The 57,671-nt window shown below is 67.0% G+C and carries 46 protein-coding genes (1 of these 46 running past the window's edge); 28 read left to right on the forward strand and 18 right to left on the reverse strand.

From position 1 onward, the window contains the following. Positions 1-177 precede the first annotated feature (177 nt). A complete protein-coding gene (locus tag IC40_RS28495; protein ID WP_267880946.1) occupies positions 178-300 on the reverse strand; it encodes a hypothetical protein in 123 nt (40 codons plus the stop codon). Positions 301-744: 444 nt separating this feature from the next. Here IC40_RS28495 and IC40_RS0125120 point away from each other — a divergent pair, with 444 nt between their 5' ends. The 3 genes from IC40_RS0125120 to IC40_RS0125130 are packed head-to-tail and all read left to right on the forward strand — an operon-like array spanning position 745 to position 2,941. Then, positions 745-1,068, forward strand: a complete 324-nt coding sequence (locus IC40_RS0125120) for a rhodanese-like domain-containing protein (protein ID WP_030137420.1) — start codon at positions 745-747, stop codon at positions 1,066-1,068. 9 nt (positions 1,069-1,077) lie between these two features. Further along, positions 1,078-2,103, forward strand: a complete 1,026-nt coding sequence (locus IC40_RS0125125) for a DUF4328 domain-containing protein (RefSeq protein WP_030137421.1) — start codon at positions 1,078-1,080, stop codon at positions 2,101-2,103. 4 nt (positions 2,104-2,107) lie between these two features. Beyond that, positions 2,108-2,941: a glycerophosphodiester phosphodiesterase gene (locus IC40_RS0125130; RefSeq protein ID WP_030137422.1), complete on the forward strand. Its 834-nt coding sequence runs from the start codon at positions 2,108-2,110 to the stop codon at positions 2,939-2,941. A 19-nt stretch (positions 2,942-2,960) separates the two neighbouring features. Here the strand turns inward: IC40_RS0125130 and IC40_RS0125135 are convergent, their stop codons facing one another. From IC40_RS0125135 to IC40_RS0125155, 4 genes are all read right to left on the reverse strand, one after another. Beyond that, complete coding sequence (locus IC40_RS0125135; protein WP_030137423.1) at positions 2,961-3,506, reverse strand: ferritin; 546 nt, start codon at positions 3,504-3,506, stop codon at positions 2,961-2,963. A 118-nt stretch (positions 3,507-3,624) separates the two neighbouring features. Further along, on the reverse strand, positions 3,625-4,812 hold the full coding sequence (locus tag IC40_RS0125140) for an LCP family protein (RefSeq protein WP_240478690.1): 1,188 nt from the start codon (positions 4,810-4,812) through the stop codon (positions 3,625-3,627). Between the two features lie 132 nt (positions 4,813-4,944). Then, entirely contained in the window at positions 4,945-5,712 is a 768-nt protein-coding gene (locus IC40_RS0125150) for a CPBP family intramembrane glutamic endopeptidase (RefSeq protein ID WP_030137426.1), read from the reverse strand. Positions 5,713-5,730: 18 nt separating this feature from the next. Continuing rightward, a complete protein-coding gene (locus tag IC40_RS0125155; protein ID WP_030137427.1) occupies positions 5,731-6,537 on the reverse strand; it encodes a DUF2470 domain-containing protein in 807 nt (268 codons plus the stop codon). A gap of 112 nt (positions 6,538-6,649) precedes the next feature. On the opposite strand from IC40_RS0125155, the gene pheA reads away from it, so the two are divergent. Together pheA and IC40_RS0125165 are read left to right on the forward strand one after the other, a co-directional pair. Beyond that, positions 6,650-7,564 (forward strand): prephenate dehydratase, encoded by a 915-nt coding sequence (gene pheA, locus IC40_RS0125160; protein WP_030137428.1) that lies wholly within the window; start codon positions 6,650-6,652, stop codon positions 7,562-7,564. After that, complete coding sequence (locus IC40_RS0125165) at positions 7,561-8,244, forward strand: histidine phosphatase family protein (protein WP_030137429.1); 684 nt, start codon at positions 7,561-7,563, stop codon at positions 8,242-8,244. Before pheA ends, IC40_RS0125165 begins: the two co-directional genes overlap by 4 nt. Here IC40_RS0125165 and IC40_RS28395 read toward each other — a convergent pair. The 3 genes from IC40_RS28395 to IC40_RS0125180 are packed head-to-tail and all read right to left on the reverse strand — an operon-like array spanning position 8,208 to position 10,253. Further along, positions 8,208-8,423 carry a hypothetical protein gene (locus IC40_RS28395; RefSeq protein WP_036464423.1) on the reverse strand — a complete coding sequence of 72 codons (216 nt, stop codon included), beginning with the start codon at positions 8,421-8,423 and terminating at the stop codon, positions 8,208-8,210. The genes IC40_RS0125165 and IC40_RS28395 overlap by 37 nt on opposite strands. Positions 8,424-8,467: 44 nt before the next feature. After that, on the reverse strand, positions 8,468-8,818 hold the full coding sequence (locus IC40_RS0125175; RefSeq protein WP_030137430.1) for a metallopeptidase family protein: 351 nt from the start codon (positions 8,816-8,818) through the stop codon (positions 8,468-8,470). 4 nt (positions 8,819-8,822) lie between these two features. Beyond that, entirely contained in the window at positions 8,823-10,253 is a 1,431-nt protein-coding gene (locus IC40_RS0125180; RefSeq protein WP_051644437.1) for a septum formation family protein, read from the reverse strand. A gap of 113 nt (positions 10,254-10,366) precedes the next feature. On the opposite strand from IC40_RS0125180, the gene serS reads away from it, so the two are divergent. Genes serS through IC40_RS0125195 form a run of 3 tightly spaced genes read left to right on the forward strand, consistent with a single transcriptional unit; the run spans position 10,367 to position 13,422 of the window. Next, positions 10,367-11,620 carry a serine--tRNA ligase gene (gene serS, locus IC40_RS0125185; RefSeq protein ID WP_030137432.1) on the forward strand — a complete coding sequence of 418 codons (1,254 nt, stop codon included), beginning with the start codon at positions 10,367-10,369 and terminating at the stop codon, positions 11,618-11,620. Beyond that, positions 11,617-12,420, forward strand: a complete 804-nt coding sequence (locus tag IC40_RS0125190) for a DUF5718 family protein (protein ID WP_030137433.1) — start codon at positions 11,617-11,619, stop codon at positions 12,418-12,420. The genes serS and IC40_RS0125190 overlap by 4 nt, the downstream gene beginning before the upstream one ends. 6 nt (positions 12,421-12,426) lie before the next feature. Beyond that, the gene (locus IC40_RS0125195; RefSeq protein ID WP_030137434.1) at positions 12,427-13,422 is read left to right on the forward strand and encodes an MOSC domain-containing protein; all 996 of its coding nucleotides are present in this window, start codon (positions 12,427-12,429) and stop codon (positions 13,420-13,422) included. Here IC40_RS0125195 and IC40_RS0125200 read toward each other — a convergent pair. Together IC40_RS0125200 and IC40_RS0125205 are read right to left on the reverse strand one after the other, a co-directional pair. Beyond that, on the reverse strand, positions 13,419-13,745 hold the full coding sequence (locus tag IC40_RS0125200) for a hypothetical protein (protein ID WP_090559351.1): 327 nt from the start codon (positions 13,743-13,745) through the stop codon (positions 13,419-13,421). The two genes, IC40_RS0125195 and IC40_RS0125200, sit on opposite strands and share 4 nt — an antisense overlap. Before the next feature lie 14 nt (positions 13,746-13,759). After that, positions 13,760-15,304: a Rieske 2Fe-2S domain-containing protein gene (locus IC40_RS0125205; protein WP_030137436.1), complete on the reverse strand. Its 1,545-nt coding sequence runs from the start codon at positions 15,302-15,304 to the stop codon at positions 13,760-13,762. A gap of 98 nt (positions 15,305-15,402) precedes the next feature. Between IC40_RS0125205 and IC40_RS0125210 the strand changes: the two genes are divergently transcribed. Further along, a complete protein-coding gene (locus IC40_RS0125210) occupies positions 15,403-16,176 on the forward strand; it encodes a lysophospholipid acyltransferase family protein (RefSeq protein ID WP_030137437.1) in 774 nt (257 codons plus the stop codon). Positions 16,177-16,292: 116 nt separating this feature from the next. Further along, complete coding sequence (locus tag IC40_RS0125215) at positions 16,293-17,105, forward strand: Cof-type HAD-IIB family hydrolase (protein WP_030137438.1); 813 nt, start codon at positions 16,293-16,295, stop codon at positions 17,103-17,105. On the opposite strand, the gene IC40_RS0125220 is transcribed toward IC40_RS0125215, so the two are convergent. After that, positions 17,100-18,692, reverse strand: a complete 1,593-nt coding sequence (locus IC40_RS0125220; protein ID WP_030137439.1) for an N-acetylmuramoyl-L-alanine amidase — start codon at positions 18,690-18,692, stop codon at positions 17,100-17,102. The two genes, IC40_RS0125215 and IC40_RS0125220, sit on opposite strands and share 6 nt — an antisense overlap. Positions 18,693-18,810: 118 nt before the next feature. After that, positions 18,811-19,806: a YML083C domain-containing protein gene (locus tag IC40_RS0125225; RefSeq protein ID WP_030137440.1), complete on the reverse strand. Its 996-nt coding sequence runs from the start codon at positions 19,804-19,806 to the stop codon at positions 18,811-18,813. A gap of 242 nt (positions 19,807-20,048) precedes the next feature. Here IC40_RS0125225 and glf point away from each other — a divergent pair, with 242 nt between their 5' ends. The 16 genes from glf (at position 20,049) to IC40_RS0125305 (ending at position 42,237) form a co-directional block, all read left to right on the forward strand. Next, positions 20,049-21,278 carry a UDP-galactopyranose mutase gene (gene glf / locus IC40_RS0125230; protein ID WP_030137441.1) on the forward strand — a complete coding sequence of 410 codons (1,230 nt, stop codon included), beginning with the start codon at positions 20,049-20,051 and terminating at the stop codon, positions 21,276-21,278. After that, positions 21,275-23,212, forward strand: coding sequence for a glycosyltransferase (locus IC40_RS0125235; protein ID WP_030137442.1), 1,938 nt, complete (start codon positions 21,275-21,277; stop codon positions 23,210-23,212). Before glf ends, IC40_RS0125235 begins: the two co-directional genes overlap by 4 nt. 1 nt (position 23,213) lies before the next feature. Further along, positions 23,214-23,750: a phosphatase PAP2 family protein gene (locus IC40_RS0125240; RefSeq protein ID WP_030137443.1), complete on the forward strand. Its 537-nt coding sequence runs from the start codon at positions 23,214-23,216 to the stop codon at positions 23,748-23,750. After that, entirely contained in the window at positions 23,747-24,667 is a 921-nt protein-coding gene (locus IC40_RS0125245; protein ID WP_030137444.1) for a decaprenyl-phosphate phosphoribosyltransferase, read from the forward strand. The genes IC40_RS0125240 and IC40_RS0125245 overlap by 4 nt, the downstream gene beginning before the upstream one ends. Before the next feature lie 46 nt (positions 24,668-24,713). Continuing rightward, on the forward strand, positions 24,714-26,618 hold the full coding sequence (gene aftB, locus IC40_RS0125250) for a terminal beta-(1->2)-arabinofuranosyltransferase (protein WP_110783265.1): 1,905 nt from the start codon (positions 24,714-24,716) through the stop codon (positions 26,616-26,618). 187 nt (positions 26,619-26,805) lie between these two features. Further along, entirely contained in the window at positions 26,806-27,720 is a 915-nt protein-coding gene (locus tag IC40_RS0125255) for an esterase family protein (RefSeq protein WP_110783264.1), read from the forward strand. Positions 27,721-27,797: 77 nt separating this feature from the next. Next, the gene (locus IC40_RS0125260; RefSeq protein ID WP_030137447.1) at positions 27,798-28,799 is read left to right on the forward strand and encodes an esterase family protein; all 1,002 of its coding nucleotides are present in this window, start codon (positions 27,798-27,800) and stop codon (positions 28,797-28,799) included. A gap of 107 nt (positions 28,800-28,906) precedes the next feature. After that, positions 28,907-29,794 (forward strand): esterase family protein, encoded by an 888-nt coding sequence (locus IC40_RS0125265; RefSeq protein WP_019510934.1) that lies wholly within the window; start codon positions 28,907-28,909, stop codon positions 29,792-29,794. A 48-nt stretch (positions 29,795-29,842) separates the two neighbouring features. Next, the gene (locus IC40_RS0125270; protein WP_030137448.1) at positions 29,843-30,343 is read left to right on the forward strand and encodes a hypothetical protein; all 501 of its coding nucleotides are present in this window, start codon (positions 29,843-29,845) and stop codon (positions 30,341-30,343) included. A 32-nt stretch (positions 30,344-30,375) separates the two neighbouring features. Next, positions 30,376-31,386 (forward strand): carboxylesterase Culp6, encoded by a 1,011-nt coding sequence (culp6, locus tag IC40_RS0125275; protein WP_030137449.1) that lies wholly within the window; start codon positions 30,376-30,378, stop codon positions 31,384-31,386. A gap of 212 nt (positions 31,387-31,598) precedes the next feature. Then, the gene (gene fadD32 / locus IC40_RS0125280; RefSeq protein ID WP_019510931.1) at positions 31,599-33,488 is read left to right on the forward strand and encodes a long-chain-fatty-acid--AMP ligase FadD32; all 1,890 of its coding nucleotides are present in this window, start codon (positions 31,599-31,601) and stop codon (positions 33,486-33,488) included. A 61-nt stretch (positions 33,489-33,549) separates the two neighbouring features. After that, entirely contained in the window at positions 33,550-38,976 is a 5,427-nt protein-coding gene (gene pks13, locus IC40_RS0125285) for a polyketide synthase Pks13 (RefSeq protein ID WP_030137450.1), read from the forward strand. Beyond that, complete coding sequence (locus tag IC40_RS0125290; protein ID WP_019510929.1) at positions 38,973-40,547, forward strand: acyl-CoA carboxylase subunit beta; 1,575 nt, start codon at positions 38,973-38,975, stop codon at positions 40,545-40,547. Before pks13 ends, IC40_RS0125290 begins: the two co-directional genes overlap by 4 nt. 64 nt (positions 40,548-40,611) lie before the next feature. Next, positions 40,612-41,226, forward strand: a complete 615-nt coding sequence (locus IC40_RS0125295) for a dihydrofolate reductase family protein (RefSeq protein WP_030137451.1) — start codon at positions 40,612-40,614, stop codon at positions 41,224-41,226. Between the two features lie 19 nt (positions 41,227-41,245). Further along, positions 41,246-41,650: a hypothetical protein gene (locus IC40_RS0125300; RefSeq protein ID WP_030137452.1), complete on the forward strand. Its 405-nt coding sequence runs from the start codon at positions 41,246-41,248 to the stop codon at positions 41,648-41,650. Positions 41,651-41,715: 65 nt separating this feature from the next. Continuing rightward, positions 41,716-42,237: an RDD family protein gene (locus IC40_RS0125305; protein ID WP_234411548.1), complete on the forward strand. Its 522-nt coding sequence runs from the start codon at positions 41,716-41,718 to the stop codon at positions 42,235-42,237. Here the strand turns inward: IC40_RS0125305 and IC40_RS0125310 are convergent. The 4 genes from IC40_RS0125310 to IC40_RS0125325 all read right to left on the reverse strand — a co-directional run bounded on the left by IC40_RS0125310 (position 42,153) and on the right by IC40_RS0125325 (position 50,715). Next, on the reverse strand, positions 42,153-43,031 hold the full coding sequence (locus IC40_RS0125310) for an MBL fold metallo-hydrolase (RefSeq protein ID WP_030137454.1): 879 nt from the start codon (positions 43,029-43,031) through the stop codon (positions 42,153-42,155). The genes IC40_RS0125305 and IC40_RS0125310 overlap by 85 nt on opposite strands. Then, the gene (locus tag IC40_RS0125315; RefSeq protein ID WP_042509667.1) at positions 43,028-46,231 is read right to left on the reverse strand and encodes an arabinosyltransferase domain-containing protein; all 3,204 of its coding nucleotides are present in this window, start codon (positions 46,229-46,231) and stop codon (positions 43,028-43,030) included. The genes IC40_RS0125310 and IC40_RS0125315 overlap by 4 nt, the downstream gene beginning before the upstream one ends. A 47-nt stretch (positions 46,232-46,278) precedes the next feature. Beyond that, complete coding sequence (locus IC40_RS0125320) at positions 46,279-49,473, reverse strand: arabinosyltransferase domain-containing protein (protein WP_042509588.1); 3,195 nt, start codon at positions 49,471-49,473, stop codon at positions 46,279-46,281. Positions 49,474-49,581: 108 nt separating this feature from the next. Beyond that, positions 49,582-50,715, reverse strand: coding sequence for an alkane 1-monooxygenase (locus IC40_RS0125325; RefSeq protein ID WP_019510922.1), 1,134 nt, complete (start codon positions 50,713-50,715; stop codon positions 49,582-49,584). A gap of 119 nt (positions 50,716-50,834) precedes the next feature. Here IC40_RS0125325 and IC40_RS0125330 point away from each other — a divergent pair, with 119 nt between their 5' ends. Together IC40_RS0125330 and IC40_RS0125335 are read left to right on the forward strand one after the other, a co-directional pair. Further along, the gene (locus tag IC40_RS0125330; protein ID WP_030137457.1) at positions 50,835-52,451 is read left to right on the forward strand and encodes a GMC oxidoreductase; all 1,617 of its coding nucleotides are present in this window, start codon (positions 50,835-50,837) and stop codon (positions 52,449-52,451) included. A gap of 6 nt (positions 52,452-52,457) precedes the next feature. Further along, complete coding sequence (locus tag IC40_RS0125335) at positions 52,458-52,682, forward strand: hypothetical protein (RefSeq protein ID WP_030137458.1); 225 nt, start codon at positions 52,458-52,460, stop codon at positions 52,680-52,682. A 231-nt stretch (positions 52,683-52,913) separates the two neighbouring features. Here the strand turns inward: IC40_RS0125335 and IC40_RS0125345 are convergent, their stop codons facing one another. After that, positions 52,914-56,129: an arabinosyltransferase domain-containing protein gene (locus tag IC40_RS0125345; protein ID WP_036464364.1), complete on the reverse strand. Its 3,216-nt coding sequence runs from the start codon at positions 56,127-56,129 to the stop codon at positions 52,914-52,916. Continuing rightward, positions 56,129-57,671, reverse strand: the 3' portion of a protein-coding gene (locus tag IC40_RS0125350) for a galactan 5-O-arabinofuranosyltransferase (protein ID WP_030137460.1). 308 nt of this gene lie beyond the right edge of the window; 1,543 of the gene's 1,851 nt are visible here — the last part of the coding sequence; its start codon lies beyond the right edge, outside the window; it ends in the stop codon at positions 56,129-56,131. Before IC40_RS0125350 ends, IC40_RS0125345 begins: the two co-directional genes overlap by 1 nt.

Genomic DNA, 57,671 nt, shown 5'->3' on the forward strand with positions numbered 1-57,671 from the left:
GCGCCGTAGTCGTAATCGAGGTCGGGCAGGGTGTATTCAGCCACTGGGTTCCTTCCTAGTCATGGGGATCGCGGTGGAGTTCGGCGTCGGATATCTCGACAACAAGCTCGAGCTCAACCTTGCTCCATCCCTGCGCGCACCGCAAGGAGCGGGTCTCCGCCACGCCCGGAGGGCGGCTCAGAACAAGACGATGGCGGCGAGAACGCCGATCAGGACAAGTGCGATGACGGCCGCCCGGATGAGCGCCACGACCTGGTTGTTGGTGTAGTGATGCGACGACTGCCAGTCAGACGGCGGCACCGCCGACCCTTGCCCAAGTGGATGTGTTGCCATCAGACGCTCCTGACCTGCACGATCAAGCTGCCCCCCCAGTGAGATCTGTCACACGGACTGTTGTGACGCCGATCATAGACCTTGTTTGCTGCGCAGAAAAATCGAGTCCGCACGTCGCCACGGGACCCGCCGGACGTTCAGAATCTGACCGATCGCAACCGACCGATTAACGCCGTCTCCGAAAGTTAGGCGATCAACATTTTTGCTCAGCGGATGCGCCGCTTGTTGATCGGCGAGTGTCGTCGGACGGGGTTTATCCACAGGCTCTGGGCGGATTCACAGCTGACGCCGGGCTCTCACGGCGGAATCGGGCCCCAGCCTGTGGATGAATCTGTGGAAACTGTGGATAGCAAGGACATTGCTGCCGAGGAATCGATGCGCGGTCGCCCGTGCCATGCCAGCATGGTCGGCATGTCTGACGGAGATGTGCAGCAGATCGAGGTCGGCCAACTGCCGGCAGAGTTCGGGGCGGACGCCGTGTTGCTCGATGTGCGCGAGGATGACGAATGGCAGAGCGGGCACATCGTCGGCGCGCAGCACATCCCGATGGGTGACGTGCCCGTGCGGATCGACGAGATCGACCGCGACGCCACGCTGTACGTCATCTGCCACGCGGGTGGGCGCTCACAGCGCGTGGCCCAATATCTGGCCCGCAACGGGTTCGACCCGATCAATGTGTCCGGGGGCATGTTGTCCTGGGTACAGGCGGGCCGGCCGGTCAGCTCGGGGTCGTAGGCTGGTCGCGTGATCCAGGTCTGTGCCCAGTGCGGGACGCGATGGAATGTGCGCGACCGCCAGCGGACGTGGTGTCCACGCTGTCGCGGCACACTCATGGCGCCCGGATCGGCACCTGCTGCTCCGGTGCAACCGCCGCGGCCGTCCGGCCCGGGGAAACTCCCGTCCGGCTATCGCTGGATCGCGGTGCGCCCGGGTGCGCCTCCACCGCAGCGTCGGCGTCCTCGGCCCCTTGGACCGACTCCGCGGTACAGCGCCATCCCACGCTGGGGTCTCTACGACCGGTTCGACCAGGAGGCGGGTGCCGACGCGACCGAAGCAGGTCGGCGCGGCCCGACTCCGAGCGCGGTGCGGCGGGTCGTCGTCACCACGCTGATCTTGCTGGGTGTGGCCGCGGTGCTGCACATGCTGCGATACGCATTGATGCTCTACAACCGGGGTGCTCTGCTCAATCCGTTCGTCGCAGGCTTCGCGACGTGGGTACCCGTGGCGGCCAGCGCGTTCGCCTTCTTCGGGGTGCTGGCCAGCGCTCTGATCCTGACCAATTGGCTGATAGCGCGGCGGGCTGCGGCGTTCGCCCACCAGGGAGCCGAGGATCCACGTAGCCCGGGCCGGCTGTGGGTCGGTTGTATGGTTCCGCCGATCAACCTGGCGTTGGCCCCGGTGTATGTCGTCGAACTGGCCCGGCTGGAACGTCGACGTGGTCTACGCATCGTCAGTTGGTGGATCACCTGGTTCGTCAGCTATGTCGTGTCGATTGCCTCGATCGTCACGACGATCCTCACGGTCTTCTATACAGACACCCAGCGCATCGCCGACAACACGGTCATCACGACGATCGCCTACCTGGTGGCGCTGGCGACGTTGCTGCTGGTGTGGCAGGTGTATCAGGGCTTCGAGCGGACGCCGGTGGATCGCCCGGCGCATCGCTGGGTGATGGTCGCGGCGGAGTCGCCGAAACCTGCCGAGGCCCCCGAGTCGTCCGCGGAATCGGTCCCTGCGGTTGAGGCCGAAGACCGAAACCCGGCAGCATAGCGATATGACCGCGGGTGAGGCAGTCGAAGGCGCGCAGACCGGCCACCCGTTCGTCGTCGCTCATAGGGGTGCCTCCGCGGAGCGTCCCGAGCACACCGTGGCGGCCTACGAGCTGGCACTACAGCAGGGCGCCGATGGCGTCGAATGCGATGTCCGTCTCACTCGCGACGGGCATCTGGTCTGCGTACACGACCGCCGGGTCGATCGCACCTCCGACGGAACCGGCGTCGTGTCGGAGATGACGCTCGCGCAACTGCAAGAGTTGGATTTCGGTTCCTGGCACACCGGCAACAGCGCTGGTGGAGGCGGTGGAGACACCGGCCTGCTGACCTTGGACACGCTGCTGACGCTGGTGCTGGACAGCAAGCGGCCGGTGAAGATCTTCGTCGAGACCAAACACCCGGTGCGCTACGGGGCCCTCGTGGAGAGCAAGGTGCTGGCGTTGCTGCATCGGTACGGCATCGCCGCGCCGGCCTCGGCAGACCTGGCGCGGGCGGTCGTGATGTCGTTCTCGGCGGCCGCGGTATGGCGGATCCGTCGCGCGGCGCCGATGCTACCGACGGTATTGCTCGGCGAGACCTCGCGTTTCCTGGGCGGCAGCGCGGCCACCACGGTCGGGGCGACCGCTGTGGGACCCTCGATTGCGACCTTGCGGGAGCATCCCGAGTTGGTGGACCGCGCCGCGGCGCAGGGGCGTGCGCTGTATTGCTGGACCGTCGACCATTACGAAGATGTCCGGTACTGCCGGGATCTGGAGGTGGCATGGGTGGCCACCAACCACCCCGGCCGTACCAAGGACTGGTTGGAGAACGGACTGACCGGCGCCGGCCGAGACTGACTTGCCGGGCGGGTAGAGGTCAGAGATTGCCGCCGGCGGCCTTCGGTGCGGTCGGGTCCGCAGTAGCGGTGCTCAACTCGCGCGCCACGAAATCCTCCAGATGGAACAGGTTCGCGCCGGCGCGCTCGGCGATCCGCACCAGGGTGGTCATGGTGGCGACTTCTTCCACCTGCTCCTTGAGGAACCATTGCATGAACTGCTCGCCCAGATAGTCGCCCTCTTCGCGGGCAACGCTGGCCAGCCGGGACACCTGCTCGGTCACGGTCCGCTCCTGCTCTAACGCCAGGCGCAGGGCCTGGGCCGGAGTCTCGAAGCTGTTGAGGACGGTGTCGACGCCGGGGATCTCGACGTCGACATCGCGGTCGAGCAGGTACTGCACCAGCATCATGGCGTGATTGCGTTCTTCGACGGCCTGTCCGTAGAAGTGTGAGGCGAGCCGCGGGAGGTCCGATCCGTCGAAGTACACGGCGATGGCGACGTACTGCTGCGACGCGGTGAATTCACTGCGGATTTGCTCACGCAGGAGGCTGTTGAACTTGGTTTCGAGTGTGGTTGCGTCGGTCATGATCACCAAGATAGACCAGGTCAGACGGCGTGTCATCCAAGGTGAACCTTATTCAGGTTAGCCACCCCTAAGCGCTGTGACGGCGGTTACAGGGTGGCCAAAAAGTTTGCTGGACGCCTCAAGGTCGGTCGGTGTTCAGCACATCGGCGGGCACCGCGGTATCGGCAGCCAGCGCCGCGAAAAGTCGCTCGGCCGCCGCGCTGTCCCAGACGACGATCGACCCGACATCGCTGGTCGTGTACTCCGCGATCGGCACCGTCGTCGTGGTGGGATCGTCCTGCAACGCCCAGCCGAGCCGGGCCAGATCCCAGATGTGACCGTCCTGGTCGACGCTGACGGCGTCCGCCGCCGCGTCGACCATCGGATACCAGCGCAGCGGGTTGAGCAGCACCGACGGACTGGTCGCCCGCTTCAGCAGTGCAGACATGAAGGCACGCTGGTTGATCATCCGGTCCAGATCGGCGCGCGGGGTGGCCCGGGACCGGACGTAACCCAGCGCGTTGCGGCCGTTGAGTTCTTGGCATCCCGCGGGCAGGTCGATACCGGCGAGCGGGTCGCTGATCGGTTCGACCGGACACATCGTCACCCCGCCGACGGCATCCACCAGCTGAGCGAACCCGCCGAAGCCGACCTCGGCGTAGTGGTCCAGCCTGATGCCGGTGGCCTGCTCTACGGTCTGCACCAGCAACGGTGCCCCGCCCAGCGCATAGGCGGCATTGAGTTTGTCCTGGCCGTATCCCGGGATGGAGACATAGGAATCCCTCGGCAACGACACCAGGGTCGGTGATGCGCCGCCGAACAGCCCGCCGATGTGCAGCAGCAGCACGGTGTCGGTGCGCCCATTGCCGACATCGCCGCCGGTGGCCAGGTTGTTCTGTTCGTCGACCGACAAACCCTGCCTGCTGTCCGATCCGACCAGCAGCCAGGTGGTGCCCCGACCGGCAGGCGGGCGGTCGGGATAGTCGGGTAGCGCGGTGATGCGCTGCAGTGCGGAGTCCAGCCAGAGGGTGCCACCGACGGCGGCGCTCGCCAGCACGATCAAGATGGCGGCCAGCACAGCGCCCCATCGGCGGGCTCGGCGTGGACGCCGGGTTTTCGTGACGGGTGGTGGCGGGGCAGACGGTCGCGGTGCGGGCTGCCTACGCACCGGGGGAGCGGGCTGCCTGCGCACCGGGGGAGGTGGCCCGGGGTGCCGCCGCGGCGGTGCCGCGCGTGGGGTGGGCGGCGGTGCCGCGCGTGGGGTGGGTGGCGGTGCCGCGCGTGGGGTGGGTGGCGGTGCCGCGCGTGGGGTGGGTGGCGGCGGCATCCGGGGCGGCGTCGCCGGATTCGGCGGCCACGTGGGCGGCGGTCGGTGCCCCGACCGGCGGATCTCCGGTGCGGGTTCGCGCGGCGACCGGTCGGAGTTCACCCTGCGAATGTAGCGCTCAAAGCGGCGATCTCAGCCCAACCAATCCAGCTCGTCGGCGGCCAACGAGTAGCCGACGAAGGCCACCGCGTCGATGAGTCCGTGTGCGACGATCAACGGCCACAGCCGGCCGGTTCGCAGCCAGACATAGCCGAACACCAGCCCCATCACGATGTTGCCCAGTCCTGCGCTGTAGCCCTGATACAGGTGGTAGGTGCCGCGCAGCAGAGCCGAGATGACCAGTGCGACGGCGGGTGTGATGCGCAGCTGCCGCAGGCGGGTGATGAGGAATGCCACCACGACGATCTCCTCGGCCCAGCCGTTGGCGAACGCGATGGCCAGCAGCAGCGGGATCCGCCACCAGGTGTCGTTGATCTCGGCGGGTTCCACCGCGGCACTGAGACCCAGTAGCCGGGCACCGATGTACAGGGCGAGGCCGGGCAGCCCGATCAACGCGGCCAGGCCGAGCCCGCCGGTCAGGTCGGGGCGTATCCGGAACTTGCCGAGTCCGATCGAGGCGGGCCCGGATCCGCTGCGCCACAACAGGTACAGGGCCAACGCGCCCCATGCCATCAGCTGGGTGAGCGAGGCGATGTTGAGGCCGAGATCGATCAGGTCGAACGGTGACCGGCGTTCGTTGAGGGTGACGGTCTGGCCGCCCAACCCCAGCAGCGCCGCCTCGATCAAGCGCAGGGATGCGATGTACGCGCTCAACCCGAAGGTCACGGCCAGCACGACGCCGATCTCGAGGCGGATGGTGCGTGGTGGCAGATGTTCGCTCGGCAGGGACGGACCGGTCACCGCGCCAGGCTAGACGGATCAGATGCGGCGTGCGCGCAGCCCGTTGAGGAACGGGCAGCCCATCAGGACCCGGATGGCCTGGCTGAGCCCGGTCACGTCATCGACGGGTTTGGCGAACGGCAGGCGCACGTCGTGGTCACCGGAGGCGTCCTCGATGCGCAGCTGCACACCATAGCGGTCCAGGCCGAGCGGTCGGACCCGGCCGCTGCGCAGCGTGTGCGGTAACCGGTCGGCCAGCCGGTCGACGACGTCGCGGTGTGCTGACTCGAGGTGGCGCAGCCAGCATGATTCCAGCCCGCAGAACGGGTCGGGATCGGCCGCGAGCAGCGCACCGAGACCGACGGACTCCGCGCCCGTCGAATCGGCCACCACGACCGATTCGATCTCCAGGCGCGCCAGTGCGTACGGGGTCTCGTCGCCTGGACCACCGGTGCCGGTGTTCACCTGCAGCAGAGCGGGATTGGGGTTCTCGGTGGCGATCACATCCAGCATCGGCGCGACCTCACCGTCGGGCACCAGGAACATCCGCCCACGAATCCACACCAGCGCGCGCACCGGTTCGCGTAAGGGGAGGGGCGCGTAATCGGTCATCTCCAGGACGGCCTGGATGCCCGCCGATCCGGTCGAGATGGCCATGCCGGTGACCAACCCGTCTGCCGGAACCGTGATGGCGAACGACCCGTCGGCGAGCAGGTGGTGCACGGGAGTGGCGATGGGCTCGATGGAGGTGGGCCCGCTGAATCCCTCCACGGCCAGCATTGCCCCGCCGGCCCGTGCGCACGCGCTGCGGATCCGTTCGGCCGTGGTCGGCGCCGTCACAGTCATCTGCCACCTTCCTTAGTGAGGTAAGCCTTACTTAACTACAAGTCGCAGGGACTGCGCAAGGTTTTGCTCTCGGCGTAGTGGCCGGCCAATCTCGGCCCGATAGTGTTGGGGCGTGCCACGCATCGCCTACCTCGGGCCGGAGGGAACATTCACCGAGGCGGCCCTGCTCGCGCTGACCGGGTCCGGCGCCGTACCCGGCAATATCGACCCGTTGCCCCAGGACAGTCCCGCCGCCGCGCTGCAGGCCGTCCGCGATGGTGTTGCCGACTTCGCCTGTGTGCCGATCGAGAACTCGATCGAGGGGTCGGTGTTGCCGACGCTGGACGGTCTGGCCACCGGGTCGCCGTTGCAGATCTTCGCCGAACACACGTTGGACGTCGCGTTCAGCATCGTCGCCCGGCCCGGCGTGACCATCGAGCAGATCAAGACCGTTGCCGCTTTCCCGGTGGCGGCGGCCCAGGTGCGCGGTTGGCTGGCCGCCGAGTTACCCGACGCCCGCGTCGTGCCTGCCAACTCCAACGCCGCGGCGGCGAGAGATGTTGCCGAAGGTCAGGCCGACGCGGGGGTCAGTACGGCGCTGGCCGCCCGCCGCTACGGGTTGGCCGAACTTGCCGCAGGTGTGGTCGACGAGCGCAATGCGCGGACTCGTTTCGTCCTCGTCGGGCCGGCAGGCCCGCCACCGGCGCGCACCGGTGCCGACCGGACCTCGGTGGTGTTGCGGTTGGACAACGTCCCTGGCGCGCTCGTCGCGGCGATGACCGAGCTCTCGGTCCGTGACATCGACTTGACCCGCATCGAATCACGGCCCACGCGAACGGAATTGGGCACCTACAAGTTCTTCCTGGACTGGGTTGGTCACCTCGAGGACGAGGCCGTCGGCGATGCCCTGATGGCATTGCACCGGCGCTGCGCCGAGGTGCGGTTCCTGGGATCATGGCCCACCGGCGCGGCGGTCGGAGCATTGCCCCCGCAGGCGGACGAAGCTGGTCGCTGGCTGGCACAACTTCGGACGGGAGGATCGGTATGACCGGGCGCCTGGTGCTGGTGCGGCACGGCCAGTCCCATGGAAACGTCGAGCGCCGACTGGACACCCGCCCGCCCGGGGCCGCGCTGACCGAACTCGGGCATCAGCAGGCGCGCACATTCGGCCAGACCTGGTCACACCCGGTGGGACTGGTGGCGCACTCGGTGGCGATCAGAGCCCGCGAGACCGCGGCCGGCATCGCCGCCGGACTCGAACTGCCGACGCATCAGTTCGACGGCATCCACGAGGTGCAGGTCGGCGACCTGGAGAACCGCAACGATGACGCCGCGATCGATGCCTTCGAGGCCGTGTACCGGCGCTGGCATGGCGGAGACCTCGATGTCCCGGTGCCAGGGGGAGAGACCGGACAACAGGTGCTGGACCGGATGGTGCCGGTGCTCACCGAGCTGCGGCTGCGCCACCTCGACGACCGGCGCTGGACCCGAGACATTCTGGTGGTCAGCCACGGCGCCGCGATCCGACTGGTGGCGGCGGCGCTGGCCGGTGTCGATCCCACCTTCGCGCTGGAGAATCACCTGAGCAACACCGAATGCGTGGTGCTGAGCCCCATCACGGACGGCCGCTGGAGCTGCGTGCAGTGGGGCGCAGCGACGCCGCCGTTCACCGTGGCGGCACAGCCGGACGCTCAGACAGCCGAGGCCGACGCGGGCCCGATGGGCTGAGCGTCGCGGTCCTCGACACATTCGCAACCGACGGCGAAACAGTCGATGGTGAAGGTGTGCGCCACTTCCGGGCTGCGGCAATCCGGTTCCGTGCATTCCGGGCGGAGACCGATGTGCACGATCACGGTGCCGTGGCAGTGCTCATGTTCTGCTTCGCAGTCACGACAGATCCCGCTCATCTGACCAGTGTCCCACCGCCCACCGACAGTGGGCGGTTCCCACGCTAGCCCCAGCCCAATTCGTGCAGTCGCTCGTCATCGATCCCGAAGTGGTGGGCCAACTCGTGTACCACCGTGATGGCCACCTCCTCGACCACCTCGTCCTCCGAGGCGCACATCTCCAACAGCGCGTCGCGATAGATTGTGATGGCATCGGGCAGGGCACCGGCATATGTCGAGTCGCGCTCGGTCAGTGCGATTCCCTCGTAGAGGCCGAGCAGGTCGGGTTCCTCGGGATGGCGCCCTTCGACCAGGAAAACCACATTGTTGGCCGCCCTGGCCAGATCGGCGGGGATCAGGTCGAGCGCATCGGAGACGAGTTCCTCGAAGCGCCGAGCGCTCATCGTTACCGGCACGCGGTCAGGGGACCGGCGGTCCGGGCGGCGGGCCGACCGCGGGAGCCGGCACGACGGGCGGAGGCACGGCACCGTCGACCGGCGCGCCGGGTGGTGGCGGCGCTCCCGGCGGCGGGGGCGCGGGCACGGGGGGACCGTTGAGGAAGGTGTTCCCGCCGGCGGGAGTCTCCGTCGCCGGAGCCTGGGTGGGCTCCTGGGTCTGCTGCCCGGGCAGGTGCTCGTTGGACTGCGTCTGGTCCGTCGTTGACCCACTGCCGGAGCCACTGGAGCTGCTGGAGCTGCTGCCGCTGTCACCCTGGTCGTAGGTGATCTGCGACGAGGTGTCCACCGGTGGCATCGGGATGGCGGGGATGCTCAGCCGCTCGTCGGGGATGTCCGGCGGCGGGACCGGGGGCCTGCCGTTAATCATCAGGGGGCCCTTGGCGCTGTTGAGCAATGTCGACCACCCGCCGTTGCCCAGCGTCGCGCCGATGCTGCAGGACACCTGCCTGCTGCCGGCCGACCAACTCGGCAACGCGATGGTGCTGTAGACCAGCGTCAGTGTCGTCGTACGCAGTTCCAGCGGAGCCAGGTAGGCCTCGGTGACCCGGGCGCAGTTGTCCTTGACGAAGGTGTCCTGATCAGCTTCGGCGGGCAGGCCCTGCGGGAAATTGTCGGCCAGATTCACCGACCCGGTGACCTCGAGGGAGTGCGGTCCCGCGCAGTCGACCGGGATGTCGGTGGGCTGATTGGTGGCCGGATCGATGCCCAGGCAGGTGCCGGCGGGCCACACCTTGGATTGGTCGATATCGGCGACCTTGCCCTGGAACGCCTGTTGCTGGTTGTTGGCACCGGGCAGCTGTAGACCACACAGCATGCGTCGTTCGCCGGCCTGGCGCCAGGCCTTCTCGCCCGACCACAACAGGCTGACGGTGAACCGTCCGTTCGGGTCGAAGCGATCACCGAGATAACGCTGTACCGCGCTCTGGCACTGTTCCTGGCTGATCTGCTGGATGCGGGCCGGCGACGGCGGTGCGGCGTCCGGGCCGTACTCGGTGCCAGGGAAGGTGCGCATATCGACCGACTCGGCCACCTCGAAGCGATGCTCGGTGGTGCAGTCGACGATCTGGGCGGCATCGGGGGTGCGTTCGGGCCAGTTCAGGCAATCGCCGCCCTTGGCCTTCTCGAACGTGCTGTTACTGCGCAGGCCCAGCGCACCGGTGCCGGTGTTCAGTCCGGCCAGCCGACCGCCGGCGGCGGTATCGGGGAGAACCGTGATGACGCCGGCGATCATGAGCCCGCCGAGTGCGGTCAGCAGCAGCGCCCGGCGGGTCGGGCTCAGCGGATTGCTCAGCGACAGCGCATGACGCCAGCGGGAATCCGGTTTCGACGAGGGCTGGGCCTCGATCGGAAACGGTTCCGCGGCGGCGGGCTCGTCCTCGGGTGGATGCGACATCGCCTCCCATTGTGACAGGCGTGTCACGATGTGTGACAAGTGATGCAGTTGTAATGTTATGTGGTTGTGGCCCGCGCTTTCTGGGCGCGTACGGCGCAAGTAGGGTTACCGCCGTGATCGACCTCAAGCTGCTCCGTGACGACCCCGAGCGGGTCCGTGCCTCACAGCGTGCGCGCGGTGAGGACCCGGGCCTGGTGGATGCACTGTTGGCCGCCGATGTCGCCCGGCGTGCGGCGGTATCCACCGCGGACACCCTGCGCGCCGATCAGAAGGTGGCCAGCAAGTCCGTGGGCAAGGCCTCCGCGGCGGAACGACCCGCGCTGCTGGCCCGCGCCAAGGAGCTGGCCGACGAGGTCAAGGCGGCCGAGGCCGCTCAGGCCGAGGCGGAGGCGGCCTTCACCGCGGCCCACATGGCGGTCTCGAACATCATCGTCGACGGTGTGCCCGCCGGGGGTGAGGACGATTTCGTGGTCCTCGACACCGTGGGAACACCGGCGGAGATCGAAAGCCCCCGCGACCACCTCGAGCTGGGTGAGGCGCTCGGGCTGATCGACATGGAACGCGGCGCCAAGGTATCGGGCTCGCGGTTCTACTTCCTGACCGGCCGCGGCGCCCTCCTGCAGTTGGGTCTGCTGCAGCTGGCGGTCCGGCTGGCCACCGAGAACGGTTTCACGCTGATGATCCCGCCGGTGCTGGTGCGCCCGGAGGTCATGGCGGGCACCGGGTTCCTTGGCTCGCACGCCGACGAGATCTACCACCTCGACGATGACGATTTGTATCTCGTCGGTACCTCGGAGGTGCCGCTGGCCGGCTATCACAGCGACGAGATCCTGGACCTGGCCGACGGGCCCAAGCGCTATGCGGGTTGGTCGTCGTGCTTCCGCCGGGAAGCCGGCAGCTATGGCAAGGACACCCGCGGCATCATCCGGGTGCACCAGTTCGACAAGGTCGAGGCGTTCGTCTACTGCCGTCCCGAGGATGCCGAAGTCGAGCATCAGCGGCTGTTGGGCTGGCAGCGCGAGATGCTGGCGGCCATCGAGGTGCCCTACCGCGTCATCGACGTCGCTGCCGGCGACCTCGGCTCGTCCGCGGCGCGCAAATATGACTGTGAGGCATGGGTTCCCACCCAGAGCACCTACCGCGAGCTGACCTCGACGTCGAATTGTTCGACGTTCCAGGCGCGTCGGTTGTCGACCCGCTATCGCGACGAGAACGGCAAACCGCAGACTGCGGCGACCCTGAACGGCACACTGGCGACCACCCGCTGGCTGGTGGCGATCCTGGAGAACCATCAGCAGGCCGACGGCAGCGTCCGGGTCCCCCCGGCACTGGTGCCCTACGTAGGTACGGAGGTACTGACACCGTGATCGACATCGATATCGAAGAGCTGCGCACGTGGTTCGGCTTCGGGGTGGCGGGCAACTTCGCCGGACACCTCGAACAGGCTGGCGAGGCAGTCGATTTCGCGAATGTGCAGAGTCACGGTGCGGCGCCCAAGGGAATCTTCCCGTGGTACGCGCCGGGTGCCGACGGTTTCCTCGGTGAGTTCCCGCTCTCGCACGATTCCATCACGCTGCCTGCCAGCGACGAACCGCTGAACCTGCAGATCGAGCCCGAGGTGGGCCTGGCCTGCCGGGTGCACTGGAACGGTGACACCGTCGCCAGGCTGGAACCCTTCGCGCTCGGTGCCTTCAACGACTGCTCGATCCGTCGTCCGGGTGCCCGCAAGATCAGCGACAAGAAGAACTGGGGACCGGCATCCAAGGGCGTGGCGCGCCGGTTCTACGACATCAGTGACCTGACCCCGGACGGGCCGACCGCGACCCTGCGGTTGGTGTGTTTCCTGCGCGGCGCCGACGGTCAGGAGCGGGAGTACGGTGTCGACAGTCCGTTGCTCGGTTACTCCTATTACGGAGAGGTCCTGCTGGACTGGATCACCGAGCGGCTGGCCAACCAGAAAGGCTCCGAGGGCACTCCGCTGGAGGACGTCGGCGCGCTCATGGTGGCCTCCGGGCGTCCCGAGAATGTGCTGATCGGCATCGGTGCCACCAAGTACACCGCGCTTGGTGAGTCGACGTACCTGACCGCGGGTGACCAGGCCGTGGTGCGCGTCTACGACACCGCTTCCGAGGCCGTATCCGAACTGCGCCAGACGGTTTCGGGATAGGTCGCGGTGGCCACCCAGCCCGCTCTGCCCAAAGTGGCTGAGCTGTGGCGTTTCCCGGTCAAGTCGATGGGCGGCTGCCGAGTCGATCGGGTGGCCGTCGACGCGCGCGGCGTGCACGCCGACCGATTGTGGGCCGTCCGCGATGTCGACAAGGGTGTGACGGCCTCGGCGCGGCGAATTCCGGCGCTGTTGGGTTGCACCGCAAGGTATCTGGCCGAACCCGATGAGCAGGCCGGACCGGGTCGCGTTCCTCCGGTGGCCGTCACCTTTCCCGACGGACGCGAGCTGACCAGCGACGACCCGGTTATCCACACGGCGCTCTCCGAGCTGGTGGGCCGACAGGTTCGGTTGACCGCCCTTCCGCCGGTCGGGGACACCAGCGCGCACCGGATGAAGGTGTCCGATTCGCTGGACAACTATCGTCCCGAACAGGTGCGCAAGGACTTCGGGCTCGCCGACGGTGAACCGTTGCCGGACACCTCGGTGTTCGCGACCAAGGACATCATCACGCTGGCCCGGTACTCCACGCCGCCGGGCACCTTCGTCGACCTCGCCCCGCTGCATCTGATGAGCACCGCAAGTCTGCGGAACCTCACCGGCGGCACCCTCGATGTGCGCCGGTTCCGGCCAAATGTGCTGGTCGACATCGTCGATGACGAGCGTCTGTTCCCCGAATCAAATTGGGTGGCAGGCCAATTGAGTATCGGATCGGCCATGTTGCGGGTGACGATCCCTACCATTCGGTGTGTCGTGCCGACCCGACCGCAGCCCGGGATCGAGCTCGACAAGACCATCACCAGGGCGCTGGCCGAACGTACCGACCGATTCCTCGGGGTGTACATCGACGTGTTGACCCCCGGTGTGCTGAGCGTCGGCGACGAGGTACACGTGCGGTCCGCCGATCCGCCCACCGCGCTGCAGCGGGCGGCCACGAACGCCACCCGATCGGCGACCCGCGCTGCGCAGTGGCTGCTGGAGCAGACGGTGATGCGGGTGCGCTAGCCACCGAGCAGTTCGTCGAGGACGCTGACGAACTCGGTGGGGCGCAACGGCGTGAACGCGGGCGCGGGTTGGGTGCCAGGCACGTCGAGGACCACCAGGGTGGACTTGATGGGTCGCCAGATGTCCAGTGGCATCCACCGGCGCGGATCGGTGCTTCCCCAGATCCGGAAACGCTCGGTGATCAGACCGAGGGATTCGGCCCGGTAGGAACGCACGGCCCGCAGCGGGATCACCTTCGAGGTCCCCGACGGGAAGTGGTACCGCCGCAAGGTGATCGCCTGGCGATCCAGCAGCACCATGCCGTCGTCGTAGACCGGTGCCACCGGCTGCGGCGCACTCATAATCGCGCGGTTCGCAGGGGGTGGCCCTTGGCGGTCAGGCAGCGGCCGTTCTCCAGGTTCCACTGCCAGCCGTGCAGGTTGCAGGTCAGCGTGTTGCCCTCGACCACACCGAACTTGGACAGGTCGGCCTTCAGGTGCGGGCAGCGCCGCTGGATCTCCCAGCCCGCCAGGGTCGTCGATGCGCTGTCATCATGTGCCTCGGCGAACCAGCCGTCGGCATAGGCGATGCGCTCATCGGTGAGGCATTTGAAGAAGGTGTACAGGTATTCGTTGTATCCGCCGACCCGCCAGGCCCGGAACCGGGTGGACAGGAAGATGGTATTCACCCAGTCCGGTTCGTTGTCGCGGATCACGGTGCGGACCAGTTCCGGTGCGATCGCGAACCCGTAGCGGAACTTCTCGTCGGGAATCGCTTCGCGCACAGCGCGCTTGGGGAAATCGAGCACCACGGTCTCGGGGCCGATGCGCAGTTCCACCGGATAGCCGATGCCGTCGCAGATCTGATCGGAGGCAAGCATTATCGGCTCGAACCGCGCGCGCAACGGTTCCAGCAGCGGTTCGCCCTCGGCCGGCGCCCAGGACGCCTTCTCGGCCGCGAGGACGGGTGCCTGGCGCTCGGCGTAGGCCGCGATGTAATCGGCCTTGCCGGTGGTGAACACCGACTCGGGATCATCGATGGGATGGGTCAACGAATTCAGTTCCGAGCCGGTGAAATCGGCCGTCGAGCCGGGAACCATGAGCAGGCCGCCGTTGTGTCCGTGGCTCTTCAGCTGGTCGAGGAAGACCATCTGGTCGGGGAAGATGTTGGCGGGATCGCCGTGGTCGTCGTTGAGATCGCGCAGTTCCGGGTCCAGGAAGCACGGCGGCCCGGCCGAGGGCACCACCCAGCTGGCTCCCACCTGGGCGATGTACTGGCGACAACGATCCATCTGACGCTGCCGTTTCTGGACGCCGAAGGCTTCCTTGGCGCGCGCGGGCATGTCATAGACCATCGGGTACCAGATGGCCCCGGAGTACTGCAGCATGTGCACGTCGATGTGGCCGAATTCGGACACCAGGACATCCAGGTCGATGGGGCGGGCGTCATTCATGTTGAAAGCGGTCGTGGTGCCGTCGGAGACCACCAGCCCGGAGTCGCCGATCGGGCCGTCGGCGGGTGCCCGCAGCGCGATGATCATCACGTCGAGGTCACCCTTGGGGCCGCTGATGCGGTGCTTGACCGAGTCGGTGGTCTCGAAGAAGGTGTGGAAGCCCAGCGCTTCCAGCTCGCGGCGCAGATCCGGAACCGGGTAGTCGGGGAGCAGCACGGTGGCGTCCTTGTTGACGTGCGCGCGCAACAGGGCCGGATCGAAGTGGTCCTTGTGCAGGTGGCTGACGTAGAGATAGTCGCAGTCGCCGAGGGCGTCCCAGTCCAGGCCGGAGTTGTCCGGGAAGGGGAACCACGAGGCGAAGTAGGCGGGGTTGACCCAGGGGTCGCACAGGATGCTGCCGGCCTCCGTCTCGATCCGGAAACCGGCGTGTCCGATGCTTGTGACCTGCACGTATAGCCCCTTCGGTGGTCTGTTGCCCGATGACGAGTTTACCGCCAGCGCGGATGCTCTTCCGCCTCGGCGCACAGCGAGTGGCTACGCTTACTCCCGTGGAGCCGGTATACGGGACTGTCATTCAAGCCGCCCGCCTGGTGTGGCGGTTGCAGGGCTTGAAGTTCACTGTCACCGGGGTGGAGAACCTGCCGGTCACCGGTGGTGCGGTGATCGCGGTCAACCACACCAGCTACTTCGATTTCACCTTCGTCGGTCTGCCCGCCTACAAACAGGGGCGCGGCCGGAAGGTGCGTTTCATGGCCAAGAAAGAGGTCTTCGATCACAAGATCGGCGGACCCATCATGCGCAAGCTGCGCCATATCGAAGTCGACAGGGACAGCGGGGCCGACTCCTTCACCGCGGCCTGCGCGGCGCTGCGGGCCGGTGAGCTGGTGGGTGTGTACCCGGAGGCCACCATCAGCCGCAGCTTCGAGATCAAGGCGCTGAAGTCCGGTGCGGCCCGGATGGCCATCGACGCCGATGTGCCGATCATCCCGCACATCGTCTGGGGCGCCCAGCGCATCTGGACCAAGGGGCATCCCAAGAACATGCGCAGACCCAAGGTGCCGATTTCGGTCGCGGTGGGGGAGCCGATCTATCCGACGTTGCCACCGACCGAGCTGACGGCGTTGTTGCGCCACCGCATGCAGCATCTGCTCGAGCAGGTTCAGGACGATTACGGTCCGCATCCTGCCGGTGAGTTCTGGGTGCCGCATCGACTGGGCGGCGGCGCCCCGACCTTGGCCGAGGCCGACCGGATGGACATGCAGGAGGCCGCCGAGAAGGCCGCGCGGCGCGCGGCGCGGCAGCGCGATGAGTCGCCGGAGTAGGGAAGCCCGCATTCCCACCTATGACGTTCGAGCTTGAGGATGGCGATGACCGCTGTGTTGCACCCAGACCACCCGTCGCACCCGGGCCCCAGCGTGCCCCGGGCGGGGCGCCGGTGATGCTGCCCGCCCTGATCGCCACCGATGTCGACGGCACCCTGCTCGACCAGCACGAACGAGTGACCCCCCGCACGGCCGCTGCGGTCCGGGCCGCGGTCGATGCCGGAGTGCAGTTCGTGCTGGCGACCGGCCGGCCGCCGCGCTGGATCCCGCCGGTCGTCGAGCAACTCGGTTTCGCGCCGATGGCGGTGTGCGCCAACGGTTCGGTGATCTACGACCCGGCCACCGATCGCATCATTTCGGCGCGCACGCTGTCGATAGAGGCGCTGACGAGGTTGGCAGATATCGCGGCAAGCGTGATCCCCGGCGCCGGTCTTGCCGTCGAGCGAGTGGGCCGCAGCGCCCACGATGCCGCGACCCCGCAGTTCGTCAGCTCTCCCGGGTACGAGCACGCCTGGTTGAACCCGGACAACACCGAGGTCTCGCTGGAGGATCTGCTCAGCGCGCCCGCGGTCAAGCTGCTGATCCGTAAGGCCGGTGCGCAATCCGGGGACATGGCCGAGGCATTGGCACCCCATGTCGGCAGCGAGGGCGACCTGACGTACTCGACGAACAACGGCCTCATCGAGGTGCTTCCGAGCGGTCTGAGCAAGGCCACCGGGGTCGCCGAAGTGGCCGGGCCACTGGGGATCGCGGCGAGCGACATCATCACCTTCGGCGATATGCCCAATGACATCCCGATGTTGCAGTGGGCCGGCCTCGGGGTGGCGATGGGTAACGCGCATCCAGAGGCCAAGGCGGCGGCAGACGAGGTCACCACCCCCAACACCGAGGACGGATTGGCCCGCGTCCTGGAACGCTGGTGGTTATAGCTTCCCGGCGCTGATCGGGGTGAATCGCTCCAGCTGGACCGGCGAATGCTCGGCGGCCGGAACTTCGTGGGGCACACCGTCGATGACTCTGGTGACGGTGCCGTGCTCACGGTCGAAGTTCAGCGTTCCGTGTTGGAAGTTCTGTTTGATCCACAGCGGCTCGTCGATCTCGCCGCTGGTCGGCAAGCCGAGCGCTCCGCGTTCGAATCCCAGTGTGCCCCAGGCGTCATAGATGGCACCGGTGACCGGTTGGGCGCCCGATTCCGGAGACCAGTACATGGCCCCGTGGTCGAAGGTGGCGTAGCGGGCGGTCCCGAAACCGGAGGATTCCGGCGAGGTCGGCATGCCCAGCGGCCCCTTCTCGCTGCCCTCGGACTGCCACTTGGCGAAGATGGCGCCGCCGCGCAGGGAGTCGACCAGATCCTGTTGTCCCGGTGGGGCATTGAAGCGTGCCGCGATATCGCGCAGCAATCCCATCTGGGCGTAGGCGGCGGCACCGGGGCATTCGGTGTTGCCGACGTCGCGGTGGGTGAAGATGGTGGGCAGGGTCGGTGTGGCGCCGCGCGGGAACAGGGTGAAGCTGCCGCCCGCGGAGGTCAGCGCGACGGTGCCACGCGGGTCCACCCGGTCCAGGCCCAGTCGCCAGCCGAGCAGCCGCCCGGTGGTGCGGAGCTGGATCGGTGTCGGCGGTTCGGCGTTGAAGTCGCCGATCATCGCCACACCCCAGGTGTCGGTGTTGAATCCGCCGGTGTGCGCGCCCTGCACGGCGCGGTCCATCCCGCCGGCGCGCCCCTCGAAGACTTGCCCGTACCTGTCGACCAGCGCGTTGTAGGCCATATCGCACCAGCCCAGTGTGCGGGCGTGGTACTCGTAGATGGACCGCACGATCGCGGCGGAATCCTCCGGTGTGTAGTCATTGCTGCCCGCGGTGTGGTGCACCACCCCGGCGCGGATACCGCGGTCGTAGATGGGTGCGCCGCAACGCAGCGACTCGTCGGCCCCCCACTGCGCCCGCGAGATGATCTGTGGCGCCTGGCCCGGCACGGTGACCGCCGCCGGCGGTGGGATTTGGATATCGACCGGCGCCTCGGGCGGGCTGATGAGGACCGCGTTGACGTTCTGGGGCAACGGGTGCGCGACATTGGCCGGGATATAGCCCAGATCCGTCGTCGGCTTGGGTTCCGGTGCGGGGGTGTGGGTCACCGCGATCTGGACGGCATTGGTACGGCCGACGAAAACCGGTTCGGTGCCATGGGTGGCCTGGGCGTCGGGGCCGATACCGTCGAGCGCCTCGGCGGTGTACCAGGGTCCCCAGCTCCCGTCGGCGCGTTGCGCCCGGACCCGGGCGCTGGTGCCTTCCAGGTCCTCGGCGGTCAGTGCCACCAGCGAGAACGGGGTGTCCTGCCGGATCTCGCGAATCGTCTCACCGGTACCCAGATCACGTAGGGGCTGCTGGGTGATGGCCGTCGCCGAGTTGTGGGCGGACGCATCGTCACCGGGGAGGCCGCTGACGGCCCAGGGCAGGATCGCGACCGTTCCGAGCACTGCGGACAGCAGTAGCGACGGTGTTGGACGGCGACGCGGCACAAGCAGATGTTACGTATGTGCTTGGTGTTACCAGTGTTGCGACACGCCTGCACATAACGGCACCGCAGAGCCAGGCTGGCTTCTGCGGTGCCGTCAGGTGACAGGCTTTGCGGGCCGACTACGCTCCGGCGGCCGATGCTGCTGCCGCGGCCGCACCCGTGGCGGCCTCGGCCGCACCGAGTGCCGGTGCCGCTGCGGCCGGGGCGGCCGCCGCTGCGGGAGCAGCTGCCGGAGCCGCGCTCTTGACCGCCGACATGATCGCCGGCATCACCATGCCCTTGAGCAGGTCGATCGCCTGCCCGGCGCCGAGCTGTTCGGCGGCGCTGTTGATGGTGCCCAGCAGTCCGCCGCTGCCCGGCGCGGCCATCGGCGCCGCCAGCGACGGCTCGGCGCCGAGGATCGGGTAGGTACCCGCCATCGGATCCAGGCCGATCGGCGCGGCGATCGGGATTTCACCCGGCAGCCCCACGCCGCCGAGACCCGGATCGGTCAGGCCCACCGGGCTGGTCAGGCCGGGAGCGGTCAGCGAGGTCGGTGACAGGGCGCCCGGTGACAGCGACGGTCCGGCAGCGCCGACCGGCGGAATGCTCAGACCGGGTGTACTGAGCTCCGGTGTGGTCAACCCCGGCGTCGTGAGCCCCGGTGTCGTCAACCCGGGCGTCGTCAGCTCCGGGGTGGTCAGACCTGGCGTGGTCAGACCGGGCGTGGTCAGACCGGGCGTGGTCAGTTCGGGGGTCGTCAGCCCTGGGGTGGTGAGCCCTGGCGCGGTCAGGCCCGGCGTGGTCAGACCGGGCGAGGTGAGGCCCGGGGAGGTCAGGCCGGGGGAGGCCAAACCGGGGGAGGTCAGCGTCGGGCTCGCCGCCGATGCGCCGGACAGCAGACCGGTCGGGATCGGGGGCATGTTGACGCCGAACTGCGAGAGTCCCTGCGACAGCGCCGAGAACAGCTCCATCGGAAGGTCGGTGATCATCGCGGCGTGCACGAACTCGCGATGCTGCGGTTCCTTCGCCTCGGACATCTCGGATACGGCGGCAATGGCAACTGGACTTGCGACGGCCAGGGCGGCGACTGCGCTCATGGCTGTCGAGAGCTTGCGTCGACGTCGGTTCGGCACGGAAGTCTCCTCAATACATGGACTACGTGTGTTTTTCGGGTGCTGCTCGGGTGACACGGTTGGCGTTGCGATGGTTCTCGTGCCCCGGTAACCGCCGAGCTGCCAACGCGTTTGATGGTACTGCTGTGACTAGTGGGTCTAGAGTGACGATGCGGAATCGTGAGCGAATCGCGACCTGCCGTTCGACCGGGCATGTCACACGTTTCGGGTCGGCGGGCACCGGTCGGATACCCTTGCTGCCGATGACCGATCAATCTCCTGGCCTGCCCTCCGACCGCTTTGACCTCATCATCGTGGGATCCGGATTCTTCGGCCTGACGATCGCCGAGCGCGCGGCCACCCAGCTCGGCAAGCGTGTGCTCGTCGTCGAGCGACGCTCCCATATAGGAGGTAACGCGTACTCGGAGGCGGACCCCGCCACCGGTATCGAGATCCACCGCTACGGCGCGCACCTCTTCCACACGTCCAACAAGCGGGTGTGGGACTACGTACGCAACTTCACCGACTTCACCGGCTACCAACACCGGGTGTTCGCGCTGCACGCGGGCCAGGCCTATCAGTTCCCGATGGGCCTCGGTCTGGTTTCGCAGTTCTTCGGGCGGTACTTCAGCCCCGATGAGGCCCGTGCGCTGATCAAAGAGCAGGCCGCCGAGATCGACACCGCGGATGCGCAGAACCTGGAAGAGAAGGCCATCTCGCTGATCGGCCGCCCGCTCTACGAGGCGTTCGTCAAGCACTACACGGCCAAGCAGTGGCAGACCGATCCCGCCGAGCTGCCCGCCGCCATCATCAATCGGCTGCCGGTGCGCTACAACTTCGACAACCGGTACTTCAACGACACCTATGAGGGGCTGCCGGTCGACGGTTACACCGCCTGGCTGCAGAACATGGCGGCCGACGAGCGTATCGAGGTGCGACTGGACACCGACTGGTTCGACGTCCGCGACGAGCTCAGAGCGCAGAGTCCGGATGCTCCGGTGGTCTACACCGGCCCGCTGGATCGCTACTTCGACTATGTCGACGGCCGCCTCGGCTGGCGCACGCTGGACTTCGAGACCGAGGTGCTCCCCACCGGTGATTTCCAGGGCACACCCGTCATGAACTACAACGACGCCGACGTGCCGTTCACCCGCATCCACGAGTTCCGGCACTTCCATCCCGAGCGGGATTATCCGAACGACAAGACGGTGATCATGCGGGAGTTCTCCCGCTTCGCCGAGGCCGATGACGAGCCGTACTACCCGATCAACACCGATGCCGACCGGCGTCTGTTGGCCGGGTATCGCGAGCGGGCCAAGGCCGAGACCGCAACGGCCAAGGTGCTCTTCGGCGGGCGGCTGGGCACCTATCAGTACCTCGACATGCACATGGCGATCGCCAGCGCGCTCAACATGTACGACAACATTCTGGCGCCGCACTTGCGCGACGGTGCTGCGCTGAACGCCAACGACGAAGGCAGCAATCCATCATGAGCGACATCCCATCCGGAGCACTGGACTCGACCGAGTCGCGTGCGGTGAGCCTGCTGTCGCGGATCATCCTGCCGCGACCCGGCGAACCGCTCGATGTCCGCAAGCTCTACATCGAGGAATCCGAGACCAATGCCCGGCGTGCGCACGCGCCGACCCGCACCACCCTGGAGATCGGTGCCGAGTCGGAGGTGTCGTTCGCCACCTACTTCAACGCCTTTCCGGCGAGCTACTGGCGGCGTTGGTCGATTCTGGAATCGGTGGTGCTGCGTGTCGAACTGACCGGTACCGCCCGCATCGACCTCTACCGGTCCAAGGCCACCGGCGCTCGGATCACCGTCGGCGGAACCGAGGCCTCCAGCGTCGGCGAGACGCCCGCGGTCATCGAGTTCGAGGTCGAACTCGCCCCGTTCGAAGACGGCGGTTGGATCTGGTTCGACGTCACCACCGACACCGCGGTGACGGTGCACAGCGCCGGCTGGTACGCCCCGGTCCAGGCGCCCGGCCGGGCCGATGTGGCCATCGGCATCCCGACCTTCAACCGGCCGGCCGACTGCGTGAGCGCGCTGGCCGCGCTGACATCGGATCCATTGGTCGACAAGGTGATCAGTACGGTCATCGTCTCCGATCAGGGCAACAACAAGGCCAAGGACCACCCGGGTTTCGAGGCGGCCGCGGCCGCCCTCGGGGACCGTCTGATGATTCGCTACCAGCCCAATCTCGGTGGGTCCGGGGGATACAGCCGGGTCATGTACGAGGCTTTGAAGAACACCGAGTGCGAACAGATCCTGTTCATGGACGACGATATCCGCGTCGAGCCGGACTCCATCCTGCGGGCACTGGCCTTCAACCGGTTCGCCAAGGTGCCGACCCTCGTCGGTGGGCAGATGCTCAACCTGCAGGAGCCCAGCCACTTGCACGTCATGGGCGAGATGATCGACTCCGAGAACTTCATGTGGACCGGCGCGATCAACACCGAGTACGACCACAACTTCGCCAAGTACCCGCTGAACTCCGAGGAGCACGAGCGCAGCCGGATGCTGCACCGCCGCATCGATGTCGACTACAACGGCTGGTGGATGTGCATGATCCCGCGCAAGGTGGCCCAGGAGCTCGGTCAGCCGCTGCCGCTGTTCATCAAGTGGGATGACTCCGAGTACGGTCTGCGCGCGGGCGAACACGGCTACCCGACGGTCACTTTGCCGGGCGCGGCCATCTGGCATATGGCCTGGAGCGACAAGGACGATGCCATCGACTGGCAGGCCTACTTTCACCTGCGCAACCGGTTGGTGGTGGCGGCCCTGCACTGGGACGGCAAGATCGGTGGTCTGGTTGCCAGCCATCTGAAGGCGACGCTGAAACACCTGCTCTGCCTTGAATACTCGACGGTCGCCATTCAGAACAAGGCGATGGACGACTTCCTCGCCGGACCCGACCACATCTTCTCGATCCTGGAATCCGCGCTGCCGGAAGTCCGCGCCTTGCGGCAGCAGTTCCCGGACGCCGTGGTGCTGGAGAGCGCCAGCGCATTGCCTGCCCCGTCGGACAAGAGGTGGCGCAAGAAGGTCGCCATCCCGACCAACCCGCTGTCCATCGCGTCCCGCTTGACACGCGGTGTGGCCCATCAGCTCTCACCGCACGACCCGGCGCACCACGTGCGCCCGCAGATCAACGTCGCCACCCAGGACGCCCGGTGGTTCTCGCTGTGCACGGTCGACGGGGTCACCGTGACCACCGCCGACGGCCGCGGCGTGGTGTACCGGCAGCGCGACCGGGAAAAGATGTTCGGGCTGCTGCGCGAGTCGCTCAAACGACAGCTGCTGTTGGTCCGTAAGTTCGACAGAATGCGCAAGGTGTACCGCGCCGCGCTGCCCGAGCTCACCAGCCCTCGCCGCTGGGAGGCCGTCCTGAACCAGTCGGCGCTGGAGCGGGCCTGACGTGACTGCGGATCTGGCGCCCGAAGAGGCGGCACTCGTCGCGGTTCAGTCCGCATTGGCCGGTCGGCCCGGGGTATTGACGACCGCGCGAACCCTCTCGCACTTCGGTGAGCACAGCGCGGGCTGGGTCGGCGTCTCCGTGCTGGGAGCCGTGCTGCAGCCGCAGCGCCGCCGCGCCTGGCTCACCGCGGGCATCGGCGCCTTCGCCGCGCATGCCGCCGCGGTGGTGATCAAACGGGTCGTCAAGCGTAAACGCCCGCACCACCCGGCCATCGCGGTCAACGTCGGCACCCCGAGCAAGCTGAGTTTCCCCTCGGCACACGCCACGTCGACCACTGCTGCGGCCATCCTGCTTGGCCGCGTCACCGGGCTCCCGCTACCGTGGCTGCTGATTCCGCCGATGGCGCTGTCGCGTCTGGTCCTCGGCGTGCACTACCCGACCGACGTGTTGACCGGTGTTGTGGTCGGCGCGGCGGTCGCCAGAACCGTGGACGCTGTCGCGGACCGCACGGCGGGCCGAAAGGAATCAGGACTGTGAGCGAAGAACCGCACCCGACTCACGCGCCACCGAAGAACCTGGCGGCGGGAATCGTCAAGGCGCTGCGCCCGCGTCAGTGGGTGAAGAACGTCTTGGTATTCGCCGCCCCGGTGGCCGCACTCGGTGACGACCGCTTCGTCGTCGACGACTACCGCACGGTCCTGGTCAAGGTGCTGGTGGCCTTCGTGGTGTTCAGCCTGGCCGCCTCGTCGGTGTACCTGGTCAACGATGCACGCGATGTGGAGGCCGACCGGGCCCATCCCACCAAGCGGTTCCGGCCGATCGCGGCCGGTGTGGTTCCCGAATCTCTGGCCTACATCCTGGCCGTCGTGCTCGGGGTGGCCGCCCTGGTCATCTCCTGGCTGGTCTCGCCCAACCTCGCCGTGGTGATCGGCGTCTACATCGTCATCCAGCTGGCCTATTGTTTCGGCCTCAAACACCAGCCGGTCATCGATATCTGCATCGTGTCCTCCGGCTTCCTCATCCGCGCCATCGCCGGTGGTGTCGCCGCGGGAATCCAACTCTCGCAGTGGTTCCTGCTCGTGATGGCCTTCGGTTCGCTGTTCATGGCGGCCGGAAAGCGGTACGCGGAGCTGCAACTCGCCGAGCGCACGGGTGCCAAGATCCGCAAGTCGCTGGAGAGCTACACCAGCGGATACCTGCGCTTCGTCTGGACGCTGGCCGCCACCGCGGTGGTGCTGTGCTACGCGCTGTTCGCTTTCGAGCGCGACGGCGGTTCGGCATCGTGGTGGGCCATCTCGATCATCCCGTTCACCATCGCGATCCTGCGCTATGCGGTCGACATCGACGGCGGGCACGCCGGCGAGCCCGAGGAGATCGCCCTTGGCGACCGGGTGCTGCAGGTGCTCGCCCTGGCCTTGATCGGTACCGTCGGTGCGGCTGCCTACTTCAGTTGATCGTCTCGCCGCGGCGACCGCCGCACGGCTGAGCAGCAGGCCGGTCGTGCGCTACAGCGTCCCGGTGCGGGCCAGCCTCTGGCTGTCGGTGCTGGTGGTCGCCGTGCTGTTCGGCTGGGGTGCCTGGCAGCGCCGCTGGATGGCCGATGACGGTCTGATCGTGCTGCGCACGGTGCGGAATCTGTTGGCGGGCAACGGGCCGGTCTTCAACGTCGGTGAGCGTGTCGAATCGAACACTTCCACCTTGTGGACCTACCTGATCACCGCGACGAGTTGGGTCGCGGGTCCGGTGCGATTGGAGTATGTCGCACTGGCGCTTGCGCTGGGACTCAGTGTGGCCGGCGTCGTGCTGGTGATGCTGGGTACCGCCCGGTTGTACGCACCGCTGCTCGCCGGCCGTCGAGCGGTGCTGCTGCCCGCCGGCGTGCTGGTCTATATCGCGGTCCCTCCGGCACGGGATTTCGCGTCATCGGGCCTTGAAAACGGCCTGGTGCTGGCCTATATCGGCCTGTTGTGGTGGCTGCTGGTGCGCTGGTCGCAGGCCCGCGGTCACACCGGTGCCGGCCTGACCGCGGTGCTGGCCTTCGTCGCGGGGCTCAGCGTGCTGGTCCGCCCGGAGTTGGCGCTCGTCGGCGGTGTTGCGCTGGTCATGATGGTATTGGCTGCCCCTGGCCGCGGTCGACGGTTGCTGATCATCGGGGCGGGCGGCGCGCTTCCGGTGGCCTACCAGATCTTCCGGATGGGCTATTACGGACTGTTGGTGCCCCAGACCGCGGTGGCCAAGGACGCCTCCGGTGCCAAGTGGAGCCAGGGCCTGCTCTACCTCGGCAACTTCAACGCGCCCTATCTGCTGTGGATCCCACTGGTGCTGCTGGCCGCACTCGCGGTGGTCCTGGTCCTGGTGCTGGTCCGCGACCGGGCGCCGCAACAGACCTTCGAGCCGACCGGATCCCGGCTGGCGAAGATTGTTCAGAATCCCACCGCTGCGGTGGTTTTCGTGGTCGTCAGTGGTGTCGTCCAAGCGGTCTACTGGGTGCGCCAAGGTGGCGACTTCATGCACGGCCGGGTGCTGCTGACCGCGTTGTTCCTGATGCTCACGCCGGTGGCGGTGGTTCCGATAACGGTGCCCGAGCGCGCCGGGGCGGCCCGGCGCACGGTGTATCTGCTCACCGGTTCGGCGAGCCTGCTGTGGGTCGGTGTCGCGGGATGGGCGCTGTGGGCAGCGAATTCGCCGGGCATGGGTGCAGACGCCACCCGCGTCACCTACTCCGGAATCGTCGATGAACGCCGGTTCTACGCCCAGGCCACCGGACACGCTCACCCGCTGACCGCAGCGGATTACCTGGACTACCCCCGGATGCGCGCGGTACTCGTGGCGTTGCGCAACACGCCCGATGGCGCACTGTTGCTGCCCTCGGGGAATTACGACGTCTGGGATGTCGTCCCGGCCATTCCACCGCCACCGGACAAGCCTCGGCCGCCGGGCCAAACCGGGCCGCACACAGTCTTTTTCACCAACATGGGCATGCTCGGGATGAATGTCGGGCTCGACGTGCGGGTGATCGATCAGATCGGCCTGACCAATCCATTGGCCGCGCACACGGAGCGCTTGGAGGATGCCCGGATCGGGCACGACAAGAACCTCTTCCCGGACTGGGCGGTGGCCGAGGGTCCCTTCCTAAAGCAGCGCCCCTACATACCGCAGTACCTCGACGAGGACTGGATCGCCCAGGCGGAGGTCGCCCTGAGGTGTCCCGACACCGAAGCGATCCTGACCTCGGTGCGCGGACCGATGGGACCGCGTCGTTTCCTCTCCAACTTCTTCCACGCAATGGAGTTCGGCAGCTATCGCATCGACCGCGTTCCGCTCTATGAGCTATACCGCTGCAAGCTGGATGCACCTCCGCCGAAGACGCCCATCTACACCGGATTGCCCGCCACCGGACCGTGACCCAGCTAACAAGGGTTTTGCAGCGGCGGTAACGCCGCGGTTATGTTGGGCCGATACATGAGCGTGGCCCGTAATGCCCGCAACGCGCCACCACCTGGTGACTCGGTGGGTGGCGTCACCGCTGAGATGGACGGATAAACACAGCATGCGTAGGACCCTGACTCTGCTCTCGCGTGCGTTGGCCACGATGGTCGCGCTCGCCACCGTCGCCGCGGTGCCCGCGCCGACGGCCGCGGCCTTCTCCAGGGAAGGGTTGCCGGTCGAGTACCTCGACGTGTTCTCCACCGCCATGAACCGCAATATCCGGGTCCAATTTCAGCCCGGCGGACCGAATGCGGTCTACCTGCTCGATGGGCTGCGAGCCCAGGACGACTACAACGGCTGGGATATCAACACTCCGGCCTTCGAGTGGTTCCACGATTCGGGCCTGTCGGTGGTGATGCCGGTGGGCGGCCAGTCCAGCTTCTACAGTGACTGGTACTCCCCGTCGTCGTTCAACAGCCAGCAGTACACCTACAAGTGGGAGACGTTCCTCACCAGCGAGCTTCCGCAGTGGCTGGCAGCCGAGAAGCAGATCTCACCCGCAGGCAACGGGGTGGTCGGACTGTCGATGGCCGGCGGCGCGGCCTTGATCCTCGCCGCCTACCATCCGAACCAATTCCGTTATGCGGCATCGTTGTCGGGATTTCTCAACCCGTCCACCGCCTTCATGAAGCAGGCAATCCGCGTCGCGATGCTCGATGCCGGTGGCTACAACGTCGACAACATGTGGGGTCCGCCCTGGGATCCGGCATGGAAGCGCAACGACCCCGTTGAGCAGGTCGGCAAGTTGGTCGCCGCTGGCACTCGGCTGTGGATTTACTGTGCGCCAGGCGGTTCCACTCCGTTGGACGTCAACGGTGACCCCGCCCAGAAGTTCAACGCCGACAGCCTGGAGGGTCTGGCGATCGGTAGCAACAAGAAGTTCCAGGAGCGCTACACCGCTGCCGGTGGGACCAATGCAACCTTCGAATTCCCTGCGGCAGGCAATCATTCGTGGGTGTACTGGGGTGCCCAATTGCAAGCGCTCAAGCCAGATCTGATCGCCACCCTCGTTCGCTGAGCGGGACATCCCAGCCAATTGTGGTTGACTACACGGGCCTTCGAGTCCGGGCCACAACAGACGGGATCCCAATACATATGACTTTCGCCGAGTGGATGCGCGGTGCCACCCGCAAAGTGACCGTCGCGGCCGCCGCGGCCGCGGTGCTACCGGGTCTGGTGAGCGTCGTCGGCGACTCGGCGACTGCCGCCGCCTTCTCCCGGCCGGGTCTCGCGGTGGAGTATTTGGACGTGCCGTCGGCCGGGATGGGCCGAGACATCCGCATCCAGTTCCAGAGCGGCGGTGAGAATGCGCCCGCGGTCTACCTGCTCGACGGTCTGCGCGCCCAGGATGACTTCAACGGCTGGGATATCAACACCGCGGCATTCGAGTGGTACGACCATTCCGGTCTGTCGGTGGTCATGCCCGTCGGCGGCCAGTCCAGCTTCTACTCCGACTGGTACAAGCCGGCCAAGGGCAAGAACGGCACCTACACCTACAAGTGGGAGACCTTCCTCACGCAGGAGCTGCCCGCCTGGTTGCAGTCCAACAAAGCCGTCAAGCCGACTGGAAGTGCCGTGGTCGGGCTGTCGATGGCCGGCTCGGCGGCCTTGACGCTGGCCATCTACCACCCCCAGCAGTTTCCGTATGCCGCATCGCTGTCGGGCTTCCTGAACCTGTCCGAGGGTTGGTGGCCGATGTTGGTGGGACTGTCGATGGGTGATGCCGGCGGATTCAAGTCCGAGGACATGTGGGGCCCGTCCAGTGACCCGGCGTGGAAGCGCAACGATCCGTACGTCAACATCGACAAGCTGATCGCCAACAACACCCGCATCTGGATCTTCTGTGGCAACGGCAAGCCGTCGGACCTCGACGCCGGTGCCAGCGCGGGCAACCTCTTCAATGCGAAGTTCCTCGAGGGTTTCACGCTGCGGACCAACAAGACCTTCCGCGACACCTACCTGGCCAACGGCGGCAGCAACGGCGTGTTCAACTTCCCGGAGAACGGCACCCACAGCTGGGGTTACTGGGGTGCACAGTTGCAGGCCATGAAGCCCGATATCCAGCGGGTGCTGAGCGCAACGCCCGCCGCCGGGTAGGTCCCGCCCACGGGCCGTGGTGGGTCGTTGCGCCGACCGCCGCAGTGGTGATGTGATTCACTACAACGCGGCGGCGGGCAAACACACGATCGAAGACGAGGTGGGACATGAGGCTGCAGGCTCTTGCGTATGCGGTGCTGATGGCGCTGGGCCTGTGGACGGTGTCGGCAACGACGGAACCGGCCGCGCGTGCCGACGGCGTCGAATACCTGATGGTTCCCTCCGCGGCCATGGGCCGCGCCATTCCGGTGGCATTTCAGGGCGGCGGGCCGCATGCGGTCTTCCTGCTCGATGCCTTCAACGCCGCACCCGATGTCAGCAACTGGGTGACCGCGGGCAACGCGATGAACACCCTGGCGGGCAAGGGCATTTCGGTGGCCGCTCCGGCCGGTGGGGCGTGGAGCCTCTACACGAACTGGGAGCAGGACGGTTCCAAGCAGTGGGAGACCTTCCTGGCGACCGAACTACCGGACTGGCTGGCCGCCAACAAGGGGCTGGCGCCCAGCGGGCACGGTGTCGTCGGTGCCTCGCAGGGTGGTACCGGTGCGCTCATGCTGGCGACCTTCCACCCGGACCGGTTCCGCTATGCGGGCTCGCTCTCGGGTTTCCTGACCCCGTCGCGCACATTCGAGAACGGGGCGATCACAGCAGGGATGGCGCAGTACGGCGGGGTCGACACCCAGCGGATGTGGGGCCCGGTGCAGTTCGGCCGCTGGAAGTGGCATGACCCGGACGTGCACGCCCAGCTGCTGGTGGACAACAACACCCGGCTGTGGGTCTTCAGCCCGCAGACCACGACCTGCAGCGACCCGGTCGCGATGATCAACGATTGCGCGCAGGCCCAAGGCAGCAACCGCACCTTCTATTCGCATTACCGCGCCATCGGTGGACGTAACGGGCATTTCGACTTCCCGGTCGACGGCCAGCACGACTGGGGTAGCTGGGCCGGTCAGCTCGCGGCCCTGTCCGGTGACCTGGCAGCGGCCATCCGCTGACGGTTTGATCACGTTCGATGGCACCGGCAGAACAGCCGGTACCGTGGAATGGTGCAGCGCAACGGACGGATCAGTGCGGGTCTGGCAAAGTGGCCGACCCTGCGGCTGACACCGCTGCTGCTCGCCATGACGGCGGCCGCGGTCGGGACCCTCTCGTGCGGGTGTACCGCGGGGGACACCACATTGGCCTCGGTCGGGATGCCCGCCGAGGAGTCCTCGATGGCTCGCACCGACGGGATGATGGGTGCCACCCGCTCCGGCGGACCCAGCGAGCACCTGACGGTGACACCGCGCCAGCAGTCCTATCTGGATGCCCTGATTGACTCTGGGGTGCACCCCTCCGATGACCTCATGGCGCTGAGCATCGGCGCCTACGTCTGCCAGGCGCGGGCGGCCAAACAGACCGAGCAGGCGGTGTGGGATTTCGTGCTGCCACTGGTGCGCAACGATCTGCACGACGCCCATTCCAGCTCGATGGCGCCGGAGGTCGGTGACGTCGACGCGGCGACCGCTGATTACATTCGCATCGCAACCGAACGGCTCTGCTGAAGCAGCGCACGGACCTCTGGAGTTAATGACGCATGGCCAACAACAGCCGACGCAAACGGCACCGCATCCTGGCCCTGGCTGCCGCTGCTGCGGTCGCCGTCCTGGTGGCGGTGCTGGTCGCCGGTGTCGTGGTGTGGCTGCGGCAGCCGGATACCCCGCCGCTGGCGACCCCCGGACAGCCGACCGATGTGCCGACCGCGGTGCCGCCGACCGGCAAGCCGCGACCGGAATTCCAGGATGCGAGCTGCCCGGATGTCCAGCTGGTCTCGATACCGGGCACCTGGGAATCGTCCCGTCAGCTCGACCCGCTCAATCCGGTGCAGTTCCCGATCGCGCTGCTGCTCAACGTCACCAACCCGCTGCGCGCGGAGTTCGGCACCGACCGCGTCGAGATCTACACGGTCCCCTACACCGCCCAGTTCCACAATCCGTTCTCGGCGGACGGCCAGATGTCCTACAACGACAGCCGCGCCGAGGGTAAGGACGCTGCGGTGCGGGCGATCACCGATATGAACAACCGCTGCCCGTTGACCAGCTACGTGCTGGTCGGCTTCTCCCAGGGCGCGGTGATCGCCGGTGATCTCGCCAGCGATATCGGCAACGGTCGCGGGCCTGTCGACCAGGATCTGGTGCTCGGGGTGACGCTGATCGCCGACGGCCGGCGTCAGGAAGGGGTCGGGCAGAACCTGCAGCCCAACGCCCCGGGCCAGGGAGCCGAGATCACCCTGCACGAGGTGCCGATGCTCGCGGCGATGGGTCTGGCGATGACCGGACCGCGCGATGGCGGATTCGGGGAACTCGACAACCGGACCTATCAGATCTGCGCCAACGGTGACCTGATCTGCGCGGCACCGGAGTCGGCATTCTCCATCGCCAACCTGCCGGCCACGATCAACGCCCTGCTCGGCAGCACGGCGGGCCCCGTGCACGCGCTGTACAACACCCCACAGTTCTGGCAAATGGACGGTAGGACGTCTACCCAGTGGACGCTCGGCTGGGCACGCGATCTGCTGCAGAACGCGCCGGAGCCCAAGCACGGCTAGTCACGATCACCGGTCGGGCCGTATCCCCGCCGCTTCGCCCGCCGGGGACCCGACTCGCCGGTAACCAGATTTGGCCTGCGCGAATCGAACAATTAACATTAAGAGAAAACTAAGAGTGGCGTGTCGTCGGGCGCAGGCTCGAACACGCTCCACCGGTACGCTTTCCCACGTTCGGGGGCGACCATGAGAAGTGTGCGTGACAGGAGTATTTGATGCCGTTTCACAATCCGTTCATCAAGAACGGACAGATCAAGTTCCCTGAGAGCGCCAGTGTCGTCGCCCACGTCGAGCGCTGGGCGAAGGTCCGCGGTGACAAGCTGGCCTATCGCTTCCTGGACTTCTCCACCGAGCGCGACGGTGTGGCGCGTGAGCTGACCTGGTCGCAGTTCAGCGCCCGCAACAGGGCCGTTGCCGCGCGCCTGCAGCAGGTCACCGCCGAGGGCGACCGGGTCGCCATCCTCAGCCCGCAGAACCTCAACTACCTGGTCGCCATGTACGGCGCCATCTACGCCGGCCGTATCGCGGTGCCGCTGTTCGATCCTTCCGAGCCCGGTCACGTCGGCCGTTTGCATGCCGTGCTCGACGACTGCAAGCCCTCGGCGATCCTGACCACCACCGATGCCGCCGAGGGTGTGCGCAAGTTCTTCCGCACCCGTCCGGCCAACCAGCGACCCCGCGTCATCGCCGTCGATGCGGTGCCCGACGATGTGGCCGCCACCTGGGAGCGCCGCGACGTGTCCAACGACACCGTGGCCTACCTGCAGTACACCTCGGGCTCCACCCGCATCCCGACCGGTGTGCAGATCACCCACCTCAACCTGGCCACCAACATCGTCCAGATCATCGAGGCGCTGGAGGGCGAGGAGGGGGACCGCGGCCTGTCCTGGCTGCCGTTCTTCCACGACATGGGCCTGATCACCGCGCTGCTGGCGCCGATGATCGGCCACCACTTCACCTTCATGACCCCGGCCGCGTTCGTGCGACGGCCCGCCCGCTGGATCCGGGAGATGGCACGTAAGCCCGATGACACCGGTGGCGTCATCTCGGTGGCCCCGAACTTTGCCTTCGACCATGCCGCCGCGCGTGGGCTGCCCAAGGACGGCGAGCCGCCGCTGGACCTGTCCAACGTCAAGGCTGTCCTCAACGGCAGTGAGCCGATCTCGGCGGCGACCGTGCGTCGCTTCAACGAGGCGTTCGGTCCGTACGGTTTCCCGGCCAAGGCCATCAAACCGTCCTACGGTCTGGCCGAGGCGACGCTGTTCGTGTCCACCACCCCGGCCGCCGAAGAGCCCAAGATCATCAACGTGGACCGCGACGCGCTCAACACGGGCACCATCGTCGAGGTCGACGCCGATTCGCCCAAGGCCGTCGCGCAGGCCTCGGCAGGCAAGGTCGGTGTCTCCGAGTGGGCGGTGATCGTCGATGCCGAGTCCGCGACCGAGCTGCCCGACGGCCAGATCGGTGAGATCTGGATCAGCGGCCAGAACATGGGCACCGGCTACTGGGGTAAGCCCGAGGCCACCGTCGAGACATTCCAGAACACGCTGAAATCGCGGACCACCCCGTCGCATGCCGAGGGCGCCGCCGATGACGCCACCTGGGTGCGCACCGGCGACTACGGCGCCTTCTACGACGGCGACCTCTACATCACCGGCCGCGTCAAGGATCTGGTCATCATCGACGGCCGCAACCACTACCCGCAGGATCTGGAGTACTCCGCACAGGAGGCCTCCAAGGCGGTGCGCACCGGTTTCGCCGCGGCGTTCTCGGTGCCGGCCAACCAGTTGCCCGCCGAGGTCTTCGACGACACCCACGCAGGTCTGAAGTTCGACGCCGAGGACAGCTCCGAGCAGCTGGTCATCGTCGCCGAGCGGGCGGCCGGCTCGCACAAGATGGAGCTCGGACCGGTTATCGACGACATCCGCGCCGCCATCGCGGTGCGCCACGGTGTCACCGTCCGCGATGTCCTGCTCACCCCCGCCGGTGCCATCCCGCGTACCTCCAGCGGCAAGATCGGCCGACGTGCCTGCCGCGCCGCATATCTCGATGGCAGCCTGCGCAGCGGCAAGATCGCCAACGATTTCCCCGACGAGACGGACTGAGGCACATTCAGTTCCTCACCGCGCCACCCAGGCCGCACGGCGGCGAAAGTGAACAGTGAAAATGACTGAAGCGCAAGATAATTCGCAGACCGACGGCAACTTGCCCGCGGTGTCCGGGTCGGCCTCGGACGCCGTTGCCCCCGCTCGTGGTGACATGACCGTCGCCGAGATGCGGGCATGGCTGCGCAACTGGGTCGCCAACGCCACGGGCCAGCCCGCGGACTCCATCAACGAATCGGCCCCGGTGGTCGAACTCGGGCTGTCCTCCCGTGACGCGGTGGCCATGGCCAGCGATATCGAGGATCTGACCGGCGTCACGCTGACCGCCACCGTGGTGTTCCGCAACCCCACCATCGAGGCGCTGGCCACCGTCATCGTCGAGGGTGAGCCCGAGCCCGTCGTCGACAACGACGAGGACTGGACCCGCGAACCGGGTGTCGAGGACATCGCGATCGTCGGGCTGGCCACCAGGTTCCCCGGTGATATGAACAGCGCCGAGGCGATGTGGGCGGCGTTGCTGGAGGGTCGCGACGCCAGCTCGGACCTGCCCGAGGGCCGCTGGTCGGAGTTCCTCGGTGAGCCGCGTATCGCCGAGCGGGTGGCCAAGGCGCACACCCGCGGCGGCTACCTCTCCGATATCAAGGGTTTCGACTCCGAGTTCTTCGCGCTGTCGAAGATGGAGGCCGACAACATCGATCCGCAGCAGCGGATGGCCCTCGAGCTCACCTGGGAGGCGCTCGAGCACGCGCGTATCCCGGCCTCGAGCCTGCGCGGCGGCGAAGTCGGTGTCTACGTGGGCAGCTCGAACAACGACTACATGTTCCTCGCCGTCGCCGACCCGACCACGGCGCACCCGTATGCCATCACCGGCACCACCAGCTCGATCATCGCCAACCGGGTGTCCTACTTCTACGACTTCCGCGGTCCGTCGGAGTCCATCGACACCGCATGCTCGTCCTCGCTGGTCGCCGCGCACCAGGGTGTGCGCGCGCTGCGCTCCGGTGAGATCGACGTCGCGATCGTCGGCGGCGTGAACGCCATGGTGACCCCGTTGGTCACCATCGGCTTCGACGAGGTCGGCGGGGTCCTGGCCCCGGACGGCCGGTGCAAGTCGTTCTCCTCGGATGCCAACGGCTACGCCCGATCCGAGGGCGGCGGCATGCTGGTGCTCAAGCGGGTTTCCGATGCGCGCCGCGACGGTGACGAGATCATCGCCGTCATCGCAGGCAGTGCGGTCAACCACGACGGCCGCTCCAACGGCATGTTGGCACCCAACCCGGATGCCCAGGAAGCGGTGCTGCGCAAGGCCTACAAGGACGCCGGGATCAATCCGCGCGATGTCGACTACATCGAGGCGCACGGCACCGGCACCATCCTGGGCGACCCGATCGAGGCCGACGCGCTCGGCCGGGTCGTCGGGCGCGGCCGTGCCGACGACAAACCTGCGCTGCTCGGTGCGGTGAAATCCAATGTGGGCCACCTGGAATCGGCGGCCGGCGCGGCCAGCCTTGCCAAGGCGGCGCTGTCGCTGCAGCACGACAAGCTGCCGCCGTCGATCAACTACGCGGGTCCCAACCCGTATATCGACTTCGACAAGGAACACCTCAAGGTCAACGACACCGTCTCGGACTGGCCCCGCTACAGCGGACACGCCATCGCCGGGGTGTCCGGTTTCGGCTTCGGCGGTGCCAACGCGCACCTGGTGCTGCGCGAGGTGCTGGCCTCAGATCTGGTCGAGCCCGAGCCGGAAAGTCCTGTCGCCGAGGACGAATCGTCTGCGACGCCCGATGATGCCGATCAGCTGAATCTCAGCGGTCGGCGGATGGACGAATACGGCGAGTTCGTCGAGGACGAGCCCGAGTACCCCAGCTACGACGATGACAACTACGAACTGCCCGGTCTGACCGAGGAGGCCCAGCGCCTCATCGAGGAGGGCCGCGCCGCGCTCGCCGCCGCCGAGCCCGCCAGACCTGTTGTGCCGCTGTTCGTCTCGGGCTTTTTGACCTCCCGCAAGCGCAGCACCGCCGCCGAGCTCGCCGATTGGATCGACAGCGAGGCCGGGCGTGCCTCCTCGCTCGAATCGATCGGTCGTTCGCTGTCGCGGCGTAACCACGGCCGCTCTCGGGCCGTCGTGCTGGCCCACGACCACGACGAGGCCGTCAAGGGTCTGCGGGCGCTGGCCGATGGCAAGCAGAGCCCGCTGGTGCTGGCCGCCGATGGCCCGGTCACCAACGGCCCGGTGTGGGTGTTCGCCGGATTCGGTGCCCAGCACCGCAAGATGGGCAAGGACCTCTACCTGCGCGACGAGGTGTTTGCCGAGTGGATCAACAAGGTGGACGCCCTCATCCAGGACGAGCGCGGCTATTCGATCGTCGAGCTCATCCTCGACGATGCGATCGACTACACGGCAGAGACCTGCGAGTACCCGATCGAGGTCGTCCAGACGGTGATCTTCGCGCTGCAGATCGGGCTCGGTGAGCTGCTGCGCCACCACGGCGCCACACCCGGTGCGGTGGTGGGCCAGTCGCTCGGCGAGGCGGCCGCGGCCTACTTCTCCGGTGGCCTGTCACTGGCCGATGCCACCCGGACCATCTGCTCGCGCGCTCACCTGATGGGTGAGGGTGAGGCGATGCTGTTCGGTGAGTACATCCGGCTGATGGCGCTGGTCGAGTACTCGGCCGAGGAGATCAAAACGGTCTTCTCCGATTTCCCCGGGCTGGAGGTGTGCGTCTACGCGGCACCGACCCAGACGGTGATCGGAGGTCCGCCCGAACAGATCGACGCGATCATCGAGCGCGCGGAATCGGAGGGCAAGTTCGCCCGCAAGCTGCAGACCAAGGGCGCCAGCCACACCCAGCAGATGGACCCGCTGCTCGGCGAGCTGTCCGCCGAGATCCAGGGTATCGAGGCCCGTCCTCTGCAGACCGGCTACTTCTCCACCGTGCACGAGGGCCAGTTCGTCCGGGCCGGAGCCGAACCCATCCACGATGTCGAGTACTGGAAGAAGGGGCTGCGCCACAGCGTCTACTTCACCCACGGCATCCGCAACGCCGTCGACAACGGGTACACCACCTTCCTGGAGCTCGCGCCGAATCCGGTGGCGCTCATGCAGGTCGGGCTGACGACGGCCAGCGCTGGGCTCCATGACGCGCAATTGATCGCGACGCTGGCGCGCAAGCAGGACGAGGTCGATTCGATGACCACGGCGCTGGCGCACCTGTACGTGTACGGCCACAACATGGATCCGCGGTCGCTGTTCCCGCGTCGTAGTCGAGGCCTGGCAGGTGCGCTGGACTTCGCCGATATCCCGCTGACCCGGTTCAAGCGCAAGGAGCACTGGCTCGACGCCCGCTTCACCGGGGACAGCTCGGTCGTCGCACCGGGCACCCATGTGGCCACCCCGGACGGCAGGCATGTCTGGGAGTACGCGCCCAGCGGCGCGGCCGATCTGGCCGCCCTGGTGAAGGCCGCTGCGACACAGGTGCTTCCGGATGCGGTGTTGACCGCCGCCGAGCAGCGTGCGGTGCCCGCGGACAACGCCCGGCTGGTGACGACGTTGACCCGCCATCCCGGTGGGGCGTCGGTGCAGGTGCACGCCCGTATCGAGGAGTCCTTCACCCTCGTCTACGACGCCATCGTCAGCCGCGGTGGTCAACAGACCGCGCTGCCGACGGCAGTCGGGGTGGGCACGGTTGCCGAGATCGCCGCTGCCGCACCGGTACCCGTCGAGGAGCCCGAAGAGAACAGCCCGGCCTTCGAGGCCGACAACCTCACCGCCGGGGCCAATCTGGGTTCGGATTTCGCGAAGTGGAACCCCGAATCGGGGGAGACGGTCGGGCAGCGGTTGGGCACCATCGTCGGCAGCGCCATGGGGTATGAGCCCGAGGATCTGCCCTGGGAGGTGCCGCTGATCGAGCTGGGCCTGGATTCGCTGATGGCGGTGCGCATCAAGAACCGGGTCGAGTACGACTTCGACATGCCGCCGATCCAGCTGACCGCGGTGCGTGACGCGAACCTGTACGCGGTGGAGAAGTTGATCCAGTACGCGATCGAGCACCGCGACGAGGTCAGCGCGTTGGCCGAGGCCCAGAGGGGGCAGTCCGCCGAGGAGATCGCGGCCGCGCAGGCCGAGCTGATGGGCGGGGCGACCACGGTCGCCGAGCTGGAGGCGAAACTCGCAGAGTCGGGACATCCCCTGGGTGACACCGAGAAGGAGACCACCGAGTCGCTGGCCGAGGTGGGTATCGAGATCCCGCCGCCGACCTCCGATGGCGCCGGTATCTCGGCTCCGATCTCTGATGTCGCCGATATCCCGGCTCCGCCAACGGATCCGAGCGGGCCCAAGAAGGCGACCGCCGCCGCGGCCGCGGCGAAGGTGCTCACCCAGGAGGCCGTCACCGAGGCGCTCGGCGCCGACGTGCCCCCACGTGATGCCGCCGAGCGTGTCACCTTCGCGACGTGGGCGATCGTCACCGGCAAGTCCCCTGGCGGCATCTTCAACGAGCTGCCCGATGTCGATGAGGCGACCGCGGCCAAGATGTCGGCCCGGCTGACCGAGCGGGCCGAAGGCCCGATCAGCGTCGAGCAGGTGCGGTCGGCCAAGACCATCGAGGAACTGGCCACCCACGTTCGCGACCAGCTCGAGGACGGACTCGTCGACGGTTTCGTGCGGACCCTGCGTCCGCCGACCGATGGATCGAAGGCGCTCCCTCTGTTCGTCTTCCATCCCGCCGGCGGATCGACGGTGGTCTACGAACCGCTGATCAAGCGGTTGCCCGCCGACATCCCGGTGTACGGCATCGAGCGGGTCGAGGGTTCCATCGAGGAGCGGGCCGCCGAGTACGTGCCCAAACTCCTTGAGCTGCATGACGGCCCGTTCGTACTGGCCGGGTGGTCCCTGGGCGGCGCGCTGGCGTATGCCTGCGCCATCGGCCTCAAGCGGGCCGGCGCCGATGTCCGATTCGTCGGTCTGATCGACCTGGCCCTGCCCGGCGAGCCGATCGACCAGTCCAAGGAGGGGATGCGGGCCCGTTGGGACCGTTACGCCCTGTTCGCCGAGCGCACCTTCAACGTCGAGATCCCGGAGATCCCTTACGAGGAACTGGAAAAGCTCGATGATGAGGGCCAGGTCAAGTACGTGCTCGACATCGTCGCCCAGAGCGGGGTGCAGATCCCCGGCGGCATCATCGAACACCAGCGCACCTCGTACCTGGACAACCGCGCGCTGGCCACCATCGAGATCCAGCCCTACGACGGCCACGTCACGCTGTATCTCGCCGACCGCTATCACGATGACGCCATCGTCTTCGAACCCGCCTACGCCACCCGTAAACCCGACGGCGGCTGGGGCGACTACGTCGACGATCTCGAGGTGGTACCCATCGGTGGTGAGCACATCCAGGCCATCGACGAGCCCTATATCGCCAAGGTCGGCGCGCACATGAGCGAAGCCCTCAACCGCATCGAAGCGAAGAAGGAAACCCCGTGACGGAAACTCCCGTACAGCCGAAGACCGCGACCACAGCGGAGAAACTGGCCGAGCTGCGCGAAAAGCTGGAGCTGGCCAAGGATCCCGGTGACGAGAAGGCCAAGGCGCGGCGCGACAAAAAGGGCATCCCCAGTGCCCGCGCGCGCATCCACGCGCTGCTGGATCCGGGCAGCTTCCTGGAGATCGGTGCGCTGGCCCGCACACCCGGCGACCCGAACGCCTTCTACGGCGACGGTGTGGTGACCGGACACGGCACCATCGACGGCAGGCCGGTCGGTGTGTTCAGCCATGACCAGACGGTCTTCCAGGGCTCGGTCGGCGAGATGTTCGGCCGCAAGGTGGCCAAGCTGATGGAGTGGGTGGCCATGGTCGGGTGCCCGATCATCGGTATCAACGACTCGGCCGGCGCGCGCATCCAGGACACCGCGACGTCGTTGGCCTGGTACGCCGAACTGGGCCGGCGTCACGAGATGCTGCGCGGCCTGGTGCCCGAGATCTCGCTGATCTTCGGAAAGTGCGCCGGCGGTGCGGTGTACTCGCCGATCCAGACCGATCTCGTTGTGGCCGTGCGTGATCAGGGCTACATGTTCATCACCGGTCCCGATGTGATCAAGGACGTCACCGGCGAAGACGTCACCTTCGACGAGCTCGGCGGCGCCGATGTGCAGGCCCGGCGCGGCAACATCCACAAGGTGGTCGAGTCCGAAGCCGCGGCCTACCAGTACGTCCGGGATTACCTGAGCTTCCTGCCTGCCAACCACTTCGATGATGCGCCGATCGTCAATCCGGGTCTGGAGCCCGAGATCACCGCGCACGACCTCGAACTCGACACCATCGTGCCGGACTCGGACAACATGGGTTACGACATGCACGAGATCCTGCTCCGGATCTTCGACGACGGTGACGTCTTCGAGATCTCCGATCAGCGCAGCCCCTCGATGATCACCGCGTTCGCCCGCGTCGACGGTCGCCCGGTCGGCGTGATCGCCAACCAGCCGATGCACATGTCGGGCGCGGTCGGCAACGAGGCGTCGGACAAGGCTGCCGGTTTCATCCGATTCTGCGATTCGTTCAACCTGCCGCTGGTGTTCGTCGTCGACACCCCGGGTGCCATGCCCGGCGTCGCCGAGGAGGAGGGCGGCATCATCAAACGCGGTGGCCGTTTCTTCAACGCCATCGTCGAGGCCGATGTGCCCAAGGTGACCATCATCGTGCGCAAGGCCTACGGCGGCGGTTACGCCGTGATGGGCTCCAAGCAGCTCTCCGCGGACCTCAACTTCGCCTGGCCGACCGCACGCATCGCCGTGATCGGCGCCGAGGGCGCGGCCCAGCTGTTGGTGAAACGGTTCCCGGATCCGACCGCGCCCGAGGTGCAGAAGATCCGCGCCGACTTCATCGAGGGCTACAACCTGAACCTGGCGACCCCGTGGATTGCGGCCGAACGCGGTTATATCGACGGTGTCATCGAACCGCACGAGACGCGGCTGCTGATCCGTAAGTCGTTGCGCCTGTTGCGCGACAAGCAGCCCGTGAAGAAGGTGCTCCGCAAGCACGGTTTGACCCCGCTGTAATCGCGGGCGACGCGCCACCGCCGGTGGGCGATGAGTTTTCGGGCCTGCGGTGGTCGTATGTGTCATGACACGGATCACCGCAGGCCTTTTCATCTCGCTCGACGGCGTGGTGGAGGCACCCGACCAGTGGCATTTCCCGTACTTCAACGACGAGATGGGTGCCGCCGTCGATGCCCAGCTGGGCTCGGCAGAGACCATCCTGCTCGGCCGCGCCACGTATGACAGCTTCGTCGGAGCCTGGCCGCAGCGGGAGGCAGACGGTGGTGAGGACGCCGAGTTCGCGAAGAAGCTCGGCGACACCCGCAAGATCGTGGTGTCGCGGCAGCGGCTGAGTTTCGGGCCCAACTCGAGCTATGACTGGCGCAATTCCGAACAGCTGCACGGTGATCTGCTCACCGGCGTGCAGGAACTGAAGGCGCAGCCCGGTGGCGACATCGGGATCGCGGGATCGGTGTCGGTGGTCCGCGAGCTGTTGGCCGCGGGCCTGCTCGACGAACTGCACCTATTGGTGCACCCCGTCGTGGTGGGCGCCGGCGCCCGGTTGTTCCGCGACGCAGACGCGCTGCCATTGAAACTGTTGAGTTCGACCGCATTCCGGACCGGCGTGGTGCACAGCGTCTACACCAAGGACGATGGGGCGCCGAGCGGTTCCTATGAGGACGCCAAACAACACCTCTAGCAGGCACTACGATGCAACGATGTCCGATGCCGTGCATCCGGCGGTCACCGTCGCACTCGGGGCCGTCGCCGTGGCGTGTGACCGAGTGGCCGTGGCGTACAGCGCCGCCGAACGGCTGCCTGTCGTCGGGGGCTGGTTGCATCGCAGCCGGATCGAACTGACCGCACGGGGCGAACGGGTGGTGGCCGCCGGCATCGAGACGATTCTGGACCAGATCGACCTCAACGCGGTGGCCCGCGACCGGCTGGACCTGGTCGGCCTTGCCGATGAGGTGGTCGACGGTATCGATCTGCCCGCGATCATCCGCACGTCCACGGACTCGGTCACCGCCGAGGTGATGACCGATGTGCGCAGTCAGGGCGAGCGTGCCGACGATGCGGTCGCCGGATTCGTCGACCGGCTGCTCGGACGGGATGTGCGATGACATCGAAACGTTCGCTCGGCAAGCCTCGCTCGGTGCCGGTTGGCTCGCTCGGCAAGCCTCGCTCGGTGCCGGTTGGCTCGCTCGGCAAGCCTCGCTCGGCGGGCATCGTGAGCCGCGGGGCCGCCGCGGTCCTGGACATCGTCGTCGTCGCAGTGGCGCTGGGCGCCCTGTATGTGGGCCTCGTGCTGGTCCGACTCATGTTCAATCCCACCTCGTTCAGCCTGCCCACGGTCAACGCGGTGTTCTCCACCGCGGTCATGTTCACCGTCGCGGTGCTCTATCTGGCCGGCTGCTGGACGGTATCGGGCTGCACGGCGGGTGCGGCGTTCATGGGCCTGCGGGTGACCGGACGTCACGGTGATCGGCTGGCACCGGTATTCGCGGTCATCCGCGCGGCGGCCTGCGTGCTCTTTCCCCTGGGTCTGTTGTGGGTGGTCGTCGACAAGCGTCGGCGATCACTGCAGGACATCGTCCTGGGCAGCCGGGTTGTCTATCTCAGGACTCAGATCGGTTCGATATCCAGCCAGTCGTCCACCAGGAAGGCATCGCCGCGCGCCACCAACGTGGCGCCGCCGTGGCCGGGATAGTGCGCCGGGATGACGGTGGCGCGGCGGCGTGCCGCCTCGGTGAACACCCGCGTGCGGGTCGCAACGGCTTGTGCGGCATCGCAATCGAAGGCGCAGGCGTCACCTGGGCGCGGAATCTGGATGGCGCAATGGGTCAGGTCGCCGACGAAGACCGCGGGTGCACCGGCATCCAGCCACAGCACCGACGAGCCGGGCGTATGCCCGGCGGCCGGCCGCAACCACACCGATTCACTCAGCTGATGGTCACCGCCGAACAATTCGACCTGCCCGGCCTCGTACACCGGAGCCACGCTGTCGTCGAAGACGATGCGCGCCGCGTCGTCACACCCGGCACCGTCGGGGCCGAAGTACCGAAAGTCTGCCTCCGGCATCAGGTATCGCGCGTTGGGAAAGGTCGGCGCCCACTCGGCACCATCGGCTCGGGTGTTCCACCCGACGTGATCGCTGTGCAGGTGGGTGTTCACCACGATGTCGACGCTCTCGGGTGACACACCGGCCAATTCCAGCGCAGCCAGAAATCCGGTGTCCAATCCGTCGAGCACCGGGATCGCCGGGCGCCGTTTACCGTTGCCGACCCCGGTGTCGATCAGGATGCGCAACCCGTCGACGTCGAGCACCCAGGTTTGGATGGCCACGCGCCAGGTGCGTGCCTCCAGGTCGACGAAGCTCGGCGCGAGCAGGTCGGCATTCTCGGCCCATGCGTGTTCCGGTGTGCCGCCGAACATCGTGAAACCCGGCGCGAACGACGTCTCCACCACCCGGCTCAGGACGGCGTTGCCCAGGCGTGTGCTCACGGCCCGATCCGGATGTCACCAGGGGAGTACAGACCCGAGTGCGTGCTGGTGCCCAGTTCGATCTCGGCGGGCTCCGCATCGACGATCGTGTCGAAGCGGCGCAGCGAACCCCAGTCCTGCCCCCAGTCGTGGGACAGGTAGGTCGACATCACCGATGCCCGCAGCAGCAGGTCGGTGATTCCCAGCAGGCCGCCGTTGATGCCGTCCTGCCAGGTGTCGGTGCTCTGCAGCTTGGCGTAGTAGTCCGGGGAGATGCGGAACTTCGGCACCTCGGTCACACCGTTGGCGTGCAGCATCGGCCGCTGGCACGGAAAGACCATGCCCACCGCCCAGTCCATCAGGACCGGTTGGGTGGAACCGACGTACTCCTGCACCGAGCGGACCTCCGGCACCCGCGGCGGTGTCACCGCGATCCAGTCGCCCTGGCCGAGCGACAGATCCTCGGCGATGACCCGCACTGCCACGGCATCGGTGGGGATCTGGGCCCGCGGGTAGCGCAGGTTGCGCCACGACGGCGTGGGGCCGATGTCGTAGGGGGCGACCCGGCCTGCGGGCACGGGAACACCGTCGGGACCGGCGGTCGCATATTCCAGCTCGACGGTCTGGCCGGTGGTGAGTCCCTTGGCCACGCTGGTGCCGGTGATGGTGCCCGCGGCGGTGATGACGACGAGTGGGTGCGCGTCGTCGGCGGGCGGCAGTTCGTACCATGCCGAGGCCAGCCGGCTTTCCTGCTGTGCGCCGGTGGAATAGGTGCCTGCCACCGGCACCCGGGCGGGATCGAGCCCGTAGGGAAGCGGTACCCGGGATCCGTTGATTCCCGGGCGCGATAACCGCACCGGCCGGTTCCAGTCGTAATCGGTGCCCGGCTGCGGGTTGTTCAACCGAATCGCCTCGGCGATGATGCGATCGGGCACCCCATCCGGGCTGAACCCGGCGGGATCGGTGCCGCCCAGCGGGCCGAGCGGTCCGTAGTCGCCGGGCAGTGCGCGTAGGAAGCCGTCGTTGGAATTCGGTTCGACGAGTACGTCGTCGGCCATCCCGCAGCCCCCGGCGAAGGCGCGGATGTTGGCCCAGCCGTTGGAGTAGGTCGGGTATTGGCGGACCACACCGATGGCCATCGACGCGACAAAGATCACGACCATGAAGCCGGCGGCCAACGGAACCGGTGCGGCCGTGAGCCTGTCGACCAGTCGGGATTCTGTCTTACCCGACACGTGCAGCCAGAAGGCCCACAGCGCCGCGACACCGAACAGCGCGAAGAACATCGTGCTGACGGTGACACCGCCGATCGCGGGTACCGAATTGTTGAACGGCACACCGAAGTTGGAGACGTACCACCACCCGTTGACAGATGCGAAGCACAGCGCCAGCACGAAGAACACCAAGGCCAAAAAGGCCATCCGGTTACGTGCCGAACGCAGGATCGCCGGCGAGACCATCACGGTGGCCAGCGCCGCCATCGCTCCGCCGACCGCGGCGAACAGGCCGAAGTGGTGGATCCACTTGGTCGGGGTGAACATCAGGAAGAAGATCGTCGCGAAGATGATGCCCATCAGTCGCCAGGCCGGACCCCGCGCGATGCCCGCGATCCGCTTGCGACGCAACATCATGAACAGCGACGGGAAGAGGCACAGCGCGGTGAACAGGAAGGCGAACCGCCGCGAGATCGCACCGTCGACGGTCGGCAGCACCAGGTAGTAGTAGCGCAGGTTCTCGGTGTACCACTCCTGGCTGGGGCCGATGGCCGTCCGGATCCTGGTGGCCTCCAGCACCGTCGCGAGCGTCTGGTCGGCGAACACCACCGCCAGGATCACGGTGCCCGCGGCCAGTAGTGGTGCCAGCAGTGGCCACAGGCCGACGGTGTGCCGCCTGCGCATGATGATCCGCAGGATGGGTCGGCCGCCGGCGACCAGTGCCGCCACCGCGATCAACCCGGTCGGCTGGATACCGAGGGTGAACGCGGCCGTGAAGATCGCCAGCGCGGCCGGGGTGAGCCGGCCCGAGGTGACGGCGCGTTCGATGAGGACGTAGGTGATCAGCGCACCGGTGGCGATCTGCCCTTCCGGGCGAAGACCGTTGTTGAAGGGCATCCATGCGCCGATCAGCACCAGGCCCGCGGCCCACAGTGCGGGCCTGCTGGCGATCACGGCCGGGCCGAGGCGAGGCAGCACTTCCCGCGACAGCAACACCCAGCAGACCAGCGAACAGATCAGATCCGGCAGCCGCATCCAGATGCCTGCGGTGCTCACCTGCGACATCAACGCCAGGACGTTGTAGTACCAGCCGAACGGATCCTCCGGGACGCCGAACCACCGGAAGTAGTTGGCCATGTACCCGGAATGTTCGGCGGTGCGGGCCATCTGCATCTGGTAGCCGTCATCGGAGGAGTTGGTGCCGATGATGTACCAGAGGACGAAGATGCCCACGACGAAAGCGTCCACCGCGGTGAAGGTCCGCCAGCGGGTCGGAATGAGGCGACGCATCCGTCGGCCGTCGGTGCGGTCCAACCGCCACAGTGCAAGCAGCGCAATGAAAGTGGACAGGATCGCCAGCACGATCGCCGCGAGCTTCGCCGGCGTCGGGTGTGTGGTGAACCGGGTGTCGATATCTGCCGACAGTGACAACCCTTGCGGGACAGGTCCGGTGAGGTCGGTGAACACGCCCACGATGGCCGGCCGCAGATTGGGGTCCGGGTAACCGGTTCGCTGCGGTGAGCCGTCATCCTTGGTCAGGCCGACGAAATCGGCATACGTGCCATCGTGGTTGGAGATGATCTCGATTCTCGAGCAACCGCCGATCCGGTCGCGTTCGACGCTGGCGACCACCACATTGCGGACGATGACGTCGACGCGGTCCTCGCTGGCGGTCACCAGCATCGCGTTCAGCGCCGCATCCCGTCCCTTGGCGGGCGCGGTACCCATGATCAAGCCACCGTCGGCCGGCATGCCCTGGATCACCGAACAGGGCACCGTCGCGGTCAGGCTGACCGGTGCCTGCGAGATCAGCGGTGCGGTGACGTTGTCCAGTTGGTTGTTCTGCGGCCAGTTGAGCGTTGCGGTGGTCTGGGTGACCGGCAACAGCGGAACCGCCACCGCCATCACGAAACCCAGCAGACCCGCGATCACCGCGACCCACCTGGCGATCTGGACGTCACGGGCAGGATCGGACTGCGCCCACTGTTCCTTCACCGTCGCACTCACGGCAGATGTCTCGCCGTGCGGGGTTTTCTGTCCGTTCGCGCGCTCACTCACGGCAGCGCCCTGATCGGTCCGCCGCGGCTCCAGCCGTACACGTTCTGTGTCCCTTCTTCGATGGCTGCCTTGGGCGCCCGGTCGGCGGGCACGACGCGCACGTAGCGTTCCAGCGATCCCCAGTCGCGATACCAGTCGTCACGCAGGTAGGTCGGGATCGTCGAGGTGCGCAACAGTGCCTGGATGAACAGGAAAGGCCCGCCATCCTCGGCGGACTGCCACTGATTCGACGACACCACCATCTGCTTGAAGTTCGGCAGGATCCGGTACTCGGGAAGTTCCGCCACGCCGAGATGTTCGCCGAACGGGCGCTGGCACGGGAAGTTCGACGCGGTCGCGATGTCCATCATGACCGGGGTCTGGCTGCCCAGATACTCCTGCGCGGTCTGCAACACCGGCACCCGTGGCGGTGTGAAGGCGAACCACTGGTCCTCCGACAGGTTCGGGTCATCGGCCACGATGCGGGCGACGTTGGCCTCCGGGGGTGCCGTCGTCAGCGGGAAACGCAGGTTGCGCCAAGCCTTCTGCTGGAAGATGTCGATGGGCTGGACCTCGTTGAGCGCCTCATAGGACCCGTCCGGCCGGTGGACACCCCACTGCAGCTTCAGCGACTGGCCGTATTTGAACGACCCGTCCTCCTCGTAGTACCAGATCGCGCCTGCGGCGGCGACGCTCACCAGTGGACGGTCCGGTGTGCGCGGCGGCAACTGGTACCACGACGATGTCGCCTTGGCGGCCACGGTGTTCTCGTCGAAACTGCCCATCACCGGGGTGCGTGCCGGATCGAGGCCGAAGGGCAGGAACACCCGCGACCCGTTGATTCCTTCCGGCCCGTACCCACCGCCGGTACCGGCGGCGTAACCGACACCGATATTGGGTTTGTCGACCGGGCCGTCGGAGTTCACGGTGCCCGGATTCGCTGCGACGGGTTCGGCGGGTTCCAGGGTGTCGCTGACGCCGTTGGGGGTGAACCCGACCGGGTTCTCCCCACCGAGCGGTCCGTACCGGCCGTAGCGCTGACCCGGGACCGGTTCCAGCAGACCGGCATTGGTGTCGGCCTCGACCAAGACGTGGTCGGCCATCGCGCAACTGGTGCCCGACAGACCGGACCGCAACGCAGACAGGTTGGCCAGCCCTGTCGTGTAGACGGGATAGCGGCCCACGGTCGCCTTGACCATCGAGCCGAGCTCGAGCACCACCATGATCACGGCGACCACGAGCAACGGCGTCGATGCCAGCGCCCGGTTTCGGCCGGTGTCGGCCACCTCGGTGTGCCCGGCGTAGTCGATACGGAAGTGCAGCCAGGCGGTGAGCAGTCCACCGACGATCGCCAGCACGAGGAAGATCGTCGTCACCGGGAAACCGAGGATCACGGGCTGCTTGTCGAACCAGGGCACCCCGTAGTTGCCGGTATAGAACCAGCCGTTGATACCCGAGGTGGCCCAGGCGAGCACGAACAGCAGGGCCGTCACGTACAGCGCGAGATTGCGCCGGCTGTGCAGGCCGACCCGCGCCAGCGCGAACGCCGTCACGGCGCCCAGTGCTCCCGCCAGCCCGGCGAAGGCGCCGAACTGCACGGCCCACTTGGTCGGCGTGAAGTGCAGCAGCAACAGGCCGATCCCGGCGGTGCCGATCAAGCGCCACACCGGACCGTTCATCGCGCCGGGGACGGTGCCGCGGCGCAGCAGCACCATCAGCAGCCCGAACAGGCACAGCAGCAGGATGAGGACCGCGAACCGCCGGGTCATCGAACCGTCGACACTGTCTTCGACGGTCAGGAAGTAGTACCGCAGGAACTCCTGGTACCAGGCGATCGTGGGTCCGACGGTGTACTTGATGCGCGCGGACTCGGCGACGGTGGCCAGCGTCTGGTCACGGAACACCACCACGAACAACACCGCGGCGGCGGCGCCCAGCGGGGCGAGCTGGGCCAGCAGCCCCTGATCCGGCCTGCGGGCGGCGATCATCCGGGTGACGGCGCGCGCGCCGACGAGCAGCGGGGCGAGCGCGATCAGTCCCTGCGGTGCCAGCGTCACGCTGAACACGGCGATCACGATGGCGAGCGCGGTGGGCCACAGGATCCTTCGCGCCACCGAGATCTCGACGAGCATCCAGACCAGGAGCACGCCGAACGCGATCAACGGTTCGGGTCGCAGACCGTTGTTGAAGGGCAGCCAGGCGGCCAGGAAGACCGCGCCACCGGTCCACAGTGCAATCCGGTTGTGGGCCAGTCGGGCACCGAGGCGGGGCAGCACGAAATGGCTGAGGATCAGCCAGGTGCCGATGGCGGCCAGGGTGGCGGGCAGCCGCATCCAGACTCCGGCGGTGCTGATGGAGGCCAGATGTGCCAGCACGCTCTGGTACCAGTCGAACGGGGCCTCGGATGCGCCGAAGTAGCGGTAGTAATTGGTGACGTAACCGGCGTCGGACGATACCCGGGCGATCGTCAGGTTGTAGCCGTCGTCGGATGACTGCGGGCCGACGATATGCCAGAGCAACAAGGAGCTCAGCACGCCGGCATCGGCAAGCCACGTCGCCCAGCCCGTGCGACGGCGGTCCCAACCCCGTAGGCGGCGTCCCGTCGTGCGGTCCAACAGGGCCAGCGCGATGATCGAGGCCAGCACCGACGCGGTGCCCAGCACCATGACGGCCAGTTTCAGCGCGGTCGGACTGGTGATGAACCGGGTGTCGATGTCGACCCGCGCCCGCACGCCAGAGTCGAGACCGACCGGCAGTTCGGTGAACAGGCCCGCGACCTGCGGACGTTTGTCCACGTCCAGTTCGCCGCGCGCGCCGGGGATACCGATGAAATCGGCGCCGACGGCGTCGACGTCGGCCCAGATGTGCAGGTCGCCGCAGGCCCCGGAAGCGACGGCATCGCGCGGGGCCACCGCGGCGACGGTGTCCCGGAAGGCCACGTACACGACGTCGGCATTGGCGTTGACGAACAATCCGTTGCGTCCGGCGTCGATACCGCCCGGCGGGATCGTCGAGAACACCAGCCCGCCGTCGGCGGGCAGCGTGGCGATGGCCTGGCACGGGATGGTCACGTCCAGTTCGCGCGGTGCTCCCGATACCAGCGGGGCGGTGACATCGCTGATGAAGCCGTCGGCGCCGGCTGTTTGCGGCCATTGGATCGTCGCCGTGCTCTGCCGAACCGGCAACAAGGGCGCAAGAGCGCAGAGCACCATGCCGACGAGGCCCGCGATGATGGCTACGAGGCGGATGGTCCTAGTGGGCACGAGGTTCAACAGTAAGCGACGAGCCTTGGTGTGCCGTCCCGTGACCCGCGCTGGAAATCAATCTGGGCGGACGGCGACCAGGCTGGCGTCGCCGCCGTAGTGGGCAAGAACCCGCGGATCCATCACCCGGCGCCACAACGGCGGGCACCAGGCCAGCACCAGCATGCTGCCGTAACCGGTCGGCAGTTGCGGGGCGATGTCCGACGGCTGCAGGGTCTGGTAGGGCTTCTGCGGGTTGGCGTGGTGGTCGGAGTGGCGCTGCAGGTGGTACAGGAACACGTTGGCCATCAGGGTGTTGCTGTTCCAGCTATGTCGCTGCCCGACCCGCTCGTAGCGTCCGCTTCCGACCCGCTGGCGGCGCAACCCGTAATGCTCCAGATAGTTGACGGTCTCCAACAGGCAGATGCCGATGACGGCCTGTCCCAGCAAATACGGCGTGATCACGGCGCCGAACCAGACGATCAGGACGGCGAACGACACCGCGGTCAGCAACCAGGCGTTGAGGATGTCGTTGGCCGGTGACCACTTCGACTTGCCTGCCTTCGCCAACCGTGCGGTCTCCAGTTGCCAGGCAGAACGCAGCCCGCCCAGCACGGACCTGGGGATGAACCGGTAGATGCTCTCGCCGAATCGCGCGCTGGCCGGGTCGTCCGGAGTGGCGACTCGCACGTGATGGCCGCGATTGTGCTCGACGAAGAAGTGCCCGTAGCCGGTCTGGGCCAGGGCGATCTTGCTGAGCCTGCGCTCCAGCGTGTCGCGGCGGTGGCCCAGTTCGTGGGCGGCGTTGATCGCGATTCCGCCGACGATGCCCACGGTGAACATCAGGCCCAGCTTGTCCGGCAACGTCATGGTGACCCAACCGCCGCCGGCCCAGAGCCAGCAGGCAAAGATCAGCGACAGGTATTGACCTGGCAGATAGAGATAGTTCGCCCACCGGTAGAACGGGTCGGTTTCGAGGTGCGCGAGTGCGTTGCCAGTGAGGTAACCGTCGTCAGTGCCAATTAGCTGGTCAACGATGGGGATCACGATGAAGGCCATCATCGGACCCACCCACCAGAAGATCGCGGAACCGGTCAGCTGGACCAGCAACCAGGCCAGCCCCACCAGGCCGGGGACGACGGCGCCGAGCAGCCACAAGTACCTTTTCGCATCGCGCCACCTGCGCGTTGTGCGGGTCTGCGGGTCGAGCACTTCGTATCCTTGCAAGCTGGACAGTGAGCGAGTTTCCTGAACCATTTAACCTGGTTCTCAGAGCAGTGCAAACACGGGACGATAACGAAGGGGGATTTTGCTGTGAGGGTGGACCGGTTTTGCTGACAAGACGGCGGTTCCTGGGTGTCGCGCTCGGTGCGGCGGCCGGTGCCGGCGCCGTGGTGGCGTGCCAGCGGACCGAGTCCGGCGAGCGACCGGCCGATCGCGCGTTTCACCAGGCCATCGTGGTCGGCAGCGGGTACGGCGGGGGCGTCAGCGCGTTGCGTTTGGGGGAGGCCGGCGTCGAAACGCTGATCCTGGAGCGCGGTCGGCTCTGGGACACCCCGGACGAGGACGGTAAGCGGTTCAGCAAAATGTTGCCCGCCGACACCCGGGCGGGTTGGTTCCGCGATGTGCCACCGAGCCTGGTGCCCTCATTCGGCGGCATATCGGTCAACGCGGTCGCTGCCCAGAATCCTGGTTCGCAGCCGGTCCAGGCGGGCATCTGCGACAAGATCACCTACGGCGCCCACGAGGTCTTCCGCGGGATAGCGGTCGGTGGTGGCTCGATGGTGAACGCCGCGATCGCCGCGATACCCACGCCGGATCAGGTGCGGGCGGCCTTCCCCGACATCGACCCCAACGAGTTCCTCGGCACCTATGTCGAGCGGGCCAAGACCACGCTGAAGATCAGCTATCGCGATATGGGCTGGTTCGAGCAGACCCCCTACTTCCAATATGCGCGGGTGGGGCGCAGTTATGCCGAGGCGGCAGGCTACGGAGTGGACTACAACGGAAGCGCCTACTCGTTCGATTACATGGTCTCGGAGGCCGCCGGCCAGGCGCCGAAGTCGGCACTGGACTGGGAATGCCAGTACGGCAACAACTACGGACGCTTCGGCAGTGTGGATCAGACCTACATCGCCGCGGCGTTGGCCACCGGCAAGGTGACGTTGCGTCCGCTGACCGAGGTGACCGGCATCCGCCGCGAATCCTCCGGGGAGTACGTGGTGTCCATCCGCGAGATCGATCGGTGGGGCAAAGAGTTGTCGCGCAACGAGATCGGTTGCGAGCAGCTGTATCTGGCGGCCGGCGTGGTCGGGACGGCTGAGCTGCTACTGCGCGCGCGTGAGAACGGCGATCTTGCCGACCTGTCCGACGAGGTCGGTGAGGGTTATGGCAACAACGGGGACATCATGGTGGCCCACAACACCGCCGAGCAGGATCCGGTGGGTACCCTGCAGTCGCTGCTGGGCATGATCAACCTGGACGGTCGCAACGATCCGGACAACCCGGTGTACGCCAGCATGTTCTCGCTACCGCTGCCGCTGGAGACCCATGCGCTGGGCTACTACGCCATGGTCCGCACCGGCGATCGCGCGGTGATCAGCTATGACCGCGCGTCCGACGCCATCTCCATCGATTGGCCGCAGAGCAACACCGACCGCCTGATCGAGCGGGCCAAGCTCGTCTTCGACAAGGTGACGCAGGCCAACGGGGTGGATTACCGCGATGACCTGTTCGAGGGGAAAGCCTTCGCGCCCAACACTGTTCACCCATTGGGTGGGTGTGTGCGGGGTGTTGCCACCGATGCCTTCGGGCGGGTCAACGGTTACGAGAATCTCTATGTCAACGACGCGTCGCTCGTTCCGGGGTATATCGGCTGCAACCCGTACATGTCGATCACCGCGCTGGCCGAACGCAATATCGAGGCGATCCTGCAGGGCCGCAAGTAGGCACTGATGCTGCTCACGGTTCTGAAGGTGTCCTTGGTCGTTTTCATCGGCGTGGCGGTCCTCGTCTTCATCGCCACCTACGTGCGAAAGAGCAAGACGACAAACTTTCGCACGGAAGCGGACCCGAATCTGGGATCGCTGTCACAAAAGTGTGTTGTCCCGCCGACGCCGTTGCCGGAGTGGGCGTACTGGGAGGACGGCGAGCCGACCGAGGCTCCGAAGAACACGTAGCGTTCAACGGTCAGCGCAAACTGCGTCGAGACCGGCCAGGCTGTCGTCGAATTCACGGCCGAGCCGGGAGAACTCATCGATGCTCTGCGTTGAGGGCGCGGTCGCCGACTCGTCCAAGTAGTGCGCTACCGCCGGGACCATCTCGTCGGCCAGTTGGGCCAACTGCGCGGCGTGAGTTGCGCGCCACCGATCAATTATCTCAGGTGCAAGAGAGGGGCTGAAACACTTTCGCTAGCTCGGCCGCAGCGGCGCCGGACTCCACAGCCCACTGCGGGTAGCGGTGCCGAGTTCCAGCTCTGCGGGTTTCGCGTTCGGGTAGAACTGCCGCAACTGCTGCAGCGAACCCCAGTCGCGGAACCAGTCGTCGCGCAGATATGTCGGTACCGGCACCGCGCGCAGCAGGAGTTCGGTGATCCCGAGCGGACCGCCGCCGAGGTAGTCCATCACCGGCGAATTCGCCTCTGCCCCGAAGCGATCCGGCAGGATGCGCCACTTGGGCACCTCGGTCACGCCGTTGTTGTGGAAGAACGGCCGCTGGCACGGGAAGGCCAAGCCCACAAGCCAATCCAGCATCACCGGATCGTCTGACCCGACGACGTCCTGCAGGGTACGCAGTTCGGGGATCCGCGGCGGAGTGACGGCGATCCAGTGTTGGGGTGCCAGGTCGTCATCGGAGGCCACCAGCCGCACCTGGGTGGCCTCACCTGGAATGGCAGACATCGGAGCGCGCAGGTTGCGCCAGGCCGGCACCGCACCCACGTCGGCGAAACCGATTGTGCCACCCGGCTTGTCGGCGGACGCCTGCTCGTCGGTGGCCCACTGCACCAACACCTCGCCGGCGTCGAACCGGCCTGCTGCGGCCACTACCAACAGCGGGCCGCGCTCGTCGCGCGGTGGCAGTCGGTACCAGGCCGACCGCAGTTTGGCCGGTTGCTGGGGTCCGGAGCGCCAGCTGCCCAGCACCGGAGTGCGGGCCGGATCGAGGTTGTAGGGCAGTCGGGCCTGCGAACCGTTGACGCCGGCCGCTGCAGTGGTACCGCCCTCGGTGCCTGGCTCGCTGCCGGTCTCGTCGCTGGCCTCGGAGTCGGCGAAATTGCTGTCACCGGGCTGGTTCATCACCGGATCGGCCTCGATATCGTCCGGAATCCCGTTGGGACGGAAGCCGTCGGCGGTCACTGCCCCCAATGCGTCACCGACCGGGACGTCAACCGGCGTGAGCATCCCGACATTGGGATCCTGCTCGACCATGACATCGGTGGCCAGTCCGCAGGACTTGCCGGTCAGCGCCTCGAGATTGGATCGGCCGACCGTCCACGCCGGGTACTGGGTCACCACCGCCATCGTCAGGGAAACCACCTGGAACAGCACCACGGCCCAGGCGATCACGGCCAACGGGGCACCGGTGAAGCGTGTCCACGGCCGCTGCGGTGCCGGCCGTGCCGAAAAGTGCAGGTACGCGGCGACCAACAGGGCGAGCGCCGAGAAGCCGAGCAGGATGGTGGTGAACCCGAACCCGAAGGCAGGGAAGTCGTTCGACCACGGGACGCCGAAGTTCGAGACGTACCACCACCCGTTTACGGTGGCGAACGACAACGCCGTCACGAACAGGATCATCGCGGTGACGACGGTGCGGTTGCGTTTGGACTTCATCGCCGCGGCGGCAATGGCCACCGCCGCAAGCGCGCCGATCGAGCCCGCCAGGCCGGCCAACACGCCGAAGTGGTGTGTCCACTTGGTGGGGGTAAACATCAGCGACAGGAACGAGATGACGGTGATGCCGATCATCCGCTGTGCGGGACCGATCGCGGTCCCGGGGATTCGGCCCTTGCGCAACGTCATCGCGATCGACAATGCGAGGGCCAGCAGCATGGCCAACACCGCGAAGCGACGCGCCACCGATCCGTCGGGGCTGGTGGTGAACAACCGCGAGTACCGGATGTGCTCGTCGAACCAGGCCAGGCTCGGGCCGATGGTGGACTTGAACGAACTGGCCTGCATCTCGCCGACCAGGGTCTGGTCGCGGAAGATCAAGAACAGGGTGACGGTGCCCGCGGCCGCCACGGGAGCCAGCAGTGCCCAGTAGCCGAAGCGCGAAACATGCGCGGCCACAATCGTCTTCAGTGGTCCGACGGCGACCAGGACCGCGCCGACCGCGGCGATTCCGGTCGGACCGGAGAACAGTGTCAGGGCCCCGATGATCAGGGCCACCGCCACCGGCAGCAGCCGACTGGTGGCGACGCCACGCTCGACCGAACACCAGGTCAGCAGGATCCCCAGCGCGATGATCGGCTCGGGGCGCAGACCGTTGTTCAGCGGCAGCCAGAACGCCAGGAACATCGCCGCCGCAGTCCAGGCCGCGGGCCTGGAGTGTTTGACCGCGACACCGAGCCGAGGGATCACCTCGCGGCTGATGATCCACCAGCATGCGAGGCCCATCAGCAGGGTGGGCAGCCGCAACCAGATGCTGGCGGTGGAGACGTGCGCCCACAGCGCCAGCAGGTCGTAGTACCAGCCGAACGGCGCCTCCGGGGTGCCGAACCAACGGTAGTAGTTGGCCATGTAACCGGCGTGCTCGGAAACCCGGGCCATGGTCAGGATGTAGCCGTCGTCGGCGGTATTGGACCCGACGAAATGCCACCACACCATCAGGGTGGCGACCAGGGCGTCGAGCTTGGTGATCGACCACCAGCGTTGGGGCAGGAACCGACGGTGTCGCATACCGTCGGCGTTGTCGAGACGGTGCAGCGCGATCAGCGAGGCGATCGTCATCAGCAGGCCCAGCACCATCACCAGGGTCTTGATCAGGGTCGGCGAACTGCTGTAGCGGGTGTCGATGGTGGCCGAGAACGCCAGCCCGGGTGGGGCGGGGCCGGACAGGTCGGTGAAGACGCCGACGATCTGCGGGCGGAAGTCGTACCCACCGCGTTCGCCGCGGCGGGGTTCGCCGGGGTTGGGATCATCCGAATCCTGGGTCAGCCCGACGAACTCGCCGGTGACCTTGTCGGCGTGTGCGGTGAACTTGAGTTCCCGGCAGTTCGGGCTGAGCACATCGATCAGCGGCGCGCTGACCACCGGGGTGTTGCGCACGATGACCAGCAGCTCGTTGTTGACCCGCTCGATGAGCAGGCCGCGGTCGACAGCCTTGGGGGCCTGCTTGGGCACCGTGGAGAGCAGCACGTTGCGCTGACCGGTGAGATCCGCCGCCGCGCTGCAGGGGATCGTGATGTTGAGGTCGGTGGCGACGTAGCCGATCAGGGGAGCGTCGACGCTGTCCAGAGTGTTGTTCTGCGGCCAGTTGAGGGTGGCGGTGGTCTGGGTGACCGGCAGGAACGGCGTCGCGATCGCCAGGATGGTGCCCAGCAGTCCGGCGACGATGGCGACCAGACGGGCGGTGCGGTGGTTGGTCGCCGTGTCGTTCACGGAGCTAGATGGTAGTTGTCCGGCCATCAACCATTGGCCTGTGGTTTACGGATGGCCAGCACGAACGGTCCCTCGGTCGAGACGTCCCAGCGCTGGTCGTCGAAGATCGCCGGGTCCAGCGACACTTGGTAGCGCCGGACATTGGGTTGGTTGGGGTACACATCGGCTGCCAGTCGGAGGGTATAGCTGTCGGGCCCGCCTCGGCGCATCAGGAATACCGTCGGCGCGGGCCAGGGCAGCTGGTCCAGGGCCGTCGCAAACTGTTCGGGTGTGGTCAGCAGTGCCCAGCTCTCGATGGCGGCCGAACGGGCCTCGAACTGCGCCAACGGGTTTGCGTAATGCGATGTGAGGCCCTGGAACCCGTAGTAGGGGTAGAAGGACAGGAAGCTGTAGTCGGCGGTCAGCACGACTGTCTCGTTCGGTGGGCGGCCGGTGACCTCCCTGATGCGCTCGTCGAGCGCCCGGTAGTACTGCTCGGCCCCCGGCGGCCTGCGGTCGGCGCGCTGCCCGTAACCGTCGGTGTCGGTGTATGCGACGTTGATATCGGTGCGCAGGACGTCGGGGATGTCCTGGCTGAAGGTCAGCCCACCGATCAGGCCGATGGTGGCCGCGACGGCGACGACGTGCCGACCCGGATGCTGATAGCGGGCGACGGCGGCCTGCGTCAGCCAGATGAACCCGAAGGTGCCCGCGGCGGCCAGCAGAACGGACAGCGTGGGCTGCAGTCGGAACGACAGCAGGGTGGTGCCCAGCAGCGTGTAGAGCATCGACAGCAGTGACCACGCGTAGACGGCCAGTACCCCGACGGCCAGCGGGCCCGCCGTCGACGATCTGCGGGCGTGCACCACCAGCCAGATGGTGCCCAGCATGCACAACGCACCCAGCAGGGTGAAGTCCAGCATCGGGAAGGTCAGCTCGGCACCGTCCATCGGCAGGTAGTGCCTGGCGGTCCCGGTATCGGCAGGCGCTCCGCGCAAGGCGGCCAGTAGGTATGGAGCCCAGGTCAACAACGCCAGGGCGCCGGCGATGACGGCGATGACGAGCAACCGCAGCAGCGGCACGACACTGCGCCGGGCAGCCGCGAGCACCAGCGCCATGAGGGTGATCGTGAAGGCGGCATACACCAGCAACAATGTGTAGAACAGTGCTGCCATACCGAGGAACAGCCCGGCAGCCACGATGGCTGCCCGGTTTGCGCCCTTCAGGCCCGACCAGGCGAGCACGAAAACCGGTGGCAGCAGGACGGTGATGACGGCGGCGTAGGGCTCGGCGGAGGTGTAAGCAAGGGTGACAGCCGCGGTCGCGGTGGTCACGGCCAGCGCTGTCTCGAAGCGCACCATCGCCGTCCACAGCACCAAGGCGACCGCGATCGCGGCGGTGATCGAGATGATGGCCCAGGGCTTGAACATCTCCCAGGCCGGCATGCCGGTCAGATCCGCCATCCGACCGCCGAGCCAGAACCAGCCGGCCGGGTAGTAGGGCGGCAGGCCTATGTAGGTCATATCGTGCAGGGCGGGGCTGTCGGCCAGCCGGGTCAGGTACTCCGTGCGGAACTGCTGATCGACCGAG

Origin of the sequence: Mycolicibacterium neoaurum ATCC 25795, assembly GCF_000691525.1 — a bacterium.
GTDB classification, from domain to species: Bacteria; Actinomycetota; Actinomycetes; order Mycobacteriales; family Mycobacteriaceae; genus Mycobacterium; species Mycobacterium neoaurum.

Excerpts from the sequence above, each read along its gene's own strand:
- IC40_RS0125120 (WP_030137420.1), top strand. The coding sequence starts at position 745 with ATGTCTGACGGAGATGTGCAGCAGATCGAGGTCGGCCAACTGCCGGCA.
- IC40_RS0125130 (WP_030137422.1), top strand. The coding sequence starts at position 2,108 with ATGACCGCGGGTGAGGCAGTCGAAGGCGCGCAGACCGGCCACCCGTTC.
- IC40_RS0125135 (WP_030137423.1), bottom strand. The coding sequence starts at position 3,506 with ATGACCGACGCAACCACACTCGAAACCAAGTTCAACAGCCTCCTGCGT.
- IC40_RS0125140 (WP_240478690.1), bottom strand. The coding sequence starts at position 4,812 with ATGCCGCCGCCACCCACCCCACGCGCGGCACCGCCACCCACCCCACGC.
- IC40_RS0125155 (WP_030137427.1), bottom strand. The coding sequence starts at position 6,537 with ATGACTGTGACGGCGCCGACCACGGCCGAACGGATCCGCAGCGCGTGC.
- IC40_RS0125165 (WP_030137429.1), top strand. The coding sequence starts at position 7,561 with ATGACCGGGCGCCTGGTGCTGGTGCGGCACGGCCAGTCCCATGGAAAC.
- IC40_RS28395 (WP_036464423.1), bottom strand. The coding sequence starts at position 8,423 with ATGAGCGGGATCTGTCGTGACTGCGAAGCAGAACATGAGCACTGCCAC.
- IC40_RS0125180 (WP_051644437.1), bottom strand. The coding sequence starts at position 10,253 with ATGTCGCATCCACCCGAGGACGAGCCCGCCGCCGCGGAACCGTTTCCG.
- IC40_RS0125215 (WP_030137438.1), top strand. The coding sequence starts at position 16,293 with ATGCTGCCCGCCCTGATCGCCACCGATGTCGACGGCACCCTGCTCGAC.
- glf (WP_030137441.1), top strand. The coding sequence starts at position 20,049 with ATGACCGATCAATCTCCTGGCCTGCCCTCCGACCGCTTTGACCTCATC.
- IC40_RS0125235 (WP_030137442.1), top strand. The coding sequence starts at position 21,275 with ATGAGCGACATCCCATCCGGAGCACTGGACTCGACCGAGTCGCGTGCG.
- IC40_RS0125255 (WP_110783264.1), top strand. The coding sequence starts at position 26,806 with ATGGTCGCGCTCGCCACCGTCGCCGCGGTGCCCGCGCCGACGGCCGCG.
- IC40_RS0125260 (WP_030137447.1), top strand. The coding sequence starts at position 27,798 with ATGACTTTCGCCGAGTGGATGCGCGGTGCCACCCGCAAAGTGACCGTC.
- IC40_RS0125265 (WP_019510934.1), top strand. The coding sequence starts at position 28,907 with ATGAGGCTGCAGGCTCTTGCGTATGCGGTGCTGATGGCGCTGGGCCTG.
- IC40_RS0125270 (WP_030137448.1), top strand. The coding sequence starts at position 29,843 with ATGGTGCAGCGCAACGGACGGATCAGTGCGGGTCTGGCAAAGTGGCCG.
- culp6 (WP_030137449.1), top strand. The coding sequence starts at position 30,376 with ATGGCCAACAACAGCCGACGCAAACGGCACCGCATCCTGGCCCTGGCT.
- fadD32 (WP_019510931.1), top strand. The coding sequence starts at position 31,599 with ATGCCGTTTCACAATCCGTTCATCAAGAACGGACAGATCAAGTTCCCT.
- pks13 (WP_030137450.1), top strand. The coding sequence starts at position 33,550 with ATGACTGAAGCGCAAGATAATTCGCAGACCGACGGCAACTTGCCCGCG.
- IC40_RS0125295 (WP_030137451.1), top strand. The coding sequence starts at position 40,612 with ATGACACGGATCACCGCAGGCCTTTTCATCTCGCTCGACGGCGTGGTG.
- IC40_RS0125300 (WP_030137452.1), top strand. The coding sequence starts at position 41,246 with ATGTCCGATGCCGTGCATCCGGCGGTCACCGTCGCACTCGGGGCCGTC.
- IC40_RS0125320 (WP_042509588.1), bottom strand. The coding sequence starts at position 49,473 with ATGGTGCTCTGCGCTCTTGCGCCCTTGTTGCCGGTTCGGCAGAGCACG.
- IC40_RS0125335 (WP_030137458.1), top strand. The coding sequence starts at position 52,458 with ATGCTGCTCACGGTTCTGAAGGTGTCCTTGGTCGTTTTCATCGGCGTG.
- IC40_RS0125345 (WP_036464364.1), bottom strand. The coding sequence starts at position 56,129 with ATGGCCGGACAACTACCATCTAGCTCCGTGAACGACACGGCGACCAAC.